49 protein-coding genes (1 of these 49 running past the window's edge) are annotated in these 57671 nt (G+C 60.1%); 25 read left to right on the top strand and 24 right to left on the bottom strand.

Annotation, left to right across the window (positions count from 1 at the left end):
* Both ACFO3E_RS09045 and ACFO3E_RS09040 read right to left on the bottom strand, forming a co-directional pair.
* On the bottom strand, positions 1–598 hold the 5' portion of the coding sequence (locus ACFO3E_RS09045; RefSeq protein ID WP_380803983.1) for an acyl-CoA dehydrogenase family protein. It extends 545 nt beyond the left edge of the window; only the first 598 of its 1143 coding nucleotides appear in the window; its start codon is at positions 596–598; its stop codon lies off the left edge, out of view.
* Positions 599–713: 115 nt separating this feature from the next.
* Positions 714–2210 carry a CoA-acylating methylmalonate-semialdehyde dehydrogenase gene (locus ACFO3E_RS09040; RefSeq protein ID WP_380803981.1) on the bottom strand — a complete coding sequence of 499 codons (1497 nt, stop codon included), beginning with the start codon at positions 2208–2210 and terminating at the stop codon, positions 714–716.
* 102 nt (positions 2211–2312) lie between these two features.
* Between ACFO3E_RS09040 and ACFO3E_RS09035 the strand changes: the two genes are divergently transcribed.
* The 8 genes from ACFO3E_RS09035 (at position 2313) to ACFO3E_RS09000 (ending at position 12577) form a co-directional block, all read left to right on the top strand.
* Entirely contained in the window at positions 2313–3197 is an 885-nt protein-coding gene (locus ACFO3E_RS09035; protein ID WP_380803978.1) for a LysR family transcriptional regulator, read from the top strand.
* 498 nt (positions 3198–3695) lie between these two features.
* The gene (locus tag ACFO3E_RS09030; RefSeq protein ID WP_380803975.1) at positions 3696–4151 is read left to right on the top strand and encodes a Csu type fimbrial protein; all 456 of its coding nucleotides are present in this window, start codon (positions 3696–3698) and stop codon (positions 4149–4151) included.
* Positions 4152–4245: 94 nt separating this feature from the next.
* Positions 4246–4902: a fimbrial biogenesis chaperone gene (locus ACFO3E_RS09025; RefSeq protein WP_380803972.1), complete on the top strand. Its 657-nt coding sequence runs from the start codon at positions 4246–4248 to the stop codon at positions 4900–4902.
* 153 nt (positions 4903–5055) lie between these two features.
* Positions 5056–7293, top strand: coding sequence for a fimbria/pilus outer membrane usher protein (locus ACFO3E_RS09020; protein WP_380803970.1), 2238 nt, complete (start codon positions 5056–5058; stop codon positions 7291–7293).
* Positions 7290–7766: a Csu type fimbrial protein gene (locus ACFO3E_RS09015; RefSeq protein WP_380803967.1), complete on the top strand. Its 477-nt coding sequence runs from the start codon at positions 7290–7292 to the stop codon at positions 7764–7766. Before ACFO3E_RS09020 ends, ACFO3E_RS09015 begins: the two co-directional genes overlap by 4 nt.
* 514 nt (positions 7767–8280) lie before the next feature.
* Entirely contained in the window at positions 8281–9882 is a 1602-nt protein-coding gene (gene groL, locus ACFO3E_RS09010) for a chaperonin GroEL (RefSeq protein ID WP_380803964.1), read from the top strand.
* Positions 9883–10491: 609 nt separating this feature from the next.
* Positions 10492–10728 carry a hypothetical protein gene (locus ACFO3E_RS09005; RefSeq protein ID WP_380803961.1) on the top strand — a complete coding sequence of 79 codons (237 nt, stop codon included), beginning with the start codon at positions 10492–10494 and terminating at the stop codon, positions 10726–10728.
* 1393 nt (positions 10729–12121) lie between these two features.
* Complete coding sequence (locus tag ACFO3E_RS09000; RefSeq protein WP_380803958.1) at positions 12122–12577, top strand: Rossmann-fold NAD(P)-binding domain-containing protein; 456 nt, start codon at positions 12122–12124, stop codon at positions 12575–12577.
* Between the two features lie 325 nt (positions 12578–12902).
* On the opposite strand, the gene ACFO3E_RS08995 is transcribed toward ACFO3E_RS09000, so the two are convergent.
* The 4 genes from ACFO3E_RS08995 to ACFO3E_RS08980 form a co-directional block, all read right to left on the bottom strand.
* Positions 12903–13076, bottom strand: a complete 174-nt coding sequence (locus tag ACFO3E_RS08995; RefSeq protein WP_197486405.1) for a hypothetical protein — start codon at positions 13074–13076, stop codon at positions 12903–12905.
* A gap of 42 nt (positions 13077–13118) precedes the next feature.
* Positions 13119–13313 (bottom strand): hypothetical protein, encoded by a 195-nt coding sequence (locus ACFO3E_RS08990; protein WP_380803955.1) that lies wholly within the window; start codon positions 13311–13313, stop codon positions 13119–13121.
* A gap of 221 nt (positions 13314–13534) precedes the next feature.
* Entirely contained in the window at positions 13535–13711 is a 177-nt protein-coding gene (locus tag ACFO3E_RS08985; protein ID WP_380803953.1) for a hypothetical protein, read from the bottom strand.
* 119 nt (positions 13712–13830) lie between these two features.
* Entirely contained in the window at positions 13831–14124 is a 294-nt protein-coding gene (locus ACFO3E_RS08980) for a hypothetical protein (protein ID WP_380803950.1), read from the bottom strand.
* Positions 14125–14297: 173 nt separating this feature from the next.
* Here ACFO3E_RS08980 and ACFO3E_RS08975 point away from each other — a divergent pair, with 173 nt between their 5' ends.
* Positions 14298–15020, top strand: a complete 723-nt coding sequence (locus ACFO3E_RS08975) for a Crp/Fnr family transcriptional regulator (protein WP_380803947.1) — start codon at positions 14298–14300, stop codon at positions 15018–15020.
* A gap of 518 nt (positions 15021–15538) precedes the next feature.
* On the opposite strand, the gene ACFO3E_RS08970 is transcribed toward ACFO3E_RS08975, so the two are convergent.
* The 3 genes from ACFO3E_RS08970 to ACFO3E_RS08960 all read right to left on the bottom strand — a co-directional run bounded on the left by ACFO3E_RS08970 (position 15539) and on the right by ACFO3E_RS08960 (position 26400).
* Positions 15539–17635, bottom strand: a complete 2097-nt coding sequence (locus tag ACFO3E_RS08970; protein ID WP_380803944.1) for a response regulator — start codon at positions 17633–17635, stop codon at positions 15539–15541.
* Positions 17632–23025: a HAMP domain-containing protein gene (locus tag ACFO3E_RS08965; protein WP_380803942.1), complete on the bottom strand. Its 5394-nt coding sequence runs from the start codon at positions 23023–23025 to the stop codon at positions 17632–17634. The genes ACFO3E_RS08970 and ACFO3E_RS08965 overlap by 4 nt, the downstream gene beginning before the upstream one ends.
* 438 nt (positions 23026–23463) lie before the next feature.
* A complete protein-coding gene (locus ACFO3E_RS08960) occupies positions 23464–26400 on the bottom strand; it encodes a M10 family metallopeptidase C-terminal domain-containing protein (protein ID WP_380803940.1) in 2937 nt (978 codons plus the stop codon).
* Between the two features lie 157 nt (positions 26401–26557).
* Here ACFO3E_RS08960 and ACFO3E_RS08955 point away from each other — a divergent pair, with 157 nt between their 5' ends.
* Positions 26558–27670, top strand: a complete 1113-nt coding sequence (locus ACFO3E_RS08955) for an App1 family protein (RefSeq protein ID WP_380803937.1) — start codon at positions 26558–26560, stop codon at positions 27668–27670.
* A gap of 229 nt (positions 27671–27899) precedes the next feature.
* Positions 27900–29354, top strand: a complete 1455-nt coding sequence (creD, locus tag ACFO3E_RS08950) for a cell envelope integrity protein CreD (RefSeq protein WP_380803935.1) — start codon at positions 27900–27902, stop codon at positions 29352–29354.
* Positions 29355–29460: 106 nt separating this feature from the next.
* Here creD and ACFO3E_RS08945 read toward each other — a convergent pair whose 3' ends face one another.
* Entirely contained in the window at positions 29461–30162 is a 702-nt protein-coding gene (locus tag ACFO3E_RS08945; RefSeq protein WP_380803932.1) for an arylesterase, read from the bottom strand.
* Positions 30163–30180: 18 nt separating this feature from the next.
* Here ACFO3E_RS08945 and ACFO3E_RS08940 point away from each other — a divergent pair, with 18 nt between their 5' ends.
* The 3 genes from ACFO3E_RS08940 to ACFO3E_RS08930 are packed head-to-tail and all read left to right on the top strand — an operon-like array spanning position 30181 to position 33686.
* Positions 30181–30870, top strand: a complete 690-nt coding sequence (locus ACFO3E_RS08940; protein WP_066530312.1) for an ABC transporter ATP-binding protein — start codon at positions 30181–30183, stop codon at positions 30868–30870.
* Entirely contained in the window at positions 30867–33407 is a 2541-nt protein-coding gene (locus ACFO3E_RS08935) for an ABC transporter permease (RefSeq protein ID WP_380803929.1), read from the top strand. Before ACFO3E_RS08940 ends, ACFO3E_RS08935 begins: the two co-directional genes overlap by 4 nt.
* A gap of 36 nt (positions 33408–33443) precedes the next feature.
* Positions 33444–33686, top strand: a complete 243-nt coding sequence (locus ACFO3E_RS08930; RefSeq protein WP_380803926.1) for a hypothetical protein — start codon at positions 33444–33446, stop codon at positions 33684–33686.
* On the opposite strand, the gene ACFO3E_RS08925 is transcribed toward ACFO3E_RS08930, so the two are convergent.
* A complete protein-coding gene (locus ACFO3E_RS08925) occupies positions 33683–34186 on the bottom strand; it encodes an Hsp20/alpha crystallin family protein (protein ID WP_380803923.1) in 504 nt (167 codons plus the stop codon). The genes ACFO3E_RS08930 and ACFO3E_RS08925 overlap by 4 nt on opposite strands.
* 57 nt (positions 34187–34243) lie before the next feature.
* Complete coding sequence (locus ACFO3E_RS08920; protein WP_380803920.1) at positions 34244–34741, bottom strand: Hsp20 family protein; 498 nt, start codon at positions 34739–34741, stop codon at positions 34244–34246.
* Between the two features lie 966 nt (positions 34742–35707).
* Here ACFO3E_RS08920 and ACFO3E_RS08915 point away from each other — a divergent pair.
* From ACFO3E_RS08915 to ACFO3E_RS08905, 3 genes are all read left to right on the top strand, one after another.
* Positions 35708–35941, top strand: coding sequence for a hypothetical protein (locus tag ACFO3E_RS08915; RefSeq protein ID WP_380803917.1), 234 nt, complete (start codon positions 35708–35710; stop codon positions 35939–35941).
* Between the two features lie 145 nt (positions 35942–36086).
* Positions 36087–36350 (top strand): type II toxin-antitoxin system Phd/YefM family antitoxin, encoded by a 264-nt coding sequence (locus ACFO3E_RS08910; RefSeq protein WP_380803914.1) that lies wholly within the window; start codon positions 36087–36089, stop codon positions 36348–36350.
* A gap of 143 nt (positions 36351–36493) precedes the next feature.
* Entirely contained in the window at positions 36494–36637 is a 144-nt protein-coding gene (locus tag ACFO3E_RS08905; RefSeq protein ID WP_197486404.1) for a hypothetical protein, read from the top strand.
* A 1188-nt stretch (positions 36638–37825) separates the two neighbouring features.
* On the opposite strand, the gene ACFO3E_RS08900 is transcribed toward ACFO3E_RS08905, so the two are convergent.
* The 3 genes from ACFO3E_RS08900 to ACFO3E_RS08890 form a co-directional block, all read right to left on the bottom strand.
* The gene (locus tag ACFO3E_RS08900; protein WP_380803911.1) at positions 37826–39025 is read right to left on the bottom strand and encodes an META domain-containing protein; all 1200 of its coding nucleotides are present in this window, start codon (positions 39023–39025) and stop codon (positions 37826–37828) included.
* A gap of 48 nt (positions 39026–39073) precedes the next feature.
* Positions 39074–39460, bottom strand: a complete 387-nt coding sequence (locus ACFO3E_RS08895; RefSeq protein WP_066530291.1) for a hypothetical protein — start codon at positions 39458–39460, stop codon at positions 39074–39076.
* Positions 39461–39531: 71 nt separating this feature from the next.
* Positions 39532–40284 carry a DUF72 domain-containing protein gene (locus tag ACFO3E_RS08890; RefSeq protein ID WP_066530289.1) on the bottom strand — a complete coding sequence of 251 codons (753 nt, stop codon included), beginning with the start codon at positions 40282–40284 and terminating at the stop codon, positions 39532–39534.
* Positions 40285–40629: 345 nt separating this feature from the next.
* Here ACFO3E_RS08890 and ACFO3E_RS08885 point away from each other — a divergent pair, with 345 nt between their 5' ends.
* From ACFO3E_RS08885 to ACFO3E_RS08875, 3 genes are all read left to right on the top strand, one after another.
* Complete coding sequence (locus ACFO3E_RS08885) at positions 40630–40998, top strand: DUF1622 domain-containing protein (protein WP_066530288.1); 369 nt, start codon at positions 40630–40632, stop codon at positions 40996–40998.
* A 120-nt stretch (positions 40999–41118) separates the two neighbouring features.
* Positions 41119–42006, top strand: coding sequence for a non-homologous end joining protein Ku (gene ku, locus ACFO3E_RS08880; RefSeq protein ID WP_066530286.1), 888 nt, complete (start codon positions 41119–41121; stop codon positions 42004–42006).
* 5 nt (positions 42007–42011) lie between these two features.
* A complete protein-coding gene (locus ACFO3E_RS08875) occupies positions 42012–42266 on the top strand; it encodes a hypothetical protein (protein ID WP_380804141.1) in 255 nt (84 codons plus the stop codon).
* A gap of 10 nt (positions 42267–42276) precedes the next feature.
* Here ACFO3E_RS08875 and ACFO3E_RS08870 read toward each other — a convergent pair whose 3' ends face one another.
* Entirely contained in the window at positions 42277–42582 is a 306-nt protein-coding gene (locus ACFO3E_RS08870) for a KTSC domain-containing protein (protein ID WP_380803906.1), read from the bottom strand.
* A gap of 73 nt (positions 42583–42655) precedes the next feature.
* On the opposite strand from ACFO3E_RS08870, the gene ACFO3E_RS08865 reads away from it, so the two are divergent.
* Positions 42656–43603, top strand: a complete 948-nt coding sequence (locus ACFO3E_RS08865; RefSeq protein ID WP_380803903.1) for a GNAT family N-acetyltransferase — start codon at positions 42656–42658, stop codon at positions 43601–43603.
* Between the two features lie 73 nt (positions 43604–43676).
* On the top strand, positions 43677–46190 hold the full coding sequence (ligD, locus tag ACFO3E_RS08860; protein WP_380803900.1) for a DNA ligase D: 2514 nt from the start codon (positions 43677–43679) through the stop codon (positions 46188–46190).
* Positions 46191–46530: 340 nt separating this feature from the next.
* Here ligD and ACFO3E_RS08855 read toward each other — a convergent pair whose 3' ends face one another.
* The 7 genes from ACFO3E_RS08855 to ACFO3E_RS08825 form a co-directional block, all read right to left on the bottom strand.
* Positions 46531–49791 (bottom strand): error-prone DNA polymerase, encoded by a 3261-nt coding sequence (locus tag ACFO3E_RS08855; RefSeq protein WP_380803897.1) that lies wholly within the window; start codon positions 49789–49791, stop codon positions 46531–46533.
* The gene (locus ACFO3E_RS08850) at positions 49791–51599 is read right to left on the bottom strand and encodes a DUF6504 family protein (protein ID WP_380803894.1); all 1809 of its coding nucleotides are present in this window, start codon (positions 51597–51599) and stop codon (positions 49791–49793) included. The genes ACFO3E_RS08855 and ACFO3E_RS08850 overlap by 1 nt, the downstream gene beginning before the upstream one ends.
* Positions 51517–52173 (bottom strand): ImuA family protein, encoded by a 657-nt coding sequence (locus ACFO3E_RS08845; RefSeq protein ID WP_380803891.1) that lies wholly within the window; start codon positions 52171–52173, stop codon positions 51517–51519. The genes ACFO3E_RS08850 and ACFO3E_RS08845 overlap by 83 nt, the downstream gene beginning before the upstream one ends.
* Before the next feature lie 223 nt (positions 52174–52396).
* The gene (locus tag ACFO3E_RS08840) at positions 52397–52819 is read right to left on the bottom strand and encodes a DUF1810 domain-containing protein (protein WP_380803888.1); all 423 of its coding nucleotides are present in this window, start codon (positions 52817–52819) and stop codon (positions 52397–52399) included.
* Positions 52819–53436 carry an SOS response-associated peptidase gene (locus ACFO3E_RS08835; RefSeq protein ID WP_066530268.1) on the bottom strand — a complete coding sequence of 206 codons (618 nt, stop codon included), beginning with the start codon at positions 53434–53436 and terminating at the stop codon, positions 52819–52821. Before ACFO3E_RS08835 ends, ACFO3E_RS08840 begins: the two co-directional genes overlap by 1 nt.
* A gap of 84 nt (positions 53437–53520) precedes the next feature.
* Positions 53521–53910 (bottom strand): type II toxin-antitoxin system VapC family toxin, encoded by a 390-nt coding sequence (locus tag ACFO3E_RS08830; protein ID WP_380803885.1) that lies wholly within the window; start codon positions 53908–53910, stop codon positions 53521–53523.
* Positions 53910–54155, bottom strand: a complete 246-nt coding sequence (locus ACFO3E_RS08825; RefSeq protein ID WP_380803882.1) for a type II toxin-antitoxin system VapB family antitoxin — start codon at positions 54153–54155, stop codon at positions 53910–53912. Before ACFO3E_RS08825 ends, ACFO3E_RS08830 begins: the two co-directional genes overlap by 1 nt.
* Positions 54156–54358: 203 nt before the next feature.
* On the opposite strand from ACFO3E_RS08825, the gene ACFO3E_RS08820 reads away from it, so the two are divergent.
* Both ACFO3E_RS08820 and ACFO3E_RS08815 read left to right on the top strand, forming a co-directional pair.
* The gene (locus ACFO3E_RS08820; protein WP_380803880.1) at positions 54359–54799 is read left to right on the top strand and encodes an SOS response-associated peptidase family protein; all 441 of its coding nucleotides are present in this window, start codon (positions 54359–54361) and stop codon (positions 54797–54799) included.
* A gap of 344 nt (positions 54800–55143) precedes the next feature.
* Entirely contained in the window at positions 55144–56250 is a 1107-nt protein-coding gene (locus tag ACFO3E_RS08815) for an extracellular catalytic domain type 1 short-chain-length polyhydroxyalkanoate depolymerase (protein ID WP_380803877.1), read from the top strand.
* 168 nt (positions 56251–56418) lie between these two features.
* Here ACFO3E_RS08815 and ACFO3E_RS08810 read toward each other — a convergent pair whose 3' ends face one another.
* Positions 56419–56835, bottom strand: a complete 417-nt coding sequence (locus tag ACFO3E_RS08810) for a BLUF domain-containing protein (protein WP_066530256.1) — start codon at positions 56833–56835, stop codon at positions 56419–56421.
* Positions 56836–56992: 157 nt separating this feature from the next.
* Between ACFO3E_RS08810 and ACFO3E_RS08805 the strand changes: the two genes are divergently transcribed.
* A partial coding sequence (locus ACFO3E_RS08805; protein WP_380803874.1) for a Crp/Fnr family transcriptional regulator occupies positions 56993–57671 on the top strand: 679 nt, incomplete at its 3' end.

Below are 57671 nucleotides of genomic sequence, written 5' to 3'. Positions count from 1 at the left end.
TGCGTTCCTGCGCGCCGAAGCTGACGCCGGACATGTCCTTTTCGATGACGAGGCAGCTGATGCCCTTCGGCCCATCCTCGCCGGTGCGGACCATGACGACATAGACTTCATTCTCGCCGCCCCCTGAGATGAACTGCTTGGAGCCGGTGACGACATAATGATCGCCATCCTTCACCGCCCTGGTCTTGAGCGCGGCGGCGTCTGACCCTGCGCCCGCTTCGGTAAGGCAATAGCTGCCCATCCGGTCCATCGTCACCATGGAGGGCAGATATTTGTCCTTGACCCCCTGGCCGCCGAAGCGGTCGATCATCCAGGCGGCCATATTGTGGATGGAGATGAAGGCGCTGGTGGAGGGGCAGCCATAGGCCATCGCCTCCATGATCAGCGCCGCCTCCAGTCGCCCGAGGCCGATGCCGCCGGCCGATTCGGAAACATAGATGGCGCCAAAGCCCAGTTCCGCCGCGACGCGGATCGTGTCGCGCGGGAAAATATGCTTTTCGTCCCATTCCGCGGCATGGGGGGTGATCGCATCGGCGGTGAAACGCCGCGCCAGATCCTGAATTTCGCGCTGGTCGTCGGTAAGATCGAACTGGGTCATCGTCTCTCAGCCCTGTTGTGGGGGCGCTTTACGCCACGGCCTGCCTTATTGGACCGCTGGAACCTGTGCGGCCAACCGGCATGTGCGGGGAGCGTGGACGCTCCCCGCACAAATATCACCCCATTGTCGGAATGATGAAGGCACTATCGTCAGACGCACCGCCATCGGGCCAGCGCTGCGTCACGGTCTTTACCTTCGTCCAGAATTTGACGCCTTCCATGCCGTGCTGGTTGGTGTCGCCAAAGGCCGAACGCTTCCAGCCGCCGAAGGTGTGATAGGCGACCGGCACCGGGATCGGGACGTTGATGCCGACCATGCCGACATTCACGCGGGCGGCGAATTCGCGCGCGGCGTGGCCGTTGCGCGTGAAGATCGCAACGCCATTGCCATATTGATGCTGGCTGGGGAGGGCGAGCGCCTCTTCGAAATTCTCTGCACGGACCATCTGCAGGACCGGACCGAAAATCTCTTCCTTGTAGGTGCGCATGGTGGGCTTCACATGGTCGAACAGCGTAGGGCCGACGAAGAAGCCTTCCTCATGCCCCTGCAGCTTGAAGCCGCGCCCATCGACCACCAGCTCCGCGCCTTCATCGACGCCCATCTGGATATAGCTTTCGATCTTCGCCTTATGTGCGGCGGTGACGACCGGGCCATAATGGGCGTCGGGGTCGGTGGAGACGCCCACGCGCAGTGCTTCGATCGCCGGGATCAGCTTTTCGCGCAGGGCAAGGGCGGTCCTATCCCCGATCGGCACGACGACGGGCAGGGCCATGCAGCGTTCGCCGGCCGAGCCAAAGGCAGCGCCTGCAAGATCATTGACGACCTGGTCGAGATCAGCGTCCGGCATGACGATGCCGTGATTTTTGGCGCCACCCATGGCCTGCACGCGCTTGCCCGCGTCCACGCCCCGCTTATAGACATAATGGGCGATGTCGGACGAACCGACGAAGCTGACCGCCGCGATATCCGGATGGTCGAGGATGGCATCGACCATTTCCTTGTCACCCTGTATGACCTGCATAATGCCTTCGGGCAGACCGGCTTCCAGGAACAGCTCGGCAAGGCGGACCGGAACGGACGGGTCACGCTCAGAGGGCTTCAGGATGAAGGCATTGCCGGTGGCGATGGCGACCCCCGACATCCACAGTGGGATCATCGCAGGGAAGTTGAAGGGGGTGATGCCCACGCCGATACCCAAGGGCTGGCGCATCGAATAGACATCGATCCCGGGACCGGCGCCCTGGGTGTACTCACCCTTTAGCACATGCGGGATGCCGCAGCAGAATTCGATGACTTCCAGGCCGCGTTGGATGTCACCCTTGGCATCGGCGACCACCTTGCCATGTTCCGAGCTGAGCAGATGCGCCAGCTCGTCGATATTCTGCTCGACCAGGGCCTTGAAGTTGAACATGACGCGCGCGCGCCGCTGCGGGTTGACCGCAGCCCAGGCGGGCTGTGCTTTCTTCGCGGCTTCCACCGCACGGTCCAGCAGCGCGGCATCGCCCAGGGCGACGCGGGCCTGAACGGCGCCATTATTGGGATCGAAGACGTCGCTGTAGCGATTGGCCGTGCCGTCATGGGCAAAGGCCAGCTTGTGAGTGATTTCGCGCATGGGGCACCTCTCGCTTGGTTGCACGGTTGCATGGCTGATCGTGATTATGCATTCAATAGCTCATTTTTGCATGTATGATCTGCATTTTTGCAGAGGAAGCCGATGTTCGACTGGGATGATCTGCGCCTGTTCCTGACTGTCGCGCGCATGAAGCGGATGGCGCCCGCAGCGCGTGCGCTCGGGATGGATGCGACAACCATTTCCCGGCGTCTTTCCCGGCTCGCTCAAACCCTCGACGCGGAATTGTTCGAGCAGGCCGGGCCGGACCGCGTTCTTACTCATCGAGGCATAGCATTGTTCCGGCATGCCGAAAGCATCGAAGGCGCCGCGCTTGCCGCCGTTGCGGAGGTCAAGGGTGAACGGCAAAGCCTGAACGGCCATGTGCGGATTTCGGTAGCGGAAGGATTTGGGGCATGGATACTCGCGCCCGGCCTGCCGTCCTTCCATGCGCAGCATCCAGGCATTCACTTGGATGTCGTGACGGCTTCGGGCTTCCTCAATCCATCGAAGCGGGAAGCGGACATGGCCGTCATGCTCGCCCGGCCGCAACGCGGTAACCTTTCCGTGCAGCGGCTCGCCGACTATCGGCTGCATCTCTATGCCTCGCCGGAATATCTGGAGCGCAAGGGCCGTTTGGCAGATCGTCGCGATCTTCAGGATCATGTGCTGGTCGGCTATGTGCCGGAATTCATATTCGCACCGGAACTCGACTATTTGGACGAAGTTCAGACAGGTGCGGAGGCCATATTGCGATCAAGCAGCATCGGAATTCAGCGCCGTCTGGTCCTTGATGGCGCTGGCATAGGCGTGCTCCCGGATTTCATGGCTGCAAATCATCCGGGCTTGGTCAGGTTGCTGGGCGATGATGTCGAAATCACGCGCAGCTTCTGGCTGGTGACCCATCGTGATATGACCAAGCTCGCACGCATCCAGGCGGTATCCGGTCTCATACAGAAGCAGGCAGCAACCGTCCTCGCCGTGTCGTGACGGTGCGCCTTGGTCTTCCGACGAGGATCTCGCCCGTGGCCGGCCGGCCGAGTGTTGCTGGATGTCCCGCAAGATACCGTAGGCGCCGCCTGAAGAGCGAAGGGGAAGCTGACAGCTCGCCGCATGATCCAGCCTTTCGCACGACGCTAGGAAGCCGATGACGTGACAGATGGAGGTTGCCGATCGTCCGTTCCAGTTACCGTGAAGTGAATCTTGGTATCCATTTCTTGGACACAATATTGGAAGCGTTGCAGTCCCGTCCAAATATAATCTACCGCTACCGATAACGGTATATGACCAAAGTGATATGCGTCCGCATCCGTGGTCCTGGACGTGCTATATGTAAGATTTTTCAGATGATCGGCACTTCCATGTCGCTGAAACCCAACCGATAACGGTTCCGTAACATTTTTTTGCCAGAATTTTGATCAAGATTAAGACGTGTCAGCTTTTGTTGAGGAGAGAGGCGTCGTGTATAGATCAGGCATAGTTTTGGCTATGGTTCTCTTACCGTATGAGGCGTGGGCAACAGAAACCACGACGACCATGGGGGTTTCAGCGACAGTGCTGAACGCCTGCCTCGTTACGGCAACAAACATGGCCTTCGGGACCTATAATCCGACATCTACCACACCGACAGACTCCACCAGCACCATCAACGTAACCTGTACCCCAGGAACAATGTTCAATATCGGGCTCAATGCTGGAAGCACTGGGGGCGCCACTGTCACCACCCGACAGATGTTGAACGGCGTAACCCCGCTGAGCTATTCGCTCTACAGCAATGGGGGACGCAGCACCAACTGGGGCAATACGCCTGGATCGGACACGGTTTCGCAGACCGCATCGACCATCCTGCCGATGTCCTTCACCGTCTATGGCCGCATTCCCCAACAACAGGATGTTGGCGCTGGAACTTATACCGACACGGTGACCGTCACCGTGAGTTACTGAAAAGAAATCAGCCATGACAGGAAGATCATTCCGTGCCAGACCCCGGCGGGTTCTGGCGGCGGCAGGGTTATGCGCTCTGCTGACAGCGGCTGGAATGCCGGCGGACGCGGCTTCGCTTCGTATCCTACCGGTGCGGATCGAACTTGCGGCCGAGAAGCAATTTTGTGCGCTCACCATCGCCAATGACGATGTGAACCCGGCGACGGTACAAGTTAGGGGCTTTGGCTGGCGCAAGGATGGCGGGGGTAATGACCTGCTGGACCCTGATACAGGTCCTATGGTCAACCCGTCGATTGTCAGCATCCCTGCGGGGGAAACCCGCCTGATCCGTTGCGGCCTCCCTCCCAAGAGCGGATCCCGCGAAGAAAGTTACCGGCTCGTCATTGACGAACTTCCGACATCGACGGCGGCGCCTGGTACGGTGCGGACGTTGCTTCGCGTCAGTATTCCTCTGTTCCGCGCCCCATCCGGTGCGGCACCGTTGCTTCGCTGGTCAGTGCATATGGGGGCAAAGGGCGCCACGCTGAGTCTCATCAACCAGGGCGACCGCCATATTCAGGGCACAGCAGTGAACCTGCGACTTGCGAACGGGAGCACAAGAGCCGTGAAGCTGGACAAGGGCTTCTATCTTCTGGCGGACGGACGCATTCCGTTACCGATCGGACCCTTGGACGGCAGCAGCATTGCCGGGGTGGAAATCGAAACCACACGAGGGGCGTTGATCGCTTCCCGCGCCAGCAGCGACCAGTGAGGATCGCGTTCGGTGGCAACCGCTCCCGCACTGCGACGCGAGGGAGAGGCGGCCTCTATTCTGGCGGTCCTCTTGCTGATCTCCTTGCCGCAACAAAGCGTGGCGTCCGATGCGTCAGACCTCCCTGTCGCTCTTGCAATTACCACAACTCCTATGCCTGGCGCACAAGCCAAGATGCGGGCGATGCCAGTCGGTGTGGTCATCAATGGGCGCCCGGTAAGCGAACCCTGTCTGATCATCGAGAGTGCGGGTGCATTATTCGTAAGGCGGGACATACCCGGCCAGTGGGGCCTCCGGCTGCCGGTGGGGCGACCGCAGATCAGCGTGGACGGCACGGAGTTCGCCTCTTTGACTGGCCTCCCCGATCTGTCGGCTAAGTTGGACAGTATGGGAGCAACGCTGCTGATCGATGCAGCTCCGACGCTGTTCACAGCCACTCATGTCGGCAGGTCGCAGCACAGCTTGCCCGTCATGGAGGCCGCGCCTGTCCAATATCTAGGCTATGACCTGTCCCTGTCGCGATGGAGCGGCCGATGGTCTGCTTCTGCGATCGTGGATGCAGGGATGTCCGGCGGGTGGGGCGTCCTTGGCACCACGGCCGTTATCCAGGAAGGGGCGGACAGTGGAGGCGCCGTCAGGCTCGACAGCAATTTCATCCGCGACTTTCCTGATCAGCGCCTTCGGCTGATGCTGGGCGATGCGGTGACGCGGGGCGGCGACTGGAACCGGCCAGTTCGTTTTGCGGGGATAAGCCTAGGGACGGACTTTTCACTAGCGCCTAATGACATAACCTATGCCTTGCCCAGGCTTTCGGGATCGTCCGCTTTGCCATCGGTGGTCGAGCTGGCGGCCGCGAGCATCCGCCAGAGCATCGCGGTGCAGCCGGGTGATTTCGCCATCGATTATCAGCCGGTGTTCACGGGCGGCGGAGAGGTGACGATGACGATGCGTGACGTCAACGGCGCTGCGCGCACCGTGACGCAGAGTTTCTACACCAGTCCGCGCCTGCTGCGGGAGGGGCTGGACGACTTCTCACTGGAGGCGGGATTTTTGCGCAAAGATTTCGGCGCGCGCAGCTTTTCCTATGGCGCGCCGTTCGCGTCTGGTTTCTGGCGCCACGGGCTTGGCGGGGGGCTGACACTGGGAGGGCGAATGGAGGCGAACGAAACTGTGCAGTTGGCCGGATTGGGGCTGGGCCTCATTCTGTCCTCTTGGGGCGAGGTCGCATTGTCGGCGGCCGCGTCGCGGAGCCGTCTTGGCAGTGGGCTCATGTGGCGCGCGCAGTTCCAGCGGATCACCCCTCGCTATTCCCTTACAGCCAGCTATCAGGAGGAAAATGCCGCCCTAGTCCAGGTCGGTGATGACGTCCCGTCGCCTGAAAAGCGTCGGGAATTTATCGTGGCAAGCAGCCTGCTACTTGGGCGGCTGGGCAGCATGAATGCCAATTATGTGGAAAACGATAGTGGAGAGGGGCGTCGTTTTTCTTCCGGCTCAGTCTCCTACGCGACCAATATCGGACCCGCTTGGCTCTCACTGGGGGCACGTCAGACGCGGATGGCTGAACAACGGAACAACAGCCTGTTCGGGTCGCTCACCCTGCCCTTCGGCACGCGTGCCAGTGCGGGTTTGTTTATTGACGGCAAGCGGGTCGCGGCCAGCGCCGGCCGGACCCCGCCACCGGATAAGGGCTGGGGCTATCGTCTGTTCGCCTCGCGCGCAGCCGGAGGCCTCTCACTTGTGGAAGGCGGAGTTACATGGCGTACGGCGGCGGGCGACATCGATCTGTCAGCGAGCCAAACCGGCAATGCTGAAAATATGCGCCTGCAGGCGCGGGGTGCGTTGTTGCGGGTAGGCGGGCAAATCATCGCCGTGCCCCAACTCGACTATGCCTTTGCCGTGGTCGATGTGATTGCTGACGAGGAGGTGACGGTCCTTTTTGAAAACCGCCCAGTCGCGCGAAAAGCGGGCGGCGGTAGCCACGCCGTCATCACAGGGCTGCAACCCTATTCTGGCAACCGGATTGCCATTGATGTGGACGATCTGCCTATCGACGTGATTGTCACGTCTGCGGAAAAGACCGTCGTTCCAGGCTACAGGCAGGCCGTTAGGGTCAGTTTTGGCGAACCGTCCGCACATCCCGTCACATTGCGCGTGATCGATGCAAGCGGCCGAGCGGTAGCGGAAGGCCTGCTTGCCACTGTGGCTGGCGCCGCACCTGGCGTCACCGGACATGATGGCGCGGTCTTTCTGGCCGATGCACATGCGGGACAGGAAGTTGTGCTGACCGGCCCAGCTACGGCCTGTCGCGTTGTTGTTCCGGCCTGGTCAGCCGATCAGGCCATGGCAGGCATCGTGCCCTTGCCCTGTGTGCCATTGCAGGAGGGAAAATGATGAAAGTCCTAGGATATGGGTTGACTGCTGTCGTCAGCATGACCATGCCGACGCCCGGCTGGGCCTGCACATTATGCAGCTGTTCGGCTTCGACGACGGGCGTGAGCTTTGGCGGCTATGACCCCGGCTCCTCGAGCCCAAAGGACGGCTTGGGAAGCGTCACGCTCAGTTGCACGGGTGTGGTTTCGCTGGCTGGTACCATAGACATCGCCATGAGCCCGGGCAGTTCAGGCAATGCGCTCGCCCGCCAAATGTCGCACGGAGCCGCCAGCCTGAACTATAATCTTTATTCGAACAGTAGCCGAACCTCCATCTGGGGAGCGGGCTCGGCGGGAACGAGCATCGTCAGTGCGAGCTTGACGGGCCTTTTATCCTTTAGCCAGACCGTCTCTGTCTATGGCCGAATTCCGGCGGGGCAATGGGTGCAAGCCGGGCCCTATGCCGACAGCGTGATTGTCACCATCACTTATTGAGCACCGAGATGAGAGGCCTAGGGCGAAATGCTTGCGATGGGGTCGTGCATCAGCGTGCCTCCCCCTAAGGGCTCCCTCTACCCTATGCCATTTTGCACTTGAGCAAGTCCTCCTTGCTTTAGGCCGCCACGTGGGGCGCCAATAGTGTCGAGCGCTAATCCAACATTCTTTGATCAGCGGCGATTTCCAGAGCCTCCACGAGCGCCGAATGGCCTGTAGCGCCCGTCGGCGCTACGCAGACGCTCATCAAACTGCTGCGCGGAAGCGGTGGCTGTCCGTGGGTCTCGTTGTCAATATGGTGCTGGGTTGGTGCGTAGCCCCCAGCTCAGAAAAAGTCTGTTTCGAACAAAGTTATGCAGCCTAGCTATTTGGCCCGCTTGCTGTAATACTGGGCAAGGCGCATATGGGTTTATTGGCGCTCTCCACCTGGTAGTGCCAGATCGCAAGGTAGCGCTGGCTCCTGCTTGTGAAAGTGACAACCAGTCACGGAACCAGCGCCAGGAAGTCGACCACGATGGCAGCCAAAGACGTAAAATTCGCCCATGAAGCTCGCGAAGGCATAGCACGCGGCGTCGATATCCTCGCCAATGCGGTGCGCGTGACACTTGGCCCCAAGGGCCGCAACGTCCTCATCAACAGAAACTTCGGCGCGCCGCGGATCACAAAGGACGGCGTGACCGTCGCCAAGGAGGTCGAGTTCAGGGACAAGTTTGAGAATATGGGCGCGCAGATGATCCGCGCGGTCGCCTCCCGAGCGCATGATCATGCCGGAGACGGCACCACCACGGCGACGGTGCTTGCGCAGGCGATCGTTCGAGAGGGGATGAAGTCAGTGGCGGCCGGCATCGATCCGATGGACCTCAAACGCGGCATCGACCTCGCCGTAACCGCCGTAGTGGCCGAACTGAAGGGGCGTTCCAAGCCAGTGGCGAATAATCAGGAGATCGCCCAAGTCGGTATTGTCTCCGCCAATGGCGACGAAGTGGTTGGCAACTGGATTGCCGAAGCGATGGAGAGGGTCGGCAAAGAGGGTGTGATCACGATCGAGGAGGCGACCGGTACCGAGTTCGAACTCGATGTGGTCGAAGGCATGCAGTTCGATCGGGGGTATCTGTCACCCTATTTTGTTACGAATAGCGAGAACATGTCCGTCGAACTGGAGGACCCCTATATCCTCATCCACGAGAAGAAGATGGGGAATATCCAGGCAATCCTCCCCATTCTCGAAGCGGTGGCAAAGGCGCACCGCTCTCTGCTCATCCTCGCTGAGGATGTCGAAGGCGATGCCCTTTCGACACTGGTGGTCAATAAGCTCCGTGGTGGTCTGAAGGTTGTGGCCGTCAAGGCGCCGGGCTTTGGTGATCGGCGCAAGGCCATGCTCGAAGATCTGGCTATCCTCACTGCGAGCGACGTCGTGACCGACGACCGTGGCATCAAGCTGGAGAATGTCACCCTAGAGATGCTTGGGACGGCGAAGCGCGTGTCGATCACGAAGGACACGACCACGATCGTTTATGGCGCCGGGAGCCCCGACGCCATTCAGGCTCGTGTCGAAGGGATCCGGGGCCAGATCGAGGCTGCAAGAAACGACTATGACAGGGAAAAGCTGAAGGAGCGGCTCGCCAAGCTGTCCGGGGGTGTTGCCGTTATCAAGGTCGGCGGCGCTTCGGAGCTTGAAGTCAAGGAGCGGAAGGATCGCGTCGAGGACGCTCTGCACGCGACGCGTGCCGCGGTGGCGGAAGGAATATTGCCAGGCGGGGGCACCGCGCTCCTTTACGCGTCGAAGGCGCTGGACCATGTAAGTCCCCTCAATGAGGATCAGCGCCGCGGCGTCGATATCATTCGTAAGGCGCTGCAGGCACCACTCTGGCAGATTGCGGAAAATGCTGGATGTAATGGCGGCGTGGTTGCCGGCAGGCTGCTTGACGGGCGCGATGAAAATTTTGGCTTTAATGCGCAGACCGAACGATATGAAAACCTATTTCAGTCCGGGGTCATCGATCCGACGAAAGTCGTCCGAACCGCGTTGCAGGATGCCGCTTCGATCGCGGGGCTGCTCATCACTACCGAAGCAGCGGTCGCCGATCTGAGCGAGGAGGGGGGGAACGGGTCATAGGCGATGCCTTCGGGCATGGACTTCTAAGGGGGGAAGCGATTTCCGCCGTCTGGCGCAGGCGAATAAATGCAAGATCCCATGGGATCTTGTGATACGGTGAGCCATCACCCTCATCGTGCTGCAGGCATGTCGTGACAGAGAGACCATCGTGCTCCCGCCTGCGAGCGGGACATATCGGATGCGTGACGCTCTGCTTTACACCCATCTTAACGACGTCGAGCCGTCATCATGACCATCCGCACCAGGCGTGAAACGGTAGTATTGCGCCGTTTCAACTGCCGGAATTCGACTAACCTCTGCCTCCAGGCTCCTATGAAGTGAAAACGGAAGAGGAGATGCTGGACGGCATTGCTCGCACGGCTTTTCACCGGACAGCGATGACGCTTCGTCTTGAAAGAGGTTCTTGCATTGAAAACCATCCGATTGATCCGGCGCATCTCACTGCTGCATTGGAACGCGATCAGAAAGCTGCTCAGAGAAGTGCCAATTCGCCTGCCCCCCCCCTTGGCGAAACAGGTCGCTCCTTCTGTTTTACCGCTTGCACGCCCGCGCTGGGTCCCACTGCGGGTCCGGAACGCTCCGCCTTGGGGCCACCGATAGGACAACGCCATGCTCAACAACTCAGCTATGTGTAAACGTCAGGCGGCGCACCATCGGCAGGTCGCCGCCGCCTCCTCCCTCGAGAAGGTGCGAGGGATAGCGCTGAAGGCCGCCGGTGTCTGGGAGATACAGGCTGCGGAGGCCGAAGCGCGCGAAACGGGAACGCCCGACGTGCTCAGCCGTGCGGACGCAGCAATCGCTATGGAATTCCGTTTAGAGGAGGAGGCTCTGACGCGCCAATCATGATCAGGATAGAAGCATTCCCAGCCCGCCGCGGCAGCCATGACAGGAACTGTGCGATGAACGGTGAGAGAGAGTCGTTTGGTGCTGGCTGATCGCCCAACATGGGCGCCCGGGCTGGGTAGGAGTGCGGGTAACGAGGGGCGACAGCCGCTTCCCGCATAGTGGCGATCCCGACACCGTGCGCAGGGACCTTAATCGCATGCAGGCCGAAGGCGAAATGTTTGGGGCGCGGACGGTGCAGAAGTGCTCTGGTGTCGCTTGATCGGCACAGATCGAAGAACCGGCCGGGGCTTCATTCCACTGGACGATGCACCCCCGGCCAGCCGTGTCGCGATCAGCTTTTCAGGGTAACGATACTCACTGCGCCAGGTTTTTGCGTCGGATTGGACGCATTCTTTTTAGACTTTTCTGCTTTTGGTTTGCGAACTTCACGGTTCGATCTTTTCTGACTTTTGGCCATCGGGAATTCCTTGGGCTGGGCTGGGCGTTTCGGCAGGCTGTCAGATCACGGCCAAGGATCGACTATTTGCTGGTGCGTTCTCGTAGATCAACGCGCAGTCCGCCATGACCGCCTGCAGGCCTTCGATTTCCCTTGTATCATGAGGGAGCAGCTGCGTCGCTTATATTTAACCGATCATGTGCAATATACAGTTCTCAGTACTCTAAGGCCTTGCCTATTTGTTGCCTGAACCCGGAAGGCCGCCAATCTGTATCGGCCTCGCCGCGCCAACATCGGTGCCGGTCAACGACTGCAGCTAGCTGGGGAAAGCAGAGCGCAACCTTCTCGCAGCTCGAAACGTTCATCCGATGTGGTTTCAAGGCTCTTAAATGATGAAGACATCGTCTCTCATGCTCACGGCATTGTTTTGGTTGGCGGCATGTGACGGCCCCGCCGAGCAAGCGGGAGAAGAGCAGGATCGGGCTGCGGCCAACGCAGCAGGCCTGCCCTATGGGGGGTCAGGCCCCGCTGAAAAAGCCGGCGAGGCACAGGATCGTGCCAATGCCGCAGCGAGGAAATCGAGAGAGGCCTCTGCAGAGGCTTTGGAGGCTGAGGGCCAAAACTATCAGCGGCAGGCCGACGTTGAGGCCGAGAGGCTGGAGGCGGAGGCAGCAAAGTTACGTGATGAGGCAGATCGCAAAGCCAAGGCTCTCGACCGGAAAGCCGCTGCGATTGAGCGGTGATTCGCCTATGGATTGGTTTGCCTTGCCTCTGCAGCGAGAACTTCTTCCTCACACCTCGAATCATCCGGCGCATCGTTGAGGCGCTGTAGCTCTAGGGTACAAAGTACCCGCGTGCGAGCACATCAAACTGTGTGAAATTACGTCAACAGCCAACTTCCTAGTGGAATAAGCGCGCTGAAGGAGACAGGGTCAAGAATCCTGCCCTGCCCGCCAATTGGTACACCGCGCGGATAACTCGCCGCGATGGCAAGCGCAGGCGCAGGATTGGTGGCATCTGGTCGACGGGGATTGGGGCTCGGGTTTCTTCCAGAACATGGTGGACGGATTGGTCCGCTTGATGGAAGCGCCGATGCCGGTTTTGGTCCCGGTCAATCTGGGCAACCCGGAAGAACATCGCATCCTCGATCTGCTCGACCATGTCGTGGCCGAGACGGGCACGGTTTCGGACGTGAAGTTCACGCCGCTTCCGGTCGACGATCCGCGACGCCGGCGGCCAGGCATCAAACGGGCACGAAGCATGTTGGGCTGGGAACCACGCGTCTCGCTCAAGGAAGGATTAGCGATAACCTGCGCTTTCTTTGCCCAGGAACTCGGCGTGCCAACGCAGAGCAAGGACGTGGGCACACGATCGAACGCCATCGGCACGTTCACCTCCGGGGCTGCGGAATGAGCCTACCGGTCTGCAATGGCGTTCCTCGCTGTCACTTTTGCGGTCAGTCACGACCAGCACGTTCTGCTGTGCCTTGATTTCGATCTCACCCTGATGGACGCCGGCCACTGCCAGGTCGAAGGTAGCAATCGTCGGTTCGACGGATAATAGTGGAAGGCAATAGCCCTTGCCGACATTTGCGGCCCGGAGGAGCAAGCAGGAAGCATACTTCGACTTCACCGCCCGCCCGAGGTAAGCGCCTGGACCACAGCAGTGCGGCAGCATCGAGAGATGGCATGACGGCCGGGCGGGGGACGCATCGTCGTCGTTTCGGCCTTGATGCGGATTAGCTCTCCCTTAGCTGCAGGCGAGCCTCCGCCGCGGCACGGATTAATTCCCAACCCGTCATTTCGGCAGCTTCCGGGGTCAGGGCGATCGCAATGCCGTCCGGCCCGTCCAGCAGGACCTGTCCCTCCTCCGCGACAGCTTTTCCGACGTCAGAATAGGGCTGGCCGGCCATATCCATCTCCGTTTTGATAAGGGATTGAACGACAAAAGGCGATCAGTGTTCCATCACAGCATCATTGATGAAGTGATGGTCCGGATTAAATTCGCTGAGGCGATAGAAGGCGGCAGGATCAGCGAACGTCACCTGATTGGCCCGCATCGTCAGCAGTTCGCGATCGCGCAGTAGGTGGGCCTGATCCGATCGGCGCCGAGACTCTGCTTCGTCAATGCATCGCCAGCGCGTGCTCATTGCGTGCCCGTGTAGCCGCCCTTCTTCTCCCAAATTGGGTTAGCGCGGTTGTGCCGTGTCGCCAGCTTCCATCGTCGGTTGATAGCCGCCGAGCAGATGCAGGCCCGATCTACAATTGCAAAGGCCGTGACTTTGATCATCAGGTAGCGAGGATCCGTGATCTCCGCACAAGCGACCGGTGCTACGCCGACGTCGCAATTCCATGCCGAATAGCGCGCGGGTCATGGTTCTCCATGGTTCGCTGCACGGGGCAGCGCCGATTGCATTATGATGGCAGCATAGCGTTCGGCCATGTCTAGGTGGATCGCCGCGATTTTCGGGTCCAATGCCGCCGCGGCAAGCGCCCGCTCTTTCTCTTCGCGAGATAGGTAATATTCCACCGAATCGAAATCGCGCATGTGGCATACTCCCAACTCGTCAGATCCTAGCCGAGAGTATGAAGCTTATCTGCAACATGGATCATTGTTTGAGGATGGGCGGATTTTTGTCTTTTCGCGGGAGTCTTGGTCAAACGTGCCTATTCGCGCTCGATGTCTGGCTTTAGGCTCGCACTGATTGCCCTAAGCAGTGTCACTGATCTTTGCATGGTCGCGGGTCCGTCGCCGAGTTCCAGCCCGATCTCCTCCTTCACTTCCGCTGCAACGCCAACGATCTCGACAGCATCCACCACGCTGATGACCGATCGCGCGATGAGGGCATGAATCAGACTTTCCACTAACAGCATCGCGGCTTGGCCATAGGCATCGGGCTCTCGAGTTGGCTCTGATCCAGCTCGCTTGCTGTCATTATCGTTGGAGCGTAGATCGGCCATGTCAGCTTTCCCGGTTCAGTCGAGAGTGCCTGTCTCTCAGCCGCCGGTGTCTGTAGACGGTTCGACGATGGGACTGGTATAACGCTCTAGCGCGTGCAAACCAGCACTTACATCAACATTCGACAATAACTTTGAACAATATTAATGTGGGGTGTCCTGTGGGATGAGGTTGCGTGGAAAACCGCTTCATCGACAAGCTGCACGGCTTCGGCCCTTTAAGCGACGAGGACGTCGCCGCCCTCAAAGCTGCGACTTCCAAACCGAGGAACGTCGCGGGTCGGCGCGATCTTATTCGCGAAGGCGATCGGCCAGGGCCCGTGTTCGTTGTCCTAGAGGGATGGGCGTGCCGCTACAAGATCTTGCCCAATGGGACTCGTCAGGTTTTGGCATTCCTCATGCCGGGCGACGCATGCGACCTGCACATTGGCCTGCTGGCCGAAATGGATCACAGCATTCAAACCATCACGCCTGCGCTCGTGGCAACGATTGACCGGACGGAGATGGATGAGCTCATGGATCGTCGCCCCGGTATTGCGAAGGCGATGTACGTCGCACAACTCGTCGATGAAGGCACCATGCGGGCCTGGATCACGAGCATGGGGCGGCGAACAAGTATCGAGCGTGTCGCGCACCTCATGTGCGAGTTGTATCTCAGAGCCCGAAACATCGGTTTGACGGATGAACCGGAACTTGCCTTGCCCTTGTCGCAGCTTCTGCTCGCGGACTCGCTTGGCATGACCCCGGTGCATCTGAACAGGGTTCTGAAGGAGTTGCGCGTGAGCGGGGCGATGATACTGCAACGTGGAAGCCTTCTGGTGGCTGATCCAGGCAAGCTGGTCCAAATTGCCGGATTTGACGAAAATTACCTTCATCGACGATTAAGACGTGCAGCGTAAATAAAGGGCCGGGACCTGACCGGCCAAATTGTGCTGCGAGCATCCAGAATAAAATCTATGTTGCACATGCTCTGGTGAACCGTCAGCCCGACTATTGTGGCGTTTCCCGAGCGGCGCGGCTGCGAACTGGTGAAAATCAGGATCAGAGACATCGTTTCTGATCGAAAAATTCAAACTAGGCCACTGTGATCCAGAAAGGGACCGGTAGACGGGTTTAGTCTGAGCTGATGGAAGATGTTCGCGTAAGCCTCCTCAACGGCCTAGGACTGTGCAGCTGATCCCTGGAAGATTACGCCTTCCCCAGCGGCACCGGTCACGCTGCTCACATAAGCACAAGGCAAACCAGAAAAAAATTACGCAAGTTTCGCATTATCCAGGTCCAACATTGGCGCCCGAGCCAAGCTCTCGCGATAGTTACGCGGGAGGGGAAGGCCCGCGCCGGACGAGGCCAACTTTTCAATCAAACATTCGAAAAGCGTCGGCAGAGGTGGCAGAGGTGCTCGCGCGCGCTGGATCGATTATTCGGTGTCGCCATCGGCCTGTTCCAAGACTAGGCTGTCCTCCCACACCTTGTTTAGAAATTCGGTCAGATGGTCTGCTTCAAACGGCTTCGTGAGTATCGTAACTTCAGATGATATCGCCTGCTCCGCGTAGCCAGTAACTATCAATGCAGGCATTCCGGGTCGTAATGCCCGAATATTTCTCACCAGATCAGTCCCGGAAATTCTCGGCATCGCGTAATCACTCACCACAATATCTATCGCCGTAGGGTCGATCCTGAAAAGATCCAGCGCCTCTTCGGCGTCACCGGCTTCCTTCACTGTGTGACCAAGGTCTTGTAGCAGCGCTGCGGTTGTCGCACGAACTGCTATATTGTCGTCCACAAGTAGGATGTTAAACCGGAGCCCGACTGGAGATGTCAAACCTTTGGAAGTATCATCAAGAAGATGGCGCCGAAGGCTGAACGCGGAAGGCTGCGGCAGCCAAATAGAAACGCTTGTCCCGATGCCGACCTCACTTTCTACTCGAACGGATCCCCCTGACTGCCTTGCGAAACCATAGACCATGCTGAGGCCCAGGCCCGTTCCTTTTCCGACAGCCTTTGTGGTAAAGAACGGTTCAAGAACCTGGTCGAGTATCTCGGGCGAGATGCCTGTCCCTTCGTCCTCGACAGTTAAGACGATGTAATCGCCCGCCACCAAGTCCTTTGATGCATGTGCCTCGTCAATTTGCGCGTTCATTGCCGAGATGGTGACAACACCACCCTCGGGCATTGCGTCGCGAGCGTTAATGATGAGGTTCATCAGCGCCAATTCAAGCTGTGTCGGGTCAGCGTAGACGCGGCCGATATCACTGCGCACATCCCATTTAAGTTCAACCAGGCCGCCGAGTGAATGCTCCAGAAGATCCGCGACCGAGCCGGCGAGCGAGGCCACGTTGATGACTTCCGGTTCGAGCTTTTGACGTCGGGCAAAAGCCAAAAGGCGCTTTACCAATTCAGCCCCTTGTTCGGCGGCATGCCGCGTCATCCCTACGATCTTAAGATGCTCTTCTGTTAAGGGCAAGCGCCGTTCTATCAAGCCGAGTCCGCCTAAGACGGCGGCTAACAGATTATTGAAGTCATGCGCAATCCCGCCGGTGAGTTGTCCGATGGCGTCCATCTTGCGCGCTTGCGTCAGTTGGCTTTCCAGCTCCTTGCGCTCCGTAATGTCGAGCAGGGTGCCAGCATATTCCACGGGATTGCCGGATGGATCGGGTAGCAACACCGCCTGGTCCAGAAAGTGACGATAACTTCCGTCGGCGCATCGCCAGCGATATTCGGTGGAGAATATTGGGCGACTTGGACGGTCAGCCAGCGCGGCCAACACACGATCCCGGTCATCAGGATGCAGACGCTCGGACCACAGGCCAGGTGAGGCCTGCAGTTCGCTCAGTTCAAAACCCGTGAGCGCCGCGAAATTGCCGCTCACGAATTTGGGCACCCGAGCCTGCGCTGCCAGGTCTTCTAGATATAGAATGATCGGCAGGGAGTGGATGATCGCGGCCTGGCGCTGCTCTGCGCGGCGCAGATCCTGCTCGATCCGCAGTCTCTCGGCATTGGCGCGAAGATTGGCATCAAGCAATTGTTGCTCCAGCCGAGCCTTGCGCTGGACTTCCTTGGTCATGTTGAACAGATCAACGAACACGGTCACCTTGGACCGAACGACCATGGGTTCGACTGGCTTGAAGACATAATCGACCGCGCCCATCGCATAGCCGCGCAAAAGATGTTCGTCATCCTTGTTCACGGCTGTCAGGAACACGATCGGCACGCGTTTGGTTTGCTCCCGGGACCGGATGATCCTGGCCGTCTCGTAGCCGTCGATGCCGGGCATGTAGACGTCGAGTAGAATGACCGCGAACTCGGCCTTGAGCAGCTGTCGCAGCGCCTCTTCGCCGGAATTGGCGAGCACAACCTCCGCCACATCCTGCAGCACATGGGACATGGCGAGCAGGTTGCGCTCATCGTCATCGACCACGAGCACGCGAGCCTTTTGCAGCGAAATCTCACTACCTTCCACTGCGGTTGGGTGTGGCGATGCCATCGGGCCGACAGCAAGATCACTGCTTTTCATTCGGAGCCGACCCGCTCGACGAGCTTGAGGTTCGGCGCTTCAAGGCTCGCTTCGCGTGATCGCACAATCCACACGCGGAGCAGCGCCAGCAGGAGGTCGATGTCTACCGGCTTGGCGATATAATCAGAAGCGCCGGCGTCCAGACATTTTTGCCGGTCGCCCTTCATGGCCTTGGCCGTGACGGCGATGAGCGGAAGGCTGGCGAGTGCTGGGCGCATCCGCACCTGCTGCATCGTCTCGTATCCGTCCATTTCCGGCATCATGATGTCTATGAGCGCAAGGTCGATCTTTGGCGTCTGCTCCAGAATGAGGATACCGTCCTTGCCGCTTTCCGCGTGGAGAACCTCCACGCCATAGCTTTCAAGGACGCTCGTCAGAGAATAGATGTTGCGAATATCGTCATCGACGATGAGGATCTTTGCGCCCTCCAGCTGCAGCACACCCCGCGCCGGACTGGCTTCCTCGTTCCGACGGTGGGCAATCAGTTCTGCCGAGGTGGCTTTCGTCTCAATGAGCTCCGCAAGCTGCCTGAACACAGTCGACAGGCTTTCCTTGTCTGCCGGCTTTTCGGTCACCCCGTCAGCCCCCAGATCCAGCGCCCTCGCGATCTTGTCGGCGCCCGAGATGATATGAATGGGTAGATGCGCCGTCTGGGGATCGTGCTTCAATAGGTCAAGCAGCACGAAGCCGTCGATATCCGATAGACCTAGATCAAGGGTGATGGCATGTGGCTGAAGTTTGCGCGCCATCGCCAGCGTCCCCGCTCCAGCGGTCGATACCACGCCCTTCAGGCCCGCGCTTCGCGCTATATCCAGAAGGATGGATGCGAATGTCGGATCATCTTCTACGATCAGCACGAAGGGAGAACCGTCCAACGTGTCGCGATCATCGCTCACCTCGAACGCGCCCGGCAGGGCAGAAGGTACGAGCGCGCCGCCATTATCATAGCGTGCCGGCGTGCCGGCCTGAATGATCGTCGGCGATGCGACCGTTTCGGGAAGGAATAAGGTGAATGTCGATCCTTCATTTGGCGTAGAACGAACCTGCAGCTCACCGCCCAACAAGCGGGCGATCTCGCGGCTGATGGAAAGACCCAGGCCCGTGCCGCCATATTTCCGGCTGGTGGTGCCGTCGGCCTGCTGGAACGCCTCGAAAATGAGCTTCTGCTTGTCCTGTGGAATGCCGATGCCCGTATCCGTGACGGCGATTTCGATGGCCTTTTCTGCGCCGCGCAAAATGGGATGGTTGGTGCTCCATCCCTGAAAAGCGGTGCGCACGGACAGGGTCACGCCGCCGACCGCGGTGAATTTGAACGCGTTGGACAGGAGGTTGAGTACGATCTGTTGCAGCCGTTTCTCGTCGGTGCGGATCGTCGCCGGCAATCCTGCGTCGAAGTCGACGCTGAAGTTGAGCCTCTTGTCCGCCGCCAGCTGGCGAAAGGTGCGCTCCATATGCAGGCTGAGGCTTTCCATTGGCATCTCGCCGACCTCGATCGACACGGTGCCGGACTCGATCTTGGAGAGATCGAGAATATCGTTGATGAGGTTGAGCAGGTCCGACCCAGCCGAGTTGATGGTGCGCGCGAATTCCACCTGCTTGTCGTTCAAATTGCCCTGAGGATTGTCGGAGAGCAATTTCGAGAGGATCAGGAGCGAGTTGAGCGGCGTGCGTAGCTCATGACTCATATTGGCAAGGAATTCGGATTTATATTTTGACGTAAGCGCGAGCTGTTCGGCTTTTTCTTCTAGAGCGCGCCTGGCCATCTCGATTTCCAGGTTCTTGGCTTCCACTTGCCGCTTTTCATTTTCCAGCAACTGCGCCTTTTCCTGTAGCTCCTCGTTGGTCGCGTGCAATTCTTCCTGCTTGGTGGTGAGTTCAGTCTGCCGTGCCTGAAGCTCCTGCGTGAGGAGCTGGGACTGTTTGAGTAGGCCCTCGGTCCGCATTGTCGCGGCAATCGTGTTCAGCACGATGCCGACCGATTCCATGAGCTGGTCGAGAAAGCTCTGATGGGTTTCGCTGAACTCGTTGAACGAGGCGAGCTCGATTACAGCCTTCACCTCATCCTCGAATAACGCGGGGAGGATGGCGACACTGGCGGGGCTTGCGGTGCCAAGGCCAGAGCCGATCCGAATGAAGTCGCCCGGGACATTTTGCAGCAGGATGGGCCGCTTGTCCGCTGCGGCTTGCCCTACCAACCCCTCTCGCAGCCTGAACTTGGCCTTGAGGTCCTCGCGGCTTTCGGCCCCATAGCTGGAAGCAAGCTCGAGCGCCATTTCGTCGCCATCGCGCTCAGTGACATAAAACACGCCATATTGAGCGTTCACCAGCGGCGCCAGTTCCGACATGATGAGATTGGAAACGGTGGTCAGATCCCGCTCGCCCTGCAGCATGCGGCTGAACCGGGCGAGGTTGGTCTTGAGCCAGTCCTGCTCCGCATTCTTCAAGGTCTGGTCCTTGAGGTTGCGGATCATCTCGTTGATATTGTCCTTGAGCGCGGCCATCTCGCCCGAAGCTTCAACGGCGATGGACCGCGTAAGATCGCCCTTTGTAACCGCGGTGGCCACGTCCGCAATTGATCGAACCTGGTTGGTAAGATTGGCGGCGAGCTGGTTTACGTTGTCAGTCAGGTCGCGCCACAAGCCAGCGGCACCCGGCACACGCGCCTGTCCGCCCAGCTTGCCCTCGATACCCACTTCGCGTGCCATGTTAGTCACCTGGTCGGCGAAGGTGGCAAGCGTTTCAATCATGAAGTTGATCGTTTCGGCTAGCGCGGCAATCTCTCCCTTGGCGTCCACGGTGAGCTTGCGCTTGAGGTCGCCCTGCGCCACCGCCGTAACGACCTCGGCAATACCACGCACCTGATTGGTGAGATTGGTCGCCATCAGGTTGACATTGTCAGTCAGGTCCTTCCAGGTGCCCCCCACGCCGGGGACCTGGGCCTGTCCGCCGAGCTTGCCTTCGGTACCGACTTCGCGAGCCACGCGCGTCACCTCGGAGGCGAAGCCGTTCAGCTGATCGACCATCACGTTGATGGTATTCTTCAGCTCCAGGATTTCACCCTTTACATCGACGGTGATTTTCTTGGAAAGGTCGCCACGGGCAACGGCAGTGGTCACGTCCGCGATGTTGCGAACTTGGCCAGTGAGGTTCGCCGCCATCAGGTTCACATTGTCGGTGAGGTCCGCCCATGTCCCGGCCACGCCGCGGACCTGAGCCTGCCCGCCCAACTTGCCCTCGGTGCCCACCTCGCGCGCCACGCGGGTGACCTCCGACGCGAAGCTATTGAGCTGGTCCACCATGGTGTTGATGGTGTTCTTCAGCTCCAGGATTTCGCCCTTCACATCCACCGTGATCTTTTTGGACAAGTCGCCTAAGGCCACCGCGGTCGTCACTTCGGCGATGTTACGGACCTGCCCGGTCAAATTAGCCGCCAGGTCGTTCACATTGTCGGTCAAGTCCTTCCAGGTGCCGCCGACGCCTTCCACCTGTGCCTGGCCCCCAAGCTTACCCTCTGACCCCACTTCGCGCGCCACGCGCGTCACTTCCGAGGCGAAGGAATTGAGCTGATCAACCATCACGTTGATGGTGTCCTTCAGCTCAAGAATTTCCCCCCGCACATCGACGGTGATTTTCTTGGACAGGTCGCCTCTGGCGACGGCGGTTGTGACTTCGGCGATGTTTCGGACCTGCGCGGTCAGGTTGCCCGCCATGAGATTGACAGAATCGGTCAGATCCGCCCAAGTGCCGGCGACCCCTTCCACCTTCGCCTGCCCGCCAAGCTTCCCCTCCGAGCCGACTTCGCGTGCCACGCGTGTCACTTCCGAGGCGAAACCGTTTAGCTGGTCCACCATGGTGTTGATGGTGTTCTTAAGCTCTAGGATTTCGCCCTTCACTTCCACCGTGATTTTTTTCGACAGGTCCCCCTTGGCCACGGCGGTCGTGACGTCCGCGATGTTGCGGACCTGGCCAGTGAGGTTCGCGGCCATGAGGTTCACATTATCGGTGAGGTCCGCCCATGTACCTGCGACGCCGCGCACCTGGGCCTGCCCACCCAGCTTGCCCTCGGTACCCACCTCACGAGCCACGCGGGTCACTTCAGACGCGAAGCTGTTGAGCTGATCCACCATTGTGTTGATCGTGTTCTTCAGCTCCAGGATTTCGCCCTTCACGTCGACGGTGATCTTCTTGGAAAGGTCACCCGAAGCGACCGCCGTCGTCACTTCGGCGATGTTGCGCACCTGGCCGGTGAGATTGTCAGCCATCAGGTTGACGTTATCGGTCAAATCCTTCCAGGTGCCCGCGACGCCGGGCACCTGCGCCTGTCCGCCCAGCTTGCCTTCGGTACCCACCTCGCGGGCGACGCGGGTCACTTCCGATGCGAAGCTGTTGAGCTGGTCCACCATGACGTTGATGGTGTTCTTGAGCTCCAGGATTTCGCCCTTCACATCGACGGTAATCTTCTTGGAAAGGTCACCCGAAGCGACTGCCGTCGTCACTTCCGCGATATTGCGCACCTGGCCAGTGAGATTGTCGGCCATCAGGTTGACGTTATCGGTCAAGTCCTTCCACGTGCCGCCGACGCCTTCGACCTGCGCCTGCCCGCCGAGCTTGCCCTCTGTGCCCACCTCGCGCGCCACGCGCGTCACTTCCGAGGCGAAGCTGTTAAGCTGATCGACCATGACGTTGATCGTGTTCTTCAGCTCAAGGATCTCCCCCTTCACCTCGACCGTGATTTTCTTGGAAAGATCACCCGAGGCAACGGCGGTCGTCACTTCAGCGATGTTGCGCACCTGCCCCGTGAGGTTGGTCGCCATGGCGTTGACGTTGTCGGTAAGGTCTTTCCAGGTGCCGGCGACGCCCTTCACCGTCGCCTGCCCACCGAGCTTGCCCTCAGTCCCCACCTCACGCGCCACGCGGGTCACTTCCGAGGCAAAGGATGCGAGCTGCTCTACCATCGTATTCACGACCTTGCCGATGCGGAGAAATTCTCCGCGCAGCGGGCGACCATCGATTTCGACTGTCATCGACTGTGACAGGTCCCCCTTGGCCACGGCGCCGATGACACGCGCGACCTCCGCGGTGGGCTGGACCATGTCTTCGATAAGCTCGTTGACCGAGCGAATTTTCGCTTCCCAGCCCCCCATCGCACCCGGGACATGGCCCCTCTGCGTGATCTTGCCGTCCTTGCCTACCACGTGGGAAAGACGCTCAAATTCGCTCGTCATCTGCTCTTCAAGACCAACGACCTGATTGAACAGAAGTGCGATTTCGCCATCCTGCCCATCAAGATCCTCAGGCAGCCGAACGCTGAAGTCGCCTCGGCTAAAGCCCCTCAGCGCTGCCAGCAAGTCGCGACGATCCAAAGCTTTGTGGGGCACTTGCTCGTTCACTTCATACTCCTGAACTTCCGATGGACAGCGCCCCCCGCCAGCCAGTCTCGCCTCATAGCAGAGCCAACCTCCGTCGCACGCAAAAAAATAACCCTCCGAAAGGGCACTAGCTCGATGTCGTCTTAAGGGCCGGTTCCCGCAGCGGCGGGCAATGATGGCCAAGCGTCCCTTCGAACGATTGCGTCACCAGGCGCCGTACGCGAAGGGGAGAATTCAAGACGCTTGTGACGCTGCTCGACGGCGATGGTAAGACCGCCGAGGCCTATCCTGTCACGATGGACCTTGCCGAAGCAGACATCAGCGACCATCGGCGCGTATGTTCGCTAGCCCCACTGATTGGTGGGCCGACCAGCGACAGGGAACCAATCCGCTACTAAACGTAAGATGTTCGTTTACAGAAGTTAAGTCCGGCAATATTGTCGCTATAAATGTCGTTAGTTACAGGATAAAATCGTTGGCGGCAAACTTGACGCTGCCGATTATTTCGATCTGGAAATCAGCGATGGCATCACCGTTTACATCGCCCGACAAATAGCTGTTTCCACCGAACTGATCATAGCGAAGCTGCCCGGCCTCCTTACTGAACGCCTTCGTGCCGATGAACTTAAAAGCATCGTTCGCAACTGTTGACGACTTGGCGTCGATGTTCGCCAGCGAAATGATATCACCCTGTTGTCGGCTGAAGTCAATGATGCGATCGGTCGTGGCCGGTCCGCTGTCTGCGATGCTCGCAAACTCAAAAATATCCGCGCCAAGCCCGCCGGTGAGCATGTCGGCCCCAGCTTCGCCGTTCAGGCGGTCATTACCTGCTCCGCCGTCGATAATGTCGTTGCCTCCTCCGCCGGAAATTATATCCGCACCACCTCGACCCTCGATCCGGTCCCCATAGGCTGTCGCAAAAGCTTGTCCGACGACCGTTTTGCTCGCCGAGATGAGGTCGTTGCCGGCAGTGCCGATGATATAGGCGGCCTCAGTCAGGTCGGTTGCGCTGATCAGGAGCGACTGAACGCTGCTCAGACTGCCGTCTGTGGCGGTGACCTGAACCTCATAGGTATTATTGCGATCCACATCGGATGGTGCTTCGAAATCGGGCGCGGATTTGAAACGCAGTTCCCCGGTCAACATGTTGATCACGAACATATTGGCATCCGCACCTGCCAGTGCATAGGTCACGACAGCGCCGTCGGGGTCGATTGCATTTACGAACGCCGCGCCTTGCTGGTTTTCGCTGATCGCAAGAGAGACGCTGCTGGCTCCGGCATAAGACCGAAATAGAGGTGCTTCATTGGCGTTTTCGACGCGTATTTCGATCATCTGCGTGGCAGACAAAGTTCCATCGCTCGCAGAGACCAGCACGTTATAGACATTGTTGCGGTCAGCGTCTGCAGGTATTTCAAAATCCGGCGCAGCTCTGAACCGCAGTTCACCCGTCGCCGTGTTGATGGTGAATAATGCGGCGTCGGCTCCCCCCGCGATCGCATAGGTTACTGCGCCACTCTCGACGTCCGTCGCCTGGACGAGTGCGCCTGTCTGCTGGTTTTCCATGACGGGGACAGCTGCCGTAGTGGCCCCACCATAGGAGGTGATGCGTGGGGCCTCGTTGACATTTTCAACGAGGATTTCGATCCGCTGGGTTGAAGAAAGCGTTCCATCGCTGGCGGCGACCACCACGGTGTAGAAATTATCTTCGGCGAAATCCGTCGGAGCCTCAAAGTCTGGCGCATTGATGAAGGTCAGCACGCCTGTCGCGGCGTCGATGGCAAATAGATGCGCGTCGGGTCCGCCCGCGATCGCATAGGTGACTCCGTCGCCTTCTAAATCGGAAGCAACCACAGTAGTCACTGCGATCGAATTTTCCTGTCGTTGTAGTGAGGCGGTCGTGCCGCCACCATTGGAGATGATGCGGGGCGCTTCATTCACATCGCCGATGCTGACAGTGATTGTCTGGGCATCGCTGTAGTAAATATTGCTCGCCCGGACCCGAACGGTGTAGAGATTGTCGCTCCCCCATGGGCTTTCAAAGTCCGGCGCCATGAGGAAGCTGAGCAGGCCGGACGCGGTATCGATGGTGAACAGTCCCGCATCCTCGCCGCCATCGATCGTGTAGCGAATATCGGCCGACGCACTACCGGCGGTCGCCCCGACCTGGGTGACGCTCAGCTGATTTTCGTTGGCTGTGACGGTGGCATCGTCTGCGCCTCCGTCCGACGTGATCTCGACCGGATATTGCGGGGTGAAGATCCGGGCCTTCACCTGATCGTCATCGGCTCCGGCGCCCGCACTATCTGTCCAGCTGACCATGAAGCCACCCGATCCCAGGGCGGTAATCGTCGGATCGAACTGGTCGCCAAGGGTCTGGCTGTTGGCAAGCATGGGACCGCCGGCTGCCTGACCCATCGCATCGAAGACTTGGACGAACACTGCGCGGCCCGACCCATCGCTCAGCGTCCCAGTGTTGGCAGTCCATGCAAGGGCAAATCCGCCCTCGGCGAGCGCCACCAATTTGGGGCCGACCTGCGTGCCCGACAGGCCGTTTGGCACGTTAATCTGCGATCCGATCCGTCCGCCCGATGCAGAGAAAAGCTGGATTGCATGACCGCTCTCGGCCGTACCGGTCTCATACCAGGCGACAGCGAAGGCACCGCTGGCAAGCACAGTTACCGACGACTCAACCGATGTCGCGCCAGCCCCGCTATTGACGACAAATTCCGATCCGACCGGCGCGCCTGCCGCGTCATAGATGCGCGCCTTGATCAGCCAGCTCGAGCCGCCCCGGTCCGTGAAGGTGACGACATAGCCGCCGCCGGGCAGGGCCGCAATCGACGCATCTGCCTGGTTGCCGATTGTGGCAAGGTTGACGAGTGTGTCCGGCTGCAGCGCTGCGCCATATTGGTCGAAGCTGCGGACATGGACGCCGGACCGCGACGTATCGGTGCCGCTGGTTCTTTCATCATGCCAGCTGATTGCGAAGCCGCCGCCATCGAGCGCCGTCACATCGGGGCGGTCGGCGGAGAGACCGGCCGGGCTCACGTTGAAGGCGGCTCCGGCAGCCACACCATTTGCGTCGAAAATTTGCGCCTGGACGGTCATCTGACCTTCCCAGGTGACGACGAAACCGCCACCCGTCAGGCCGGCTACCGCCGGATTTATGAAGCTCGATCCTGATACGAGCGTCAATTCGGCACTCTGCGCGGACCCGTCAGGCGCATAGATTTTCGCCCGGATGTAGCGATTAGCGCTCGTGTTGAAATCGGCGTCCACCCAGATGAAGATCGCGCTGCCATCCGCCAGCGTCGCGGCGTCGGAATGGGCCTGCGTTCTTGCGTAGGTGGAGTTGGCGTCAAACTCCGCCCCTGATGCGGCATAGATCGTCATAGCCCGTCCCCCTCCCGCAGCTCCATGTCCGTGACATGGACGATAACATCAAGCCCGTATCACAGTCGAGACGGAAGCAATGGGGACGGCGCACCATAAAGAGACATAAGCTGCGTGCGAAGGGGAACCGGTCCATCGCCGCCTCGTTGGCTCAGGCATGACCGAGCAGCGCTCCTTTTTTAGCACTTTCCTGCGCGCCGCCGCAGTGGATGTGGAAGCTGACATCGACCGCATCGAGGACCTACTTTTCAGGGATGAGGACCCTGCGCGAAAAATCCGATTGCTCACCTATGCCGGCTATCGCAACGATCGTGAGGTCCGCTTCTCGGGCCGCGTTATCCGATTCAGAGATCCGCTTGATGCGGGCGAGGGAACACTGTCCCGCTTGCGCGCGATGATGGCGATCTACAATAGCGAAGAAGTGCCGGAAATCTGTGTCCGTTGCGACGCTTACGGAGGGACGGCCGAAACGTGGACCGACGAAGAAGGCTATTTCAGCTTCGCGCTCCCGCTCAAAAAGCCGCTGCCGGAGACCACCAGGTGGGAAGAGGCGGTGGTATCAACCCCCGAGCGGGAGGCGCAGCAAGTTAAGATGGCGGTGCCCATCATGGCGCCCGCGTTGGACAGCCATTGGGGCGTCATATCCGACATTGACGATACAGTCGTGGAAACCGGGGCAACGAACTTCGTCAAGAATTGGCGCAGGGTACTGGTGGATCGCCCGCAGGACAGGCTGGCCGTGCCGGGCGCGGCGAGGCTTTACCAGATGATCGCCCATGATCATCAAGCACCCGCCCGGCCTTTCTTCTATGTGTCGTCCAGTCCGTGGAATCTCTACGGCTTCATCGCCGAGTTCATGGAACAAAACGGTATTCCCCATGGACCCATGTTCCTAACAGACTATGGCATCGACCCTGGCAAGCTAATCAAGGCGGCGCATGATACGCACAAGCTCGCTGCCATCGAGGCCATACTCGCTTTTTACCCGCAGCTCCGTTTCCTGCTGATCGGCGACAATGGCCAGCATGACGTCGAGATTTACGCGCGGGTCGTGCGCGATTTCCCTGGGCGGGTGGCTGCGGTCTTCATTAGAGACGTCGAAGGAAGCTGCAAGCAGGGGGCCAAGGGTGCGCTGCTGAACGAGATGGAGGCAAGCGGTATTCCCATATTCTGCGGTGCAGGCTTCAACGATGCTTTGGCCGCCGCGGAACGGCTTGAACTGGATCGACCGTTTGAAGCGGCCAAGGCCATCAGCGCCAAGGCCTCATAGATCCCTTCCAATAGGCGGACCGCCAAGGTGCAATAAGGCTCGCAGCCCATGGTCTCGACATATGTCAGCCTTGGCGTGAGCGAGCGCCAATCCCCAGATCAACTTGTAGCGCGGCTTTTCATGCCAAATCGCCCGCGCCTTAGTTGGTTGCACCCCGCTGGCCCGTATCCCTCAGCCCTGGCGACAGCTATGGTGGGATCATGATGATCCTATCCTGTGGGAGGAAACATTGATCGAAGGCACAGCCGAAGGATCACGCAAAGCGCGTTCGCCCGGGATCAAGCTTCTATTCGCGGCACTGGTGGCATTGGCGCTCATTGTGCCCTTGATGCTGGTTTATGCACTCGTGTGGGATCGACAGAGCCAGTCACAGACTGCCCAGGATGCGATCAACGCAGGATGGGGCGGGCCTCAGATTATCGCCGGTCCGGTCGTCGCGGTTCCATTCCGCATCGCCCAAGTGCAAGAGGAGCAGGTTGGCGGGCAAACGATTACCCGCACTGTCGAAATCGAAAAGCTGCTCTACATTTCCCCGGTCGAGAATTTCGTCACGACCGTCGTCAGGCCGGAGGAACGCCGCAAATCGATCTATCGCAGCGTCCTCTATGACGCACATATTAAAGGGACCGCCCGTTTCGAGCTGCCGCAGGACTTGCCGCGATTCGGCATCACTGCAGAGCGGTTATTATGGGACCGCGCGGAACTGCGCATTGGAGCGTCGGATGCCCGCGGGCTGACCAACGGCGGTTCGTTATCTGTTGCCGGAAAGGCGCTTGCGGTGCAGCCGGGCAAAGGTCCTGGGGCCACGGGCGGACAGGGTTTCTTCGCTTTTGTCCCATGGACGGGGGAAGGAAGGCTAGCTGTAACCTATGACTTTGGCTTGCGGGGCAGTCGTTCGCTGAGTCTAGTGCCACGAGGTGGCAAGACCCATTGGGAAGTGAGATCGACATGGCCGAGCCCAAGTTTTGGTGGGGCTTTCCTTCCGGAAAGGCGCACTATCTCGGACCGCGGCTTTACTGCACGTTATGTGATCGACAAGTTGGCGCTCGGCCAGCCTCCCGTGGCTATGGAGGAACTCGGACCGCCACTTCTGAATGACGACTCCGGCTATGCAATGGCACCGGTCATCGACAGTAGGGCATCAGCTGTCAGCCGCGACCCTGGCCGGACTGTAGAAGCCGTCAGTGGCAATTCGCGGGCTGTGACTGTCGGTCTCATCGAGCCGATCAACCTCTATTCGAAGGTAGATCGATCTGTAAAATACGGCTTTCTGTTTATCGGGTTCACCTTTCTGGCATTCCTGCTGTTCGACATTGTCGGCGGGGCGAAGGTCGCAGCGGCGGAATATTTGCTGACCGGGGCAGCGCTTGTGCTGTTTTTCGTGTTGCTGCTCGCCTTTGCAGAAGTGATCGGCTTCACCCCGGCTTATCTTTTGGGCGCAGGCGCGATCATCGGCCTGCTATCGGCTTACAGCGCTGCGGTGCTGGGGAGCTGGCGACGCGGTCGATTCGTAGGCGCGCTGCTGATTGGATTGTACGCGCTGCTCTTCGTGCTCCTCAGTCTTGAGGCATGGTCGCTATTGATCGGTTCGGTTCTGCTGCTGCTTGCTCTTGCAAGCGTGATGTACGCGACACGAAACGTCGAATGGAGTAGTGTTGGACAGGGAAGTCCACACAGGGACTGAGCGCCGGGCCAATTGGCGTCATGCTGAGTAACTGCTGCGCGAAGGCGAATGGCAGACTGGACTCGCATGCCGCTTCTGTGGCCAGTGCGCACAACGGTGGCAGCTTCTATCGTTGTGAGGCCAAGCGACCAAGGACCAGAGGCGCTATCTTGCCGACGATGATGTCTACGCCGGCCGGATTGGGGTGGATGGAGTCTGGCTGCATATATTTGGCATTGCCAACCACGCCTTCTAGGAAGAAGGGATATAGTGGAACGCCATAGTCCTTCGCCACTGCGGGATAAATAGCGTTGAAACGGTCCGCATAGGCTGCGCCCATGTTCGGCGCGGCCAGCATGCCTGTCAGCATGACAGGCAGTTTCCGCGCCTTCAGCATGTCCAGCATGGCCCGCAGGTTTTTCTCGCTCTGCGCCGGGTCCAGGCCCCGCAACATGTCGTTGCCGCCCAGGCCCAGCAGAACCAGATCGGGTTTCCGCGGCAAGCCGTCCAGGGTGAAGGCTAGCCGCTGAAGACCACCCTGCGTGGTTTCTCCCGACACGCCCGCATTGCGGACTTCAACGGCGTCTCCCCGCGCCTTCAAGGCCTTTTCCAGCTCGTGCGGGAAGCTTTCATTCTGGGCGACGCCATAGCCCGCATAAAGGCTGTCGCCAAATGCCAGGATCAGCTTTCGCTCGCCGATCGACGCCGCGCGGCCTTCCGTGCGCGTGCGTGAGGGGGCGGCATTGTTCGATGCTGGCTCGCCCGAGCAGGCGGCGAGCAATTGCACAATGAGTCCCCAGGCCACATATGTTGGCCATTGTCGCGCCATCGGGATTTTCCTTCATTCATGCACGGTTCGTCTGATCCAACCCATATCGCCATCCAGGCGCGCAATGTCACCCTGTCTCTGGGACAGACAAACATATTGAAGGGCGTTGACCTGTCGATCCGGCGGGGAGAAAGCCTGGGGATCCTGGGGCCATCGGGGTCGGGGAAATCGTCGCTGATGGCAATCCTGTCCGGACTGGAGCGCGCCAGCGCGGGAGAGGTGCGGGTCGCCGACATAGACTATGGCCCGCTCGATGAGGACGGACTGGCGCGGGCACGGCGCGGCCGGATCGGCATCGTCCTGCAGAGCTTTCACTTGCTGCCGACGATGACGGCGATCGAAAATGTCGCCGTGCCGCTGGAGCTTGCCGGTGCAAGGGACGCTTTCGCGCGGGCTGCGGCCGAACTGGAGGCTGTGGGGCTCGGCCGCCGGCTGCACCATTATCCCGCGCAGCTGTCCGGCGGCGAGCAGCAACGCGTGGCTATCGCCCGTGCCGTTGCGCCCGGCCCCGAAATCTTGTTCGCCGACGAGCCGACAGGCAATCTGGATGGGGTAACAAGCGGCGCAATCATAAACCTGATCTTCGCGCGGCAGGCCGCCAATGGCGCGACACTGGTCATCATCACCCATGATCCCGCCCTTGCCGAACGATGCAGCCGCATCGTTGAAATGCGCGATGGCCTGATCGTGGCCGAAAGACAGACATGAGGCAGGGCCTGGACTGGCGGGGCTGCTGGCGCATCGCACTGCGCGACCTGCACCGCGGCCTGAGAGGACTGCGCTTGCTATTCATTTGCCTTTTCCTTGGCGTGGCAACATTGGCGACGATCGGCAATTTGACCGCCGCCATCACGGGGGAAATCGCCAGCAGGGGGCAATCGTTGCTGGGTGGCGATCTCGAAGTCGCCATGTCGCAGCGCGAAGCGAGCGGGGAGGAGAAGGTCGCCTTCCGTCGGCTGGGCCAACTGAGCGAAACCATTCGCTTGCGCGCCATGGCGCAACGCTCGAGCAGCGACAGTGGGGCCGCCGCCGTGTTGACGGAACTGAAGGGCGTCGACTGGGCCTATCCGCTCTACGGCACTTTGATGCTGAAGAGAGGCTCGGCCGGGCTGCTGCGGGCCGACGAGCTGGTGATTGGACAAGGACTGGCCGACAGGCTTGCGCTTCGACCAGGGCAGCATCTGCGCTACGGCAGCGCGGATTTCCGCATCCGGGACATCATCGTGGATGAGCCGGATCGCGTGGGGGAAGGTTTCACGCTGGGACCGGTCGCAATCACGTCTCTGGAGGGCCTCCGCCGCGCGGGCTTGCTCCAGCCCGGCAGCCTTTATGAAAGCAAGTATCGTGTCCGGGTGGCGCCCGGGACGGATGTCCGCGCGGCGGCCGATGCGTTGAAACGCGCCTTCCCAGCCGCAGGGTTCGAGATCAAGGACCGCGACCGCGCCGCGCCGGGAATCAGCCGCTTTTTCGAGCGCATGGGCCAGTTTCTGTCGCTCATCGGGTTGAGCGCTCTTGCCATTGCGGGGATCGGGGTGGGCAATGGCGTCACCTCCTACCTTGCAATCAAGCGCGACGGCATCGCAACGCTCAAGATATTGGGCGCGACGTCGAGCGACATATCGCGCATCTACCTGATGCAGGTCGGTATAGTCGCCCTCTTGGCGACAGGCTGCGGTCTGCTGGTGGGGGCGGGGCTGCCCGCACTGCTGCTGGCGGCGGCCGGTGACCTGCTGCCCGTCCAGCCTTCCTTCACCTTGACCATCCGGCCCTTCCTGATCAGCGCGGCTTACGGCCTTCTGGTCGCCTTCATGTTCATCGTGCCAGCGCTGGCCCATGCGCGCACCTTGCCCGCCGCGGCCCTGTTCCGGGAGACGGTCGACAGGCGGCGCGGACTGGATAGAGCGAGCGCGGTTGCCGTGGGGATTGCCGCGCTGGCAACCGTCATGCTCGCCGTCGGAACCGCGCGTGAACCGTTGTTTGCAGCCTCGGTGCTGGGCGCCATTGGGACGACGGTGGTGATCCTGCTCGGCATCGGCATGCTCGTGCAAAGGATGGCGCGGCGGATGCGGCGGCCCAGGGCGGCGCTGCTGCGTCTGGCCGTCGCCAACCTGCACCGCCCAGGTGCGCAGACGAGTGCGTTGGTCGTGGCGCTCGGGCTCGGCCTCACCCTATTCGTCACGCTGGCGGCGATCCAGTCGAGCCTCAGTGCCGAAATTCGCAACACTGTGCCGCGCACCGCCCCCGACCAGTTCGTGCTCGACATTCCCGTCGACCAGCAACAGGCTTTCCAGCGCCTGATCGTGCGGGAAGCACCGGGCGCGCAGGTCAACATCGTTCCTACCTTGCGCGGAACGATCGTCGCCTATGGCGGCACGCGGGTCGCGGACCTTGAGGAATTGCCCAGGGATGCTTGGTTCCTGCGCGGCGAGCGCGGGGTCACCTACAGCGACAGCCTGCCGGAAGGGTCCGATCTCGTGGAGGGGCAATGGTGGCCGGGCGGCTATGACGGACCGCCGCTCGTCTCGCTTGATCGCGAAGCGGCAAAGGTCATGGGCGTCGGGATCGGAGACAGGCTGGTGGTTTCCGTTCTTGGGCGGGAGATCGAGGCGCGCATCGCCTCTCTGCGACAGGTGAATTGGGAGACGATGGGCTTCAACTATATCATGGTGTTTTCACCCAGCAGCCTGCGGGGCGCTCCCCATAGCCTGGCGGCGACGATCACGGCCCCGCCTTCGACGACCCCGTCGTCCAAACAGTCGGAAGGGCGGCTGACGCGCGCGCTGCTTTCCGCCTTCCCATCGATCTCGATCATCGAGGTCGGTGAGGTGGTGGGACAGGTGACACTCCTGTTAGGTCAGATGGCAACCGCGATAATCCTGGCCGGATCGGTCGCGATCCTTGCCGGCATTGCGGTGCTGATCGGCGCCATCGCGGCATCTCGGCAGACGCGGGCTTATGACAGTGTGATCCTCAAGACGCTGGGGGCGACGCGCTGGCAGATATTGGGTGCCCAAGCGATCGAATATGCGCTGTTGGCGACGATCGTCGCGCTAGTGGCCTTCGGACTGGGTCTCGGCGCGGCCTGGTTCGTGATCGTGCAGATTTTCACATTTGCCTGGTCGCCTGACTGGATATTGGTTACCGCGACGCTGACAGCTGGCGGGATGCTGACCTTGGCTATAGGATTGCTGGGGTCGATACCGCTCATGTCTGTCCGCCCCGCGCGCGCGCTCCGATCGCTTTAACAGTATCCACGACCGGGCTCCCAGTGCACCGGCATTATGTCGGCGCGTAAGTTGAAAGGCCGCTTCATGATCGCTGAGCCTGCACGCGACTGCCCTAAAGTTAAGCGGCCCGGACTCCGCGGCGACAAATGCAATCAGCGCGAGCCCAAACATCGCTACGATGTTTTCAAGGATGTGGCAGGGCTTGAAAGCTGCGCCGACGTGGCCGACATTGCCTCTACATGCGGCTGCATTCACAAACCAGGCGTGCCGCGCGAGGCGGCACGCCTGAGGAATTAATGCTGCGTCGGCGGCGAACCGATCGGGATCCTGCGCTCCTTCTCGGTTGCCTCCGATTTCGGAAGACGCACGGTCAGCACGCCGTCACTGAAATGAGCATCACAATGTTCTTCGTCCGCGCCCATCGGAAGAACGATGGAGCGGTCGAAGCGGCCGTAGAAGCGTTCGGACCAGCCCCGGTCCTTATCTTGATGCTCGCTCTTCTTTTCACCCTTGAGGGTCAGGACGCCATTATAGATAGAGAGTTCGATATCCTTCTCGTTCAAGCCGGGAAGTTCTGCGGTGATCGTCACCTGGTCCTCACTCTCCTTCACCTCCAGGCTTGGCCAGCCTGGACTGGAAAGAGCGCCCCCACTCAGCATCGGGGTACGGAAGAAGTCGTCAAAAAGCCTGTCCATCTCCCGATGCAGCTGAGCGAAGGGGCTCTGTTCCCTTTGTTGATACATTGCAGGCGCCATATTCTCTTGCCGGCGCCATGGGACCAAATCACGCATTGCCATGATCCATCTCCTTGGGTTGCTGGCACTCATCGCCACATGTTTTCAGCGGCGATGAGTTTATTGTTTCGCCTCTAGCTGAATGCCGTCATCGTTCGCGATTGCGGACCTTGCTTGCGGTTGCTCGGGATCGCCAGTCACAGAACTGATCCGGATTTTCCGGGGCTTCATCGCCTCCGGAATTTCGCGCATCAGTTCAATCGACAGCACGCCGTCCTTCAAGTCCGCGGTCCTCACCTGAACGTGATCGGCCAGGCCAAAGCGGCGCTCAAAGTCGCGCGCGCCGATGCCGCGATAAAGCACATGGCCTTCCTCGCCATCGCTCTTGCGGCCGCTCACGACGAGCATATTCTGCTGCGTCGAGATTTCGATCTCTTCCTGGCGGAAGCCTGCCACCGCCAGGTCGATGCGGTAGCGATCATCACCTTCACGGACGATGTTGAAAGGCGGATAGCCCTCGCCGACATTTGCGGCCAACCCGTTTTCCAGCAGGTCGAACAACCGATCGAAACCCACGGTCGACATTCGAAACGGGGTAAAGTCGAAGCTGGTCCTCATATCCAAGTCCTCCATTGAGCAACAAGTCTATGAAGATGCGCCCGAGAGAGCGGGCGCTCTCCATACCGGACCCTGCCGGCATCCGGCAGCGATTTATCTGGTGAGCTTTAGTGGTTTTTCAAGGCCCTCGGGCGTGCTGAAATCTCCCATTTTTAGCGCGTGGAATGTTTGATCGGGTGAGGCAGGCGGGGCGCGTTCCTCGACGTCGCCCCACCCACGCTTTTCTTCAAGTGTAAGCTCAAGCCGCCTCTCTTTGTGGGAGGGGATCAGATGCTCACCGACCCATCTGCCGTGCCAGGGCCAGCGTTAGCGTCCGCAAGCGCATTTCCGCTCGGTCACTAATAGCGCTGGCCGTAGCGTGGCACCAGAAATCGGTGCAACATTGCTCAATGCGAGCGCCCGTCGAGGTCGCGCAGCGCTCTCATCACATCATCGACTGAGAATGGACGCCGTACATTGGGTGGCTTTCTCAGGGCGGGCTTGCCCTCAACTGCATGAGCGTCCGATGCCCAGGATGCCAGGATGGATCGCTTTACCTCTGGCTCGAACTGCGGATGATGAACAATGTCCAAGGGGTGCTGAAAATGGGAGAGGGACATTGCTTTGCCTCCTTTCTTCCTATCCTCTTCCTATCGCGGCCGACAACGGCCGGACGTGAAATTAGACACTAACCCGATCCTGTTCAAGATCCTCGCGCCGTCGCTCCTTCATTAACTATTGGCCTCCTCCCTTCCCGGCAAGGGCTGGACCGTCTCGCGGCACTCGCTTGGTGTATTAACCTCGCCACAGGCCACCGCCAGCTCCAACAGAGTTTCCCCAGCTTTCCGCGCTCCGCTTGTACAAGCCGGGCGATCCCCCTCGCCGCCAACCAGCCCTGACATTGCCGGTTCAACCCTCCCGCTTTCGCCAGTGGGCAGAAGTCGATGGCGCCATCGCCTTCGGCTCCAGATTGGAAGGGAAAACATCATGGGACGGAAGAACAACACTAGCGGCAGCAAGACCAGACGGGCAGATATCTATCAGGAGGTCACCCGACCAAATTATTGCGCCTCTGGAAAAAGGGCGTGCGTCCTGGTCGCCAAGCTGGGCGAGCGGCTCCGCCAGCCTGCCGCTGCGCACCCGCGGCAAACAATATCAGGCATCAACATCCTTCTGTTGTGGGCGCAGAGCCTGGCGCGCGGTTATGCCAATCCCACCTGAATGATCTTCAAGAGCGCGTTGGAACTGGCCAGCAATGAGAACTACCAGCGGCTGGCGCAGCCATAGCTGCCTTCATACGCGATAATTTGTGCGACCCCTCGAAGCCTATCCGGAAACTCCGTACTTTCCGGATAGGAGAATCGCAATGGCCCACTCAGTCAGTTCCGTCGAGGCATCCAAGTCGTTCGGCCGCATCAGCCGGCAAGCGCTGGAGAGCCCGCTCACCATTACGCATCATGGGCATGACAGCCTCGTCCTCATGTCGCACGCCGAATATCAGCGGCTCAAGAGCCGCGATCGCGAGCTACTCTCATTCGGCGACTTCAGCGAGGAGGATCGCGCAGCTGTCGCCTCGGCGCGCCCGCCGGTCGAGGCCGCAAATTTCGATGATGAGTTGCGGGATCACTGATGCCGCTACCGAACCCGGTTCCCGGCCTTGTTTATTCGACATTCCTTTCTCTGGAGCCATGAAGCTAAAAGCGGCGTCGAGGACGGCAGCAAGGATCGGCCCTGTGCGTTTTGCTCGCGACAACGACCAAGGATGGCAAGCAGTTGGTTACAGTCCTTCCGGTGACCCACACGCCGCCCACCGACGAACGACTGGCGGTCGAGATTCCCACTAGGACCAAGGCGCGCCTTGGTCTCGATGACGCTCGCTCCTGGATCATCCTCTCGGAAGCCAACCGCTTTCAATAGCCCGGTCCCGACATCCGTCCCGTTCCCGGCGGCAAGGAGGGAAATGTCGCCTACGGCCTGCTTCCGGCCAGCCTGTATGAGGTTGTGAGGACCAAGTGGCTTGCGGCTTTTGACGCACGCCGCGTCGGACAGGTCAATCGTACCTTCTGACATGCGAAGATGCCGAGATCCTCGGAGCGACGCGCGCGGCCGGCTCTTTGGCACCAGAAAGCCGCAGACCCATTTGCTCCCGGACATCCGCGTCGCCGTCAGCGGCCAGAGCTTCGCGACTTCCGCTGTCACCGACAATCTGGTCCTAGCCTAACCGCACGCGGTCCCCCACCACTTCAACATCGGTGTGCTGCACAGTTGCCCTATCCCGCGATGCATCGTCCTGGTCGAGGTCGAACGCAATTGATCGTCATCGCCTTCATGACCGACAGGATGTCGTCGTCGGTTGCGGTGGGGTCCTCGGCCCTGACCAGAGCGTCGAGGACGCGCTGGAACTCACGCTGATCGTGTTGGATCCATTCTTCACGCTTGAATGTTGCCCACGCCGCGGGACGACGTCCAACCAGCGCCGCACGCGCCCCCCTCCACGATCAGGGCGGCGAGGTAATGGCTGGTAACACGCGGTTCGAGGTGGGTTCCGCCCCCTCCGGCGACGTAGACTGGCAAGCTAATGACCTGACGGCAACCTGTTGTTATTCCGCAACGAAATGGCGATTGAAGGGCCTTCTCAAGGCCGCTGCCATCCGTTCGTCCGTGGGTAAAAGATGCCAGCGCAAACCGCGCGCGGCTCGTGTACTTGTGCTGGTTTCCAAGGCAGCCAACCCGGAAGCTGCTAGTCCTCAACCGGCCAGCGTAAGTGGCCGGGCTGCACCGTACTGATATTTGTCTTGGGAGATCGCCATTATTCCACCTCGCTGTCAATCCTTTGTACCTGATGGCGCTTAAACTAATTGGGAAGAACAAGGTCACGTGGTAAGTGAATGAAGCCTCGGAAACTCTTTGCTGGTTCTCATGATCGATATCGGAGCAGGCGGTTGCGACGTTTGGGGCCATCACAGTAAACGTTTGAAGGCATCGTCCACCAAAGATGCACTTATTTGTCGGTTGGTTTCCACCCGCGGGGGTTGGCCGGGCGAAAGAGGAATGTCCGAACCTGAAGAGGCAGATAGGTGCGCAGTTGCATCTGCGGCTCCGCTCTCAGCCGCCCAGGGGCAAAGGGGAACCTTTGCGGCACATTTTAAGCAGCCCTCGCATAGTCCTAAGTATCAATCGACCTTGCTCATCAAATCCAAACCCGTCAGGGCGCACGGTCGCCAAGGGCGAAATAGCGCCGCCAATAGCTACTGGCTGTCCCGGTAAAAAGGGTGGAGCAGGGGACGCGCAGGTTGGTCGGTTTTTTTCCAATACAAGCGATATGTGCGGGCCATTTGTGCTGTAGCTGGCGGAGCAGCCGGCATTATCGGCCATGTTGTGACTGTCTATTAGAAGGGTAATTGGCCCTTCATGATAGGCGCCGAGGAGAGTGTCTCCGCACGCCGCATATTCGCCTGTAAGCCTTCGATCTGGAGGCGCGGGACGACGCACCACCATGTCTTTGCTACCGGAGAATATCAGCTTGTCACCTTGCAGGTGGAACGCAGTGGCGCTCGTGATTGCCGCAGTCATGAGCGCATCTTCCGCAGCGTCCTCAGCTGAGCATCCAATCAAAGTTGAGACGAAGGGACCGGTTACCTTGATCCGACCAGGTGCAGGAACGGAGAACGTGCCTCCCATTGAATTACAGTCCGCATATACACCAATAGAGTTCATCGAGATCGAAAGCATCGGCGGACGCTCCTCTGTAACCACTGCCTTGCCGTCGATGCTTTCGATCAGCCATCGCCCCGCGATCTCAGGATGTGGCTCGATTGGTTGCGTGAGCAGCGCGCTCTCACCACCGCTGCCCGTCAGAAGCAGCGTGCGTTCGTCAGGACGGCTCCAACTGACGACCTCATCCAGGAACGAGGCCAAACGGCGCTCACTTTCGATGGCGAGCGGACGGGTTGCCGTGGAGGTGGAGGCGCACTTCCCCACCTGCGCTTTTTCCAGCCTTGTTATCGAAATATGATTCTCCTCAATCCGGTAAAATGCTGGATATCCGCCGCTACAGCCGGCACCATGATTAAGGAAACCGCCGCCGCTGAAGTTTATCCAGCCATTGAACCGCGTGAAGTCTTGCCGCCCGAGCCGTTCTACACGCCATTGCCCACCCAAGGGGTCTATGCGCTGCAGATACGTGCCGTCATCCTCAGCGCTCGCCGCGCTCGGTAACGCTGACGACTGAGGCATAGGCGCATTCACAGGAGAGGCGCAGCCGGCGACGGTCAGCAAGATGGTCAGGCACAATTGACGCGTCATTTGACGGGAACGACCACAAACGAGAATGGCTCCGACCCCTTCGCGCCCTCAAAGCTCCTTCAGCGCGCGCTTCGCGTCGAAGACGGCGTCTGCAGCCTTTCCGCTTACCCGATCGACATCCTTGTCGAATTGTCTGACGATGGCTGGCGCGGTGAGGCCGTCCATGCCCTGCCGCACGAGCCGCTCATATTCCTGTCGATTGTCTGCCTTGGCAAACATTCGCGCCTGATGTTCCCTGATCGCCGCCTCAAGCTTGAGGCGGTCCTTGGGACCCACATCGCGCCGCGCGGCCTGAAGGCTTTGTTCGAACGCGGCCTGGCTACTACCATCAATCACTGTAGGACCGTCATTGCGGTTGCAGGCCCCCAGCAGAGCGTAGGCAATCAGGAGCGGCGCAAAGCGAAGGGGCGAAGTTCTTCTCGCATTTTCAACCATCAGCTACCAAGCACTGACGATCAGAAGAGTTCCGACGGCGGCTTCACCCGCGCCGCAGGGCGGACGCTCCTTCATGATCTGCTTGAAGGGGGAACCGTGAGCTTCTCGACCTCATCCATCAAAGCCAGGGCGTCACTTACCGCCGCCGAGGAAGCCGTATTGTCGAATATGCACCAGGTCTGCCGGTGCGCTGCTGTTTCCTGATGAAGCAACGCCGCATAAGAATGCACCCGATCGGCATAGCTGGACCGGTACATAACCGGGGAGCCGTGCAGCCGCCAGTAGCGTAGGCCGTTCCATCCTCCGGGGTAGGCGGCTGCCGGGCAGACGGCTGGATCGGCCCCTACACGCGCAATCTGGTGCTGGTTGAGCAGTGCTTCGGCTTCCGCCTCGAACCAACTGGGATGGCGCGGCTCGCAAGCAATCGAGGCTGAGCTGCTCGAGCTCAAATCGCTGAAGAAGCGGCTCGCTACCTCCAGCTTGAATTCGAGCTTGGGCGGCAGCTGAACCAGCAGCACGGCCAGCTTCCTCTCCAATATGTGCGCCTCTGCCAGAAACTGGTCGAGTGGCGCAGCGCAATCCAAAAGCTTGAGTTCGTGCGTGATGCGCTTCGGCAGTTTGACCGAAAAGAGGAAACCTTCAGGCGAGTTATCGCGCCAGCGCGCCCAGGTCGAAGGCCGGTGCGAGCGGTGGAAAGAACTGTTGATCTCCGCGACCTTGAACCGCGAGGCATATCTTTCGAGGCCAGAACCCTCGCTGGGAAAGGCCTCCGCTGACGCGCGAGAAATGCTCCACCCTGCCGTGCCGATATTAATTGCCTGCATCGCTCTGAAACCTCGAGGGTGGGATTTTGCCGATCGCCTTAAAGCGACACAGGGTGACCTCATGGCTGAGGGAGAGCCGTGCCGATCGGCCGGCTGGTGGTGTCCGGCCGCGTTGCAGTTGCATGCTCAATGCTTGGGTCTCTTGCCAGCGCCTCGCCTGTCCCTCAGTCGCGGCGGCGAGACGGGCGGTCGTTTGGCTGTATATCCGTGTGATTGCATCTTCCCCATGCTAGCTGTCCTCCGACCGAGCATCAGCTTCTCATCGCGAACCCTCGGCCTTCGATGGTGTTCCGCTGACGAGGCCCGCCTTGGAACAGCTTTATCTCTGTTGCACTTCTATCGGCTATGGAGCAGATGCACGCAGCAATTGATTTCCTGGCGAAAATGGTCGAGCTCGCGGGAGTGGCGATCATCGTCGGCGGCACCTTCCTGTCGAGCGCATATTTCCTGCGTGGGGGAGTACGGGGCGATTGGCGCCAAGCCTATGATCGATATAGGGCCAACCTCGGACGGGGGATCCTGCTCGGGCTGGAGCTTCTGGTTGGCGCGGACATCATGTCTACAGTTACTGCGCCGCTCACCTTCACGAGCCTGGGCTTACTTGCTGCTATTGTCGTCATACGCACATTCCTCAGCTTCTCGCTCGAAACGGAGATAGAGGGCTGCTGGCCCTGGCAGCGATCACGCCGCGCGGGTGCCGAGGATGTCCGGTGACTGCTCGCGGCAAACCGCCGACCACCTTGGGAAGGCGCCACGGTCTGCGCAGGACGCATGATGAGGGAACAGGCACGAGGGCGGGGGGTTCATCATCCCACCAAGCCGGAGAGACTGATCATGGCTGCACGACCTTATTGGAGAGGCCAAATCCGCCTGGCCTTGGTGTCCATTCCTGTCGAAATTTATTCCGCGACCAAGAGCGGCGCGACCATCGCATTCAACCAGATCCACGAGCCGTCGGGCAAACGCATCAAATACGAGAAGGTCGTTCCTGGGATCGGTCCGGTCAACGTCGAGGACATTGTAAAAGGGTTTGAATATGCCAAAGGTGAATATGTCCTGCTCGATGAGAAGGAAATCGAAGGCGTCAAGCTCGAGAGCAAAAAGACGCTGGAACTGACGCAATTCGTCGATGCGCAGGACATCGACATGATCTATTTTGAAAAGCCATATTATGTGGTGCCGGCCGACGATCTGGCGGAAGAGGCCTTCATCGTACTGCGTGAAGCGCTGCGTCGGAGCGGCAAGATCGGCCTGGGCCAGCTTGCCATGCGCGGCCGCGAATATGTCGTTTCAATCAAGGCCTGCGGCCGCGGCATGGTGATGGAGACGCTGCGTTATGCCGATGAGGTGAATAAGGCGGCGAGTTACTTCCGCGACATTGGCGACGCAGACCCGGATGAGGAATTACTCGATCTCGCAACGACCCTCATTGACAAGAAGACGGGTAAATTTGACGCGAGCGAGTTTCACGACCGCTATGTTGACGCGCTGAAGGACCTCATTGAGCGCAAGAAGAAAGGCAAGACCCTTAACATCGATACGGATGAGGGCGGAGCCGATCCGCGCGGCAGCAACGTGGTCGATCTCATGGCAGCACTCAAGAATTCGCTCGGGGGCTCGGGCGGCGCAAAGCCTGCAGCGAAGAAGCCGGCGAATAAGGCAAGTGGGAAGAAGCCGGCCGCCAAGGCTCCGGCCAAGTCGCCTGCACGAAAGCGGGCTTGATCAAGGTGGCTGGGGCGATCCGACAGCGCGATGACGATGACAATGATGCCGCTTTCGCTGAAGGTGCCATCACCTTGTGGAGCAATCTCCTGGCCCTTATCGGCACATACCTTCTCGAGGCGGGGACGCCGCGGCAAGAAGTGCTTGATATGCTCACGATGCTACATGAAACAAATGAGGAGACAGTGCGCTCGCCTCGGGCCCGCGCCATTGCCGGGCGGCATCTGATGTCGGTTTATCGCGCGCTGGGTGATGCTTGACGACAAGAGATCAGGCGTTCGGTCCAAAGCGGCGTCGCGCAGGATCGCGGCGACACGGATAGCGACCTTTGATTTCCTGATTGAAGAATGCACCGGCTGAGCGGGCCTTGCACAATTCTTCGAATATGATGCCGGGCACATCATAATATACATATTTGCCAGTCTGCCGGAATGAGATGGTCAACATCCTTGCGTCATCATCGAAGGCGGCGCGATCGATCATCGACGAGTTTGTGAAGCGGCACGCGCGCATGAAGAAGCAGCGCTCGCCCGACTCCTGCGTTCCGACGGTTGCGCCCGTGCGAATCGGTTTCAAGTTGAGGTGAGTCTGCGTTCAGGCTTGGCGATCGCCGCCAGGACCCTCGCTTGTCGTCACGGGTTATACACCCATGGACGACAGGACCATCGGTGAAAAGTTGCGGGGCATGGCCGAGCATCGCGGCCTAAAGCTCGTGAAGTCACGTAGGCGCAAGCCAGGAACGGGAGATTATGGCAAATTCGGCCTGACGGATGCGACTGGAAAGGCGTTGCTTGGTATTGGAGACGATGGCCTTACGGCCTCGGCTGCTGAGGTCGAGGAGTATCTTCGCGCCGGAGCAGCCAATACATGGAAGGCGTCGGCCGACGCGACGCCTGCGAGACCCGCAAAGCCTGCGCCCGGCGCCAAGGCGAAGGACGCTAAGGACAGAGATGCCGACACGCCGCCACCCACGAGAATAGCGAGAAGAGGTGGAGCTCGGCCCGCCGGCGACCGGCTAGGGCGTGAGCAGGATCCGGAAAAGATCGCGGAACTGAAGTCTCGGCAGGGGCGCCCGATGCGTAAGCGGGCTGCTGAGCCTGGCTCGACGCGAGTGGGACCGGCGCGTGCGAAGCCTGAGCAGACGCCGACGCCAAAGCCAGAACCCAAACTTGCAATACGGGTTGCTAAATCGGGTGACGCCGCCGCACTGGCGAGATTGTTGGACCAACTGACCCATATCGAGATCGACGAGCTTGCGATCGCCCGCAATCTAGCCGCTGTTCAACAAGCAAAGGGGGGCATGTTGGTTGCTGAACTGGGTACTTTGGTCGGCTGCTGTGGTTGGGCTTTGGTGCCCACGGTACAGCATGGGGAAGTCGGCCGCATCACCATGCTGCTTGTGGATGCCAACCATCGTCGCCGCAGGATTGGATCTGCCATGCTCGAGGCAGCCATGACCGCGTTGCGTGAAGCCGGCTGCACCATGGTTGAGGTGATGAGTGACATTGAGATCGCGCATTCTCATGGATTTTTCCGGGGGCTCAAATTCGAACAGACCAGCTACCGCTTCTCCCGTGCTATCGGCGCTCCTTCTTAGGCAGTGCGCCGCGCGTTTGGGAACAGGCTCCATGTCTGCGGATTGAAGAGAGACATTCACCAGACGGAACCGCATGCCAAAGGCGCAAACCAATCAAGCCGGCGAAAAGCTGACGAAATACCGCGCAAAGCGCGATTTCGCGCTGACTCCGGAGCCCACAGGCGCGAGCGTGCCGTCCACCGGTAACGGCTTTGTCGTACAGAAACATGCCGCAACCAGACTCCATTATGATTTCCGCCTGGAGCTCGACGATGTGCTTGTCAGCTGGGCCGTGACCCGCGGGCCAAGCCTTAATCCTGATGATAAACGCTTGGCTGTGCGCACCGAGGACCATCCGCTCGACTATGCCCGGTTCGAGGGCACCATCCCCAAAGGAGAATATGGCGGCGGGACGGTAATGCTCTGGGACAATGGCACGTGGGAGTCGATCCCCGGAAAGGACCCGCGGCGGACATTGCCTGAAGGTCATCTCCATTTCATCCTTCATGGCCGCCGGATGCAGGGCGAGTGGATCCTCTTCCGCCTGAAGCCGCGCGGCAAGGAGAAGGGCGAGAACTGGATCCTCCGCAAGGTGAAGGATGAATTCGCGGGAGGGTCAGATGACCTGGTTGGCACCCATCTCACCAGCATCGAAAGCGGTCGCACCATGGAGGAAATTGCAGCGGGGAAAAAGGGGGCGAAGCGCAAGAGTGCGAAGGCCGCCACGGCACTTCCGAGCTCGCCCAGGACAGCGACAAGGGTGGCGGCAAAAAAGGGCAATGCCACCGGAAAGCTGCCGCCCTTCCGACCCGTGCAGCTCGCTGCGCTGGTCGACCATGTGCCCCCGGGCGATCGTTGGCTGCACGAGCTTAAATATGACGGTTACCGCACGCTTCTCGCGGTTGGCGGGGGTGAGGGGCGTGCCTATACCCGCTCAGGGCTCGATTGGTCCGATCGCTTTGCCGCGCTGATTGCCGACGCGCTCACACTCGACATGTCCAGTGCCCTGATCGACGGTGAGGCGGTTGTGCTCCTGCCCGATGGCCGCACGAGCTTCCAGGCTCTTCAGGCCGCCCTCAAAGGCAATCCCCGAAAGATCGACTACTTTGCCTTTGACCTCCTTGAATTGAACGGTGAAGATCTCACGCAGCGGCCGCTCACCGAGCGGAAGGAGATGCTGGCCGCTTTGCTGGGGGATGGTATTGGTCACCTGCGCTATTCCGATCATATTGTCGGGCGGGGCGAGCAGTTGTTCGACAGCTTTTGCGGCGCAGGCCTCGAGGGCGTCATCTCCAAGCGGATTGACGCCCGCTACTCGGGGTCCCGGTCAGGCAGTTGGGTCAAGACCAAGTGCATCCGGCGCCAGGAATTTGTGATCGTCGGCTGGACGCCCTCGGACAAGCAGCGCGGATTTCGCTCGCTGCTTCTCGGAGTGAATGAAGAAGGCACACTTCGCTTTGCCGGCAAGGTCGGCACAGGATTTACAGGCGACGAGATCGAACGTCTCATGGCATTGATGGCGCCCCTCGAGCAGGAGAGCGCTACCGTGGAGGCGCCGCGCCCAGCTGTCCGCGGCGCGCACTGGATAAAGCCAAAGTTGGTCGCCGAAATTGCCTATATCGAATTTACAGATGAAGGGGTGCTGCGGCATCCGAGCTATCTTGGCCTGCGAGAGGACAAGAAGCCTGAGGCCGTTGTCCTTGAGGTTGAGGCGCCGGTAGAGATCGTCACCTGCGCGCCGGTCGGCAGCGGCGTCAAAATCAGCAATCGCGAGCGGGTGATCTTTCCAGAGGGCAAGCTCACCAAAGGGCTGCTGGCAGATTATTATGAAGCGGTGGCAGAGGTCATGTTGCCATGGGCAGGCAGTCGCCCCATCAGCCTGGTACGTTGCCCGCAGGGCAGGGACAAGAAATGCTTTTTCCAGAAGCATGATGCCGGCAGCTTCGGGGAGGCGGTCAAGCATGTCGCCATTCGGGAGAAGGATGGGCATGAAGAGCCCTATCTGTTCGTCGATACGCCAGCGGGCCTTCTCACCTGCGTACAAATGGGCACGATCGAGTTTCATGGCTGGGGAGCCCGGATTGAGGATGTCGAAAAAGCTGACCGGCTAGTCTTTGATCTCGATCCCGATGAAGGCCTCGATTTCAAGGATGTGGTCTCAGCCGCTTTCCATGTGAAGGATGTGCTGGCGCAGATGGGGCTCGTCACTTTTCCCATGGTGACGGGCGGCAAGGGCGTCCATGTGATTGCGCCGCTTACCCCCGCGGCCGAGTGGCCGCAGGTGAAAGATTTCGCTCACCGCTTCGCCATGGCCCTTGCACAGGCCGAGCCCGCCCGCTTCACCGCTGCCCTTGCAAAGGCAAAGCGCACCGGACGCATTTTCATCGATTATCTGCGTAACCAGCGCGGCGCGACCGCAGTCATGCCGTATAGTGCACGCTCACGGCCGTTCGCGCCTGTAGCAGCGCCCCTCACATGGGAAGAATTGCGGGACCTGGATAGTCCCGCGCATTGGCATATCGGCAATGGCGCTGAACTGCTGAAGCGCGCCAGCTCGAAGGACCTTTTTCATTGGGGCAGGGCTGATCAGATCCTTCCTGACCTTTGATGGCGGCGCTTCTCGTGTCGCTCCAGTGCCTGAGCATCCAGCTGAGCTGCTAGACAGCCGGAAATTTTTAAGGCCTCTGCTCCGGCTTACTGGAACGGCGGCGAATGCTGCTAGTTGTCGATTAGCTTAATGGGTGAGAAGCTGATGTTCTTTTTCTTTTCGAGCAAGTTTGGGTGCCTGGGATCGCTACTCATATCGGTGTTTCTCAGCCTTGTCCTTCTAGGGATTCTTGGTGTTATAAACTTCCGTGACATGGGGGGCTGGTAATTATTCAAGAATAGCGCCGCCATTCTTTACAGGGCCGTTGCGGCTAATTGGCTATTGATGGCTTATCTTCTTTTCAATGAAAATCATGGCTGCGGATAGGCAAAAGCTGGTCCGGCTCCGTGATTGTCCCGAAAGGCGGTGAGGCTAAAGTCCGTCCCCGAGGGAACGCGGGATCGCGTGGATCGGGGCCCCCGCCATGACTAGCGCCATCACCCCGTCCGGGCGTGACGCTGAACTTGGTCCGCCCGATCGAGCGCAGCATCGCGTCATGATCGGTGATCCTATCGCATATGATGTGGATCACCTCGCCCTCCTGCTGCAGCCGTCCCCGCATCGCGATCATCGAGGCGGACATGACCTGCCGCCGATAGATCTCGAACCGGTCAGGCCAGAGAATGCCCTGAGCGACCCCCGTCTCGTCCTCGATCGTGACGAATAGCACCCCCTTGGCTGACCCGGGCCGCTGGCGCACTAGAATGACACCTGCCACTTCGACATTGCGGCCATCGCGGATGGACCTGAGATCCGCGCAGCGCACGATCTGCATCGCCTCAAGCTCGGGACGAAGGAAGGTGAGCGGATGATTGCGCAGCGAGAGCTGGAGCGAGCGATAGTCCTCCACCACCTCACGGCCTTCGGTCATAGGTTGAAGGGCGACTGGCGCTTCCTGGCCTTCAGGTGAGAATCTGCCCTCGCGCGCGTCCGCAGCGGCAAAGAGTGGGAGGGGGGCTTCGCCCAGTCCCTTGACCCTCCAAAGCCCCTGGCGCCGGTCCTGGGCGATGCAGGCAAAGGCATCGGCCTCTGCAAGCCGTTCGATCGCAGCGCGGGGTACGCCGGAGCGGCGCCAGACCTCCTCAACGCTCTCGAACAGCGCCGGCCCGCGTGCCCCGGCGATCGCAGCGCCATGGCTATTGGCTAGCCCACGTACTTGCCGAAACCCGAGCCGCACGGCCTTGGTGCGACCGCGTGCGGGCTCAAGCGTACAATCCCAATGGCTGTGGTTGATGGAGACTGGCCGAACCTCGACACCATGGTTGCGGGCATCGCGCACGATCTGAGCCGGCGCATAGAAACCCATGGGCTGGGCGTTCAGCAAAGCGGCGCAGAAGACATCGGGATGATGATGCTTCATCCAGCAGGAGGCATAGGCGATCTTAGCGAAGCTCGCTGCATGGCTTTCGGGGAAGCCATAGCTCCCGAACCCCTCGATCTGCTTGAAGGTCCGCTCGGCAAAGTCCTTGGGATATCCGCGCGCGATCATGCCGTTCACCAACTTGTCGTAAAAATGGCTGACTCCGCCGGTCAGCTTGAAGGTCGCCATGGCACGTCGCAGCTGGTCGGCCTCAGCGGGGGTGAACCCGGCGCCGACGATCGCGACCTTCATCGCCTGTTCCTGAAAAAGCGGCACGCCCAGCGTCTTCTTCAGAACAGCCTTCAGTTCGTCCTTAGGATATTCGGGCACCTCCTTGCCCTCGCGCCGGCGCAGATAGGGATGCACCATGTCGCCCTGGATCGGCCCGGGGCGGACGATCGCGACTTCGATGACAAGATCATAAAATTCCTTGGGCTTGATCCGCGGCAGCATCGACATCTGCGCGCGGCTCTCGATCTGGAAGACGCCGAGCGTGTCGGCGCGCTGGATCATGGCATAGACGGCCGGATCATCATCCTGAAGGTCGGCCATCGTCTTCTTGATGCCCTTATGCTCGCCTAGCAGATTGAAGGCGCGGTTCATGCAACCAAGCATGCCAAGGCCCAGCACATCGACCTTCATGAAGTTCAAGGCATCGATATCATTCTTATCCCATTCGATAATTTGCCGGTCTTCCATCCGCGCTGGCTCGATCGGCACGAGATCATCGAGCCGGTCCTGGGTCAGCACAAAGCCGCCGGGATGCTGGGAGAGGTGGCGGGGCGTGCCGATCAGCTGGCGGGATAGCTCCAGCGTCAGCTTCAGCCGATGATCATCGGCATTGAGGTTGAGGCGCTCAATCTGCTGGTCGGTGATGCCGTCAATCGACCACCCCCAGACGAGGCCGGTGAGCATCTTGGTCAAGTCGCGTGGCAGCCCCAGCGCCTTGCCCACCTCGGCGACAGCGCCGCGCGTGCGATAGCGGGTCACCACCGCTGTCAGCGCCGAGCGGGTCCGGCCATAGGTCTGGTAGATCCACTGGATGATTTCCTCGCGCCGCTCATGCTCGAAATCGACGTCGATATCGGGCGGCTCCTTGCGCTCGCCTGATACAAAGCGCTCGAAGAGCAGCTCATGCTTGATGGGATCGATCGAAGTGATGCCCAGCATGAAACAAACGCAGCTATTGGCGGCCGAGCCCCGCCCCTGACACAAAATGCCCCGCCGCCGACTCTCAGCGACGATCGCATTTACTGTCAGGAAATAGGGGGCGTAACCCAGTTGCTCGATCAGTTTGAGCTCATGGTCGATCTGCTGCGCATAGAGCGGCGGCAACCCGGTGGGGAACATGCGCGCGCCGCCCTCTGCAGTAAGGGCGGCCAGCGCCTCCTGCGCGGTGCGGCCCTCCATCACCTGCTCATAGGGATATTGATATTGGATCTCCCCCAGGTCAAACCGGCATTGATCGGCAATATCCGCGCTGGCCTCGATCGCGTCGGGGAAGGCAGCGAAGCGCCGCTCCATCTCCTCGGGCGCTTTGAGGTTGCGGTCCATATAACGCTCGCGCCTGAAGCCGAGGGCATCGATGCTGGTCTTTTCGCGGATCGCGGTCATGACATCCTGCAGCGGTCGCATCTCCGGCGAATGATAGAGGATATCGCCGGTGGCAACGCTGCGCACGCCCGTGGCGCGGGCCATCGTGTCCAGCCCATGCAGCCGGGCGATGTCTCCCGGCCGTCGGCGCAGCGATAGTGCCATATAAGCGCGGGCGCCAAACGCCTCTTGCAACTCGGCCAAATTGGACAGCATGCTGTTGCCGGGAAGATCAGGTACGAGGATCGCGACCTGCCCCTCAGCATGGGCGACGACGTCGGCCCAGTCGAGAAGACAAAAGCCCTTGCCCCCGCGGGCCTTGCCGATGGAAAGCAGCCGGGTCAGGCGAGACCAGGCCGAGCGATCGGTGGGATAGAGGAGGAGGGTGCGCCCGTCCCGCAGACCGACCCGACACCCGGCGATCATCCGCACCCCGGTCACCTTCTGTGCGTCCCAACCGCGCACCACGCCTGCAACGCTGCCCCAATCGGCAAGGCCGAGTACCGTGTGCCCCAGCAGCGCTGCGGCGGAGAAAAGCTGTTCGGGCGAGGAGGCGCCGCGCAGGAAGGAGAAGTGGCTTGTTACCTGCAGCTCGACATAGCGGGCCATCAGCCGAAGATCCCGTGCATGAACCAGCTTAAATTACCGGTCTGCTCATCGACCCCATCGCCGCGGCGGAACAGCCAGAAGCGACCACCATCTTCCGCCTCGACCCGGAAATAATCGCGCACCGCCCATAGCTCCTCACGCGAACGCCACCATTCGCCATGGATGCGCTCGGGTCCGTCGCCTGCGACGACACGATAGGCTTTTCCTCGCCAGGTAAAGCGTCGCGGCGGATGGTCGGGCATCAGGGCGACGACATGGACAAGAGGCTCAGGGTGCCTGAGCATCCGGACCGGCCGCCTCCAGCGCGGCCAGCCCAACGGTTTTGCCAGCGGCCCGATCCGCCGCACCGCCCGCTCGGGCACATCGCTCTCATGGGAGGTCAGGCGGAAGGGCCTGTCCGGCTCGATCCTGCCCGTAAGCTGATCAACGAGCGGCGCGACGTCGGGCGGCCGTTCATCCCGGCCGAGGCCAGCCTCAATCGTCTGGACTGTCAGCGCTTCGACGCGCGCGGCGGTGAGGGTCATCGCCTCGATACCGAGGCCCGGATCGATCCGCTCGACGCGCATAGATAACATGCGCTTCAAATGTATGGGCTCCCGCGTCGCCCGGGCCGTGCCGATGGCGATGTGCTGGTCGCTCCCATCGACAATCAAACAGGCAAGATGCGCGGTGCGCAGGCCAAGGCTGCGTTGCTGCAGCATGATCACAAGGTCATCGACGAGATCGAGGATCACCTGAATGATCGCCTCTGCCGTGCCGATCGGCTCAAGCAGCCGGCGTTCCACCCGTGGCGCTTCGAACGGCACCATCGGGACTAGGGGTTCTGCCACAATGCCGCGCGCTTGGTCGAGCCGTTGCACCGCCCTCAGGCCCAGCCGCCGGGCAAGGGGTCCGCGCGGCATGGGGTATAGGTCCGCGATCCGCTCAAGCCCGAACCGGGCGGCCCCCTGCAGCGCCTCAGGCTCAAGACGCAGCGCTGCCAGAGGAAAGTCGGCTAGCGCTTCGGTTTCCTTTCCAGATGGTAAGAGCCTCACCGCTTCGCCCCCATAGCGTGCCAGCGCATGTGCGGCGCCTGGCGTCCCGGCGATCGCGATGCTGGCGGTAAAGCCCAAGCGTTCAAGGAAGCGCAGCAGTCGTCGACAGAAGCGCTGCTCCCCGCCGAAGAGATGGGTGGTGCCGGTGAGATCCAGCCAAAGCCCATCCTCCCCGCTGACGCTCGCCGTCGGGGTCCAGTGAGCGACTGCATGAAGAGCAAGCCGATCGAGCCAGGCGCGATCCGCGTCCGGCTCAGCGTCACGGACGTCGAGCTCTGTCACCAGCGCGCGGGCGTGGGCTGCCGCCATGCCTGGGCGAAGCCCGAGTTCGAGCGCGACTGGGCAGGCGGAGGTGACGATGTCGCGCTGCCCCGTGCGAGAGATCAGGATGGTTGGCCTGCCCCACAAGCGCCTCCAGCCGATCGCAGGCGTTGACACTGACCCGCCCCCTTCATCGGCAGGCATGGCCCGGAAGGGATGCTGGGCCGCTTCGCTCCGTCGGCCCATCTCGCGCATGGACGGGCGCTGATGCGCCGGCAAGGCGTCGATCTCGGCCTCAATAGGTTTATGTCTTAGCACCCCGTCGCGGGCCCAGCGCGCACCGGGACGCCAGCCGCCGCCGCGCGGCACGGAGCAGGCACCCGGATCATCGTCGACCGGCGGCGCGAAGCGGGGCCCGGCCGTGACGTGCTCAAGCGGCTCGGTTGGTTGCTCTAGCCGTCGCAGCCGCTCGATGGCGAGCTGGGGCAGGTAGAGCGAGGCGACCCGTGTCATCGCACGCTTCCAATTCAAGAGAGAAGGGATTGCCATTGCGCTGCCGGACGAGCTCGACCGACCAGCGCGGCCGGCCGATACCGGGATGAGGCAGGGGCTCTGATGGCGCGCAGCCGATCCGCCAGCGCGTCATCGCCGAGGAGAGGCCGATCAAAGGGCATCGTTCGCGCAAACGGTGGCGCCGGAAGAGGAGCATCGGCGTTTTACCGTCAGCGGCAGCAAGCTGCAGCCGGCGCGTCGCCGTCTGATCAGCCGCCTTCACCTCCGCAATGACGCAGGCCAGCGATCCATCGCGCAGGGCATCCTCCGCCATGGCCAGGACCGCGCTGTCTTTCAGCCCTTGCGCATAGAAAATCCGGTCGGGACCAAGGCCCACCTGTTCAAGACCCGGCGCATAAAGGTCAAAACGGCTCAAGGCCCAGAAAATATCTGCCTTTTTACGGGCCGCGAAGCGTGCGGCGATGCCCGCGATAAAGAGCGTGGCGGCGGCATCGTCGTTCAGCGTTGCCGAGGCCGCGGCAATCTCATGCAGACCAGCGCCATGGAGGCCATGGTCGGCAAGCGGGTCGTCCATATCCGGCACCCCAAAAGGCAGCGAAGGGACGTGTACCGCGCAACTCTGCCCGAGGTTCGCGCGAAGCGCTTTAACAGCATCCACCTGATGCTGATCGAGAGAAGGAGAGGGGCTGGGCATGGGAACATATCGACTCAGATGTTCCCTTTATGTTCCGTTGTTCCACGGGATTCGTCAAGGCTGATGAATCCTGTTGCTCTAGCCTCTTGGCGTGTCTCTCTGCTCAGCCCTTCAGCATTTGCAGTGTTGCCGGATCCCGCTCACCGTCAAACCAGCGGTCCAGTGCGTCAGCGAAAAGCGGCTGAGGGTCGGCGCACGCGAACAGGGTCAAAGAGGAGCGCAGCTTCCTGGCATCGATCAAACCGAAGACTGAGATGGGGTCTTGGCTCGCAAGCGCCTGCAGCGCCGTCACGCATTCGAGGTAGCGCGGACCCAGCAAAGCATGGTCGAGATAGGCTCGGGCTTCCGCGAGCGAGGCAATGCCGTAATAATTGGCAGTCGGGCTCTGGCCCAGACCACGAAGCTGCGGGAAGATAAACCACATCCAGTGCGACCGCTTTGCACCTGTCCGGATTTCCGCCAAAGCCGTGTCATAGACGTGGGCTTGCGCCTCGACGAAGCGCGCGAGGGTTGCATCGGTGATCATCAAACAAGCGCTCCCTGCGCGGGCGGAGCGCCATAGACCTGGGTGACGGGCAAGCTCCCCTGCGGCAGCCAGCGAAGCACTTCGCTGGCCGGAACTGTCGGGTCAAGCCAGTCGGCCCATTGGTCACGGGTCAGCGGGATGATCTGGCGATGATGATAGGGCGCAACGTCGGGCCCGGCATCCATGGTGAGCATGGTGAAGGCCTCGCCAGCGGGGCTCTCTCGCCAAATGCCGGCAATGCAGAACCATGGGTGATCCTTCAACGTGAACAGCCACTTGTCGCGCCGCTTCCGTGTGGGGTCGGCCGGATCGGTAAATTCATAGAAGCCATCGGCCACGATCAGGCAGCGGTGCGAACTGAACGCGCGACCCTCGCTGCGGAAATTATAGACCGGCTTGCCCTTGGGCCCCGGCCAACTCCACCGTCTATTGACCAGTTCGCCCACACCACGTTCACCTTCGATGGAACGGACGATGGGCGCCATGTCAGTGATCTTGATGTCCTCGCGCGCCGGCACATTGGGTGCGCCTTCAGGCATTTTGATCCTGATCTGCAGGTTTTTAAAATCCTCGGCGATCGAGGCGATATCGACCTCCAGGCGGTAGTCATTGCACATCGCATGCTCCTCACCAGTTGCGCCTCTCGCTTCGGCTATCCAAAGAATGCGGTTGATCTGACCGCACGCGTGCCTTCTATGCTGTTACGATGTTCGGTCGGAGGGAAAGTCATCGCCCTTGTAGAGGAGGGGCACACCTGCGATCCGGGCACAGGCATAAGCGAAGCAGTCGCCGAAGTTGAGCGAGGCCGGGTGCCGTGACTTCCCGTAGCGATCATAGGCGTCGATGGCGTGGTTGCGGGCCTCTGGCGGTACGGCTGTGACCTGAATTTCGGCAAGGGCAAGAAATTCATCCACAGCTTGGTGGGCGTGACGAAGCTCCAGGTCGAGAATTCGAGCAATTGCCAGTACCGTCTCCCCCACCGCCAAGGGGGATGTGAGGCGAACGCGCGCCTTTTGAAGGCGAGCCAACAACTCCGGAGCATCGCTTTCGTGCGCTAGTATCGATGTGAGAGCAGACGCGTCCACGAACATTATGGTTCACCATAGAGGCTATCGATAAATTTCTTGTTAGCCGCCCGTCCCGCATCGGGTCCGGCTTTTGCCCGCAACGAACGGGCGAACGCCAAACCGCGTTCCACCAGCGACGGCATTTGTTGCTCGCGCTCGAGCTCGTGTCGCAGAGCACGGCGGATAGCTTCAGTTTTGCCTACTTTCTGCAGCATCGCGAGGCGTTCTGCCATGCGGTTCACTTCATTATTCTTCACATAAAGCGGCATGGGATTTCCTCCGATGAGGAGAATATCTCCCTGAATATGAGCTGAGCAGCTACACATGGACAGGCAGAAAACTGATCGTTTCAACGGACCTTGATACCGATCGACGTTCCGTTTATGTTCTGGGCATGGATTTGAAGGGCGCTCCGTTCGACCCCGATGCGCATGGAAGCCGGCGCGCGATCATCAGGCGAAACCCTGATGACATGGCTGAAATTGAGATGATCGAGGCGATCTGGGGTTCCAATCCCCAGTTCAGCGACGGCATCTCCTACGAGTTCATACGTGCTGAAGGAAAGCGCTTCCCCAGCAACCGCTGCCTGGTACCGGCGTCAGAATTCCATATCCGCAATGGCGAGAAGAAATTTCGTGCCTTCAGGCAGGACGGCAATTTCTTCTACCTCGCCGGTTTCTGGGAGCCGCCCATGGGTAGCTGGCCGGTCAGCTACCGTATCCTCACGGTCGACGCCAATCCGGAGGTGATCCGCTACCAGGCCCGACATGGAGCGATCATCGAACGCCGCGCTGCGCAGGAGTGGCTCGATTTCACGGTGCCAGAGGAAGAACTGCTGGTGACCCCGCCTGCGGGCATGTTCGCCCTCGAGGAAATACTGACGCAGCCGGTGCTGACGAACCTCGCGTTCTAAGCAAAAGGCGCACCAGAAGCGTCTGGTGTTTAGGCAGGTGGTCGGCCTCTCGCTTGGGCAGGTCGTATCCCGGGGTTCTGACATATTGGGGCTCAGTTCCAGCACGTATCAGAGCCCAAGCCGACGGTACGTATCCTCTCAACGGCGCCGCGCTGTGTCAATCGGAACATCGCATATCGACGATTGGCTTGGGAAATTGGTCACTGAGGTCAAAGAGAGGCCGCGATAAGGGACAACCACGGATGAGGGGCTTGTGCATGCCGAGAGAACATCCATATTGTGCAGTGCAGCAAACGCGGCCCCATAATGGCTGCCCGGCAGCATTGAGGACCGGAGATCAGCCCATGAAGAAGTTATCGGCCACGATCGCCCAATTGGCAGCCATGCATCCCATGTCCGCGGCCTCGGCAAAGGAGCCTCAAGGCCGCTTGAAGGACCTCGCCGGTTTCGGTAGCAATCCCGGTGCCTTGAGAGCGAAAGCCCATGTGCCGAAAAATATTAGGGGACATCCAGCCCTCGTTGTCGTTCTGCACGGCTGTACCCAGACGGCGGCGGGGTATGACCGGGGTTCAGGCTGGTCGCAACTGGCGGATGAACATGGCTTTGCCCTCTTGTTTCCTGAGCAGCAGCCGGGCAATAATCCCAATCTCTGCTTCAACTGGTTCTCGCCGGCGGACGCTGCCCGGGATCGTGGCGAGGCGCTGTCCATTCGTCAGATGATCGCTACGATGGTCGAGACCTATGACATAGACGCGTCGCGCATCTTCGTCACAGGTCTGTCTGCAGGCGGCGCAATGGCATCTATCCTGCTAGCGACCTACCCGGAGGTCTTTGCGGGAGGAGCGATCATAGCAGGCCTGCCGTACGGCGCGGCATCGAATGTGTCGCAGGCGCTGGAGGCAATGCGCGGAGCAGGCCGGCACAGCGGCGCTGAACTGGGTGATCGAGTGCGACGTGCCGTTGGTCATTCCGGTCCGTGGCCCAGCATCTCCATCTGGCACGGAACAGCCGATGCGACTGTCTCTGATATCAATGCGGATGCGATCTTGGCGCAATGGCTTTCAGTTCATGGTCTGGACGGAAGGCCGAGCACCACCGCTATGGTCGGCAGCCATCCCCACCGCCGATGGATGGATAAAGCAGGGCGGACTGTGATCGAGGACTATCGCATAACCGGGATGGGCCATGGCACCCCACTCGCCACAACCGGGCGAGATGCCTGCGGAACCGTGATGCCGCACATGCTGGAGGTTGGCATCTCCTCAACCCGCAGAATGGCCGCGACCTGGAAATTGCTCGACGGGAGCTCTTCTGATGCGACGTCGACTCTGCCCGCCGAGAAGACGGCGCAGCTGGAGCGATTGCCGTCCGCCGAGCCCGCGCCTGCCGCGAAGACAGACGTGGAGAAGATCATCGAGGATGCCTTGCGCGCAGCTGGCCTCATGCGCTGACAAAAACCTCCAAGCATGCCGATAGAAGCTAGTGACGAACCGAGGGGAAAACTCGTGAGAAAGGAAGATTTGCCCATCGGGCAAAACCTATGTTGAGTTCACGCATCTCCCAACTCGTAGATATCTGCCGGGACCATCGGATTGTTGTGAAACATTTCGATAACTTGCCTATTGTCCCAAAGATACTAAAGATTGGAGTAGCGAAATCATCTCCTGAGTTGCGAACGGGTTGATCTTCCCGTCCGCTTTCACAAGCGGAGCCAGTTGGGGTTCAACCAACGAAGCAGGACCTACATAGGCCATTGCCCAATCAGTAAACCTCCTAGAGGTGAGAGCTTCCACCTCGAGCACCCGTACATTCTCATGGCGACTGTCTCTTTTGATGCTCGCCATCAATTCATCTAATGCTGTAGGCGAGCCCTCCAGGACCTGCACGAAATTGCTATGGGTGAACATCAGCGCGCCCGTTACGGCTAGATCGCCATTTCTGCTTCGCGCGACTTGGATGATGGCATCAATCTCACCCTCTACGGCCGCGGCAGATAGGGTGCTATCGCTCACATATATGAGAGATTGTAACGGCATATTTCCCCTACTTACTTAGTCTGGCAATTGCGCCCGTGTGCCAAGGTCAATTCTGCTTAATGGAGTGGCTTGATCTACATTAGTGCGCGTAGCTGCTTTTATTCCCTATGATAGTTGAAGAGGCTGTTGTTGGTCGATGATAAAATAGGGTAAGTCGTTGGTCGATGCAAAGCACCCGCTGAGAAAACTTGCAGCAAAGCTCAGCGACAGAGCGGAACTGTCGGACACTGACCGTGAAGCCATTGTTGCGCTTCCCTTCACAACAAAGGCAATGACGGCCGGCCAGCACATCATCCGTGCCGGTCAAATCCCTACATCTTGCACGATCCTTTTGAGCGGCTTTGCGCAGCGGTACAGGTTAGTGAACGATGGCGGTCGTCAGATTGTCGGCTTTCATATGGAAGGCGATTTTGTCGATCTCCATTTTTCGATGCTACATGGTGCCGACCAAAGCGTTCAACTGGTCACACCCGCAAAGCTTGCCGATATTCCGGTCGCAGCGGTTCTAAGGCTCACACGTACCCGCCCGGCTGTGGCTGAGGCCCTCTGGATTGACTCACTCGCTGATGCCTCCGTTTTCCAAGAATGGGTCGTCAGAATAGGTCGGCGCGATGCGCGAGCAAGACTTGCCCATCTGTTGTGTGAACTTGCACTGAAGCAGGAACATGCTGGCTTAGGAAGCCGATCCGAGATCCATCTTCCACTCACTCAGGAGCAGCTTGGTGATGCGCTGGGTCGGTCGCGTCCGTCAACGTGGTGTAATTGGGGTGTGGCCTCGGGCCGCATCGATCAGGCGGCTTTCGGTGTAATCTGTAGCGGCGGCGTCTCCTCGATCA

It is taken from the genome of Sphingobium tyrosinilyticum, assembly GCF_042654265.1.
Lineage (GTDB): Bacteria > Pseudomonadota > Alphaproteobacteria > Sphingomonadales > Sphingomonadaceae > Sphingobium > Sphingobium tyrosinilyticum.
Note: the sequence above shows the minus strand (reverse complement) of the source record. Positions and strands in the feature narration are given on the sequence as shown.

Coding starts and splice junctions, on each gene's coding strand:
- groL (WP_380803964.1), top strand. CDS start 8,281: ATGGCAGCCAAAGACGTAAAATTCGCCCATGAAGCTCGCGAAGGCATA.
- ACFO3E_RS08985 (WP_380803953.1), bottom strand. CDS start 13,711: ATGCGCGATTTCGATTCGGTGGAATATTACCTATCTCGCGAAGAGAAA.
- ACFO3E_RS08830 (WP_380803885.1), bottom strand. CDS start 53,910: ATGTTCGTGGACGCGTCTGCTCTCACATCGATACTAGCGCACGAAAGC.
- ACFO3E_RS08935 (WP_380803929.1), top strand. CDS start 30,867: ATGAGGCAGGGCCTGGACTGGCGGGGCTGCTGGCGCATCGCACTGCGC.
- ACFO3E_RS09015 (WP_380803967.1), top strand. CDS start 7,290: ATGATGAAAGTCCTAGGATATGGGTTGACTGCTGTCGTCAGCATGACC.
- ACFO3E_RS08885 (WP_066530288.1), top strand. CDS start 40,630: ATGGAGCAGATGCACGCAGCAATTGATTTCCTGGCGAAAATGGTCGAG.
- ACFO3E_RS08810 (WP_066530256.1), bottom strand. CDS start 56,835: ATGCCGTTACAATCTCTCATATATGTGAGCGATAGCACCCTATCTGCC.
- ACFO3E_RS09025 (WP_380803972.1), top strand. CDS start 4,246: ATGCCGGCGGACGCGGCTTCGCTTCGTATCCTACCGGTGCGGATCGAA.
- ACFO3E_RS08955 (WP_380803937.1), top strand. CDS start 26,558: ATGACCGAGCAGCGCTCCTTTTTTAGCACTTTCCTGCGCGCCGCCGCA.
- ACFO3E_RS08940 (WP_066530312.1), top strand. CDS start 30,181: ATGCACGGTTCGTCTGATCCAACCCATATCGCCATCCAGGCGCGCAAT.
- ACFO3E_RS08850 (WP_380803894.1), bottom strand. CDS start 51,599: ATGACACGGGTCGCCTCGCTCTACCTGCCCCAGCTCGCCATCGAGCGG.
- ACFO3E_RS08820 (WP_380803880.1), top strand. CDS start 54,359: ATGGCTGAAATTGAGATGATCGAGGCGATCTGGGGTTCCAATCCCCAG.
- ACFO3E_RS09030 (WP_380803975.1), top strand. CDS start 3,696: ATGGTTCTCTTACCGTATGAGGCGTGGGCAACAGAAACCACGACGACC.
- ACFO3E_RS08855 (WP_380803897.1), bottom strand. CDS start 49,791: ATGGCCCGCTATGTCGAGCTGCAGGTAACAAGCCACTTCTCCTTCCTG.
- ACFO3E_RS08890 (WP_066530289.1), bottom strand. CDS start 40,284: ATGCAGGCAATTAATATCGGCACGGCAGGGTGGAGCATTTCTCGCGCG.
- ACFO3E_RS09020 (WP_380803970.1), top strand. CDS start 5,056: ATGCCTGGCGCACAAGCCAAGATGCGGGCGATGCCAGTCGGTGTGGTC.
- ACFO3E_RS08835 (WP_066530268.1), bottom strand. CDS start 53,436: ATGTGCAATGACTACCGCCTGGAGGTCGATATCGCCTCGATCGCCGAG.
- ligD (WP_380803900.1), top strand. CDS start 43,677: ATGCCAAAGGCGCAAACCAATCAAGCCGGCGAAAAGCTGACGAAATAC.
- ACFO3E_RS08925 (WP_380803923.1), bottom strand. CDS start 34,186: ATGGCAATGCGTGATTTGGTCCCATGGCGCCGGCAAGAGAATATGGCG.
- ACFO3E_RS08845 (WP_380803891.1), bottom strand. CDS start 52,173: ATGGACGACCCGCTTGCCGACCATGGCCTCCATGGCGCTGGTCTGCAT.
- ACFO3E_RS09035 (WP_380803978.1), top strand. CDS start 2,313: ATGTTCGACTGGGATGATCTGCGCCTGTTCCTGACTGTCGCGCGCATG.
- ACFO3E_RS08865 (WP_380803903.1), top strand. CDS start 42,656: ATGGACGACAGGACCATCGGTGAAAAGTTGCGGGGCATGGCCGAGCAT.
- ACFO3E_RS08915 (WP_380803917.1), top strand. CDS start 35,708: ATGGGACGGAAGAACAACACTAGCGGCAGCAAGACCAGACGGGCAGAT.
- ACFO3E_RS08910 (WP_380803914.1), top strand. CDS start 36,087: ATGGCCCACTCAGTCAGTTCCGTCGAGGCATCCAAGTCGTTCGGCCGC.
- ACFO3E_RS08815 (WP_380803877.1), top strand. CDS start 55,144: ATGAAGAAGTTATCGGCCACGATCGCCCAATTGGCAGCCATGCATCCC.
- ACFO3E_RS08995 (WP_197486405.1), bottom strand. CDS start 13,076: ATGGCCGGCCAGCCCTATTCTGACGTCGGAAAAGCTGTCGCGGAGGAG.
- ACFO3E_RS08960 (WP_380803940.1), bottom strand. CDS start 26,400: ATGACGATCTATGCCGCATCAGGGGCGGAGTTTGACGCCAACTCCACC.
- ACFO3E_RS08840 (WP_380803888.1), bottom strand. CDS start 52,819: ATGATCACCGATGCAACCCTCGCGCGCTTCGTCGAGGCGCAAGCCCAC.
- ACFO3E_RS09040 (WP_380803981.1), bottom strand. CDS start 2,210: ATGCGCGAAATCACTCACAAGCTGGCCTTTGCCCATGACGGCACGGCC.
- ku (WP_066530286.1), top strand. CDS start 41,119: ATGGCTGCACGACCTTATTGGAGAGGCCAAATCCGCCTGGCCTTGGTG.
- ACFO3E_RS08895 (WP_066530291.1), bottom strand. CDS start 39,460: ATGGTTGAAAATGCGAGAAGAACTTCGCCCCTTCGCTTTGCGCCGCTC.
- ACFO3E_RS08970 (WP_380803944.1), bottom strand. CDS start 17,635: ATGAAAAGCAGTGATCTTGCTGTCGGCCCGATGGCATCGCCACACCCA.
- ACFO3E_RS08990 (WP_380803955.1), bottom strand. CDS start 13,313: ATGAGCACGCGCTGGCGATGCATTGACGAAGCAGAGTCTCGGCGCCGA.
- ACFO3E_RS08825 (WP_380803882.1), bottom strand. CDS start 54,155: ATGCCGCTTTATGTGAAGAATAATGAAGTGAACCGCATGGCAGAACGC.
- ACFO3E_RS08980 (WP_380803950.1), bottom strand. CDS start 14,124: ATGGCCGATCTACGCTCCAACGATAATGACAGCAAGCGAGCTGGATCA.
- ACFO3E_RS08930 (WP_380803926.1), top strand. CDS start 33,444: ATGTCGGCGCGTAAGTTGAAAGGCCGCTTCATGATCGCTGAGCCTGCA.
- ACFO3E_RS09005 (WP_380803961.1), top strand. CDS start 10,492: ATGCTCAACAACTCAGCTATGTGTAAACGTCAGGCGGCGCACCATCGG.
- ACFO3E_RS08945 (WP_380803932.1), bottom strand. CDS start 30,162: ATGGCGCGACAATGGCCAACATATGTGGCCTGGGGACTCATTGTGCAA.
- ACFO3E_RS08900 (WP_380803911.1), bottom strand. CDS start 39,025: ATGACGCGTCAATTGTGCCTGACCATCTTGCTGACCGTCGCCGGCTGC.
- ACFO3E_RS08920 (WP_380803920.1), bottom strand. CDS start 34,741: ATGAGGACCAGCTTCGACTTTACCCCGTTTCGAATGTCGACCGTGGGT.